At 42.1% G+C, this 57,671-nt stretch carries 47 protein-coding genes (2 of these 47 cut by a window edge); 14 read left to right on the forward strand and 33 right to left on the reverse strand.

Annotated elements, in window-relative coordinates:
- The 3 genes from CD05_RS19670 to CD05_RS0108695 form a co-directional block, all read right to left on the reverse strand.
- Window positions 1-501 carry the beginning of an ATP-binding protein gene (locus CD05_RS19670; protein WP_242841244.1) on the reverse strand. The gene continues 570 nt to the left of window position 1, outside the view, so 501 of the gene's 1,071 nt are visible here — the first part of the coding sequence; it begins with the start codon at window positions 499-501; its stop codon lies beyond the left edge, outside the window.
- A 234-nt stretch (window positions 502-735) separates the two neighbouring features.
- A complete protein-coding gene (locus tag CD05_RS0108690) occupies window positions 736-1,398 on the reverse strand; it encodes a response regulator transcription factor (protein ID WP_028510183.1) in 663 nt (220 codons plus the stop codon).
- Between the two features lie 278 nt (window positions 1,399-1,676).
- A complete protein-coding gene (locus CD05_RS0108695) occupies window positions 1,677-3,287 on the reverse strand; it encodes a hypothetical protein (RefSeq protein WP_028510184.1) in 1,611 nt (536 codons plus the stop codon).
- Between the two features lie 358 nt (window positions 3,288-3,645).
- Here CD05_RS0108695 and CD05_RS0108700 point away from each other — a divergent pair, with 358 nt between their 5' ends.
- From CD05_RS0108700 to CD05_RS0108725, 6 genes are all read left to right on the forward strand, one after another.
- Window positions 3,646-6,012, forward strand: coding sequence for a hypothetical protein (locus CD05_RS0108700; RefSeq protein WP_028510185.1), 2,367 nt, complete (start codon window positions 3,646-3,648; stop codon window positions 6,010-6,012).
- 137 nt (window positions 6,013-6,149) lie between these two features.
- Window positions 6,150-6,392 (forward strand): hypothetical protein, encoded by a 243-nt coding sequence (locus CD05_RS0108705; RefSeq protein WP_028510186.1) that lies wholly within the window; start codon window positions 6,150-6,152, stop codon window positions 6,390-6,392.
- Window positions 6,304-7,812 carry a hypothetical protein gene (locus CD05_RS0108710; protein WP_156947385.1) on the forward strand — a complete coding sequence of 503 codons (1,509 nt, stop codon included), beginning with the start codon at window positions 6,304-6,306 and terminating at the stop codon, window positions 7,810-7,812. The genes CD05_RS0108705 and CD05_RS0108710 overlap by 89 nt, the downstream gene beginning before the upstream one ends.
- Window positions 7,813-7,967: 155 nt before the next feature.
- Window positions 7,968-8,195 (forward strand): hypothetical protein, encoded by a 228-nt coding sequence (locus CD05_RS0108715; RefSeq protein ID WP_028510188.1) that lies wholly within the window; start codon window positions 7,968-7,970, stop codon window positions 8,193-8,195.
- Window positions 8,174-8,413 (forward strand): hypothetical protein, encoded by a 240-nt coding sequence (locus CD05_RS0108720; RefSeq protein ID WP_028510189.1) that lies wholly within the window; start codon window positions 8,174-8,176, stop codon window positions 8,411-8,413. Before CD05_RS0108715 ends, CD05_RS0108720 begins: the two co-directional genes overlap by 22 nt.
- A gap of 114 nt (window positions 8,414-8,527) precedes the next feature.
- Complete coding sequence (locus CD05_RS0108725) at window positions 8,528-13,396, forward strand: hypothetical protein (protein WP_028510190.1); 4,869 nt, start codon at window positions 8,528-8,530, stop codon at window positions 13,394-13,396.
- A gap of 304 nt (window positions 13,397-13,700) precedes the next feature.
- On the opposite strand, the gene CD05_RS0108730 is transcribed toward CD05_RS0108725, so the two are convergent.
- From CD05_RS0108730 to CD05_RS0108855, 26 genes are all read right to left on the reverse strand, one after another.
- Window positions 13,701-16,724 (reverse strand): hypothetical protein, encoded by a 3,024-nt coding sequence (locus CD05_RS0108730; protein WP_028510191.1) that lies wholly within the window; start codon window positions 16,722-16,724, stop codon window positions 13,701-13,703.
- A 71-nt stretch (window positions 16,725-16,795) separates the two neighbouring features.
- The gene (locus tag CD05_RS0108735; protein ID WP_028510192.1) at window positions 16,796-17,155 is read right to left on the reverse strand and encodes a hypothetical protein; all 360 of its coding nucleotides are present in this window, start codon (window positions 17,153-17,155) and stop codon (window positions 16,796-16,798) included.
- Between the two features lie 109 nt (window positions 17,156-17,264).
- Window positions 17,265-18,614 (reverse strand): hypothetical protein, encoded by a 1,350-nt coding sequence (locus CD05_RS0108740; RefSeq protein WP_028510193.1) that lies wholly within the window; start codon window positions 18,612-18,614, stop codon window positions 17,265-17,267.
- 30 nt (window positions 18,615-18,644) lie between these two features.
- Window positions 18,645-19,022 (reverse strand): hypothetical protein, encoded by a 378-nt coding sequence (locus CD05_RS0108745; RefSeq protein ID WP_156947387.1) that lies wholly within the window; start codon window positions 19,020-19,022, stop codon window positions 18,645-18,647.
- 3 nt (window positions 19,023-19,025) lie between these two features.
- Window positions 19,026-19,250 (reverse strand): hypothetical protein, encoded by a 225-nt coding sequence (locus CD05_RS0108750; RefSeq protein WP_028510195.1) that lies wholly within the window; start codon window positions 19,248-19,250, stop codon window positions 19,026-19,028.
- Window positions 19,251-19,802: 552 nt separating this feature from the next.
- Window positions 19,803-20,450: an ABC transporter ATP-binding protein gene (locus tag CD05_RS0108755; RefSeq protein WP_028510196.1), complete on the reverse strand. Its 648-nt coding sequence runs from the start codon at window positions 20,448-20,450 to the stop codon at window positions 19,803-19,805.
- Window positions 20,447-23,875, reverse strand: a complete 3,429-nt coding sequence (locus CD05_RS0108760; RefSeq protein ID WP_084262144.1) for a sigma-70 family RNA polymerase sigma factor — start codon at window positions 23,873-23,875, stop codon at window positions 20,447-20,449. Before CD05_RS0108760 ends, CD05_RS0108755 begins: the two co-directional genes overlap by 4 nt.
- Window positions 23,856-23,999, reverse strand: a complete 144-nt coding sequence (locus CD05_RS20590) for a hypothetical protein (protein WP_156947389.1) — start codon at window positions 23,997-23,999, stop codon at window positions 23,856-23,858. The genes CD05_RS0108760 and CD05_RS20590 overlap by 20 nt, the downstream gene beginning before the upstream one ends.
- Window positions 24,000-24,295: 296 nt before the next feature.
- A complete protein-coding gene (locus CD05_RS0108770; RefSeq protein ID WP_028510198.1) occupies window positions 24,296-24,853 on the reverse strand; it encodes a DUF5104 domain-containing protein in 558 nt (185 codons plus the stop codon).
- A 1-nt stretch (window position 24,854) separates the two neighbouring features.
- Window positions 24,855-25,163 (reverse strand): hypothetical protein, encoded by a 309-nt coding sequence (locus tag CD05_RS0108775; protein ID WP_028510199.1) that lies wholly within the window; start codon window positions 25,161-25,163, stop codon window positions 24,855-24,857.
- 66 nt (window positions 25,164-25,229) lie between these two features.
- Complete coding sequence (locus CD05_RS0108780; protein WP_028510200.1) at window positions 25,230-25,913, reverse strand: hypothetical protein; 684 nt, start codon at window positions 25,911-25,913, stop codon at window positions 25,230-25,232.
- Window positions 25,914-26,002: 89 nt separating this feature from the next.
- Window positions 26,003-26,839 carry a hypothetical protein gene (locus CD05_RS0108785; RefSeq protein WP_198021588.1) on the reverse strand — a complete coding sequence of 279 codons (837 nt, stop codon included), beginning with the start codon at window positions 26,837-26,839 and terminating at the stop codon, window positions 26,003-26,005.
- Between the two features lie 111 nt (window positions 26,840-26,950).
- Entirely contained in the window at window positions 26,951-27,625 is a 675-nt protein-coding gene (locus CD05_RS0108790) for an ABC transporter ATP-binding protein (RefSeq protein ID WP_028510202.1), read from the reverse strand.
- Between the two features lie 45 nt (window positions 27,626-27,670).
- Window positions 27,671-28,951: an ABC transporter permease gene (locus CD05_RS0108795; RefSeq protein WP_028510203.1), complete on the reverse strand. Its 1,281-nt coding sequence runs from the start codon at window positions 28,949-28,951 to the stop codon at window positions 27,671-27,673.
- A gap of 1 nt (window position 28,952) precedes the next feature.
- Window positions 28,953-30,065 (reverse strand): FtsX-like permease family protein, encoded by a 1,113-nt coding sequence (locus CD05_RS0108800; protein ID WP_156947391.1) that lies wholly within the window; start codon window positions 30,063-30,065, stop codon window positions 28,953-28,955.
- Window positions 30,066-30,287: 222 nt separating this feature from the next.
- Complete coding sequence (locus CD05_RS0108805; RefSeq protein WP_028510205.1) at window positions 30,288-30,923, reverse strand: ATP-binding cassette domain-containing protein; 636 nt, start codon at window positions 30,921-30,923, stop codon at window positions 30,288-30,290.
- A 33-nt stretch (window positions 30,924-30,956) separates the two neighbouring features.
- Window positions 30,957-31,127 carry a hypothetical protein gene (locus CD05_RS20595; RefSeq protein WP_156947393.1) on the reverse strand — a complete coding sequence of 57 codons (171 nt, stop codon included), beginning with the start codon at window positions 31,125-31,127 and terminating at the stop codon, window positions 30,957-30,959.
- Between the two features lie 16 nt (window positions 31,128-31,143).
- Window positions 31,144-32,019: a hypothetical protein gene (locus CD05_RS0108815; protein ID WP_028510206.1), complete on the reverse strand. Its 876-nt coding sequence runs from the start codon at window positions 32,017-32,019 to the stop codon at window positions 31,144-31,146.
- 1 nt (window position 32,020) lies between these two features.
- Entirely contained in the window at window positions 32,021-32,887 is an 867-nt protein-coding gene (locus CD05_RS0108820; RefSeq protein ID WP_028510207.1) for an ABC transporter permease, read from the reverse strand.
- Window positions 32,887-33,990 carry a hypothetical protein gene (locus CD05_RS0108825; protein ID WP_028510208.1) on the reverse strand — a complete coding sequence of 368 codons (1,104 nt, stop codon included), beginning with the start codon at window positions 33,988-33,990 and terminating at the stop codon, window positions 32,887-32,889. The genes CD05_RS0108820 and CD05_RS0108825 overlap by 1 nt, the downstream gene beginning before the upstream one ends.
- A gap of 12 nt (window positions 33,991-34,002) precedes the next feature.
- Window positions 34,003-35,121: a hypothetical protein gene (locus tag CD05_RS0108830; protein ID WP_156947395.1), complete on the reverse strand. Its 1,119-nt coding sequence runs from the start codon at window positions 35,119-35,121 to the stop codon at window positions 34,003-34,005.
- A 107-nt stretch (window positions 35,122-35,228) separates the two neighbouring features.
- On the reverse strand, window positions 35,229-35,399 hold the full coding sequence (locus CD05_RS20600) for a hypothetical protein (RefSeq protein ID WP_156947397.1): 171 nt from the start codon (window positions 35,397-35,399) through the stop codon (window positions 35,229-35,231).
- Window positions 35,400-35,432: 33 nt separating this feature from the next.
- Window positions 35,433-36,536 carry a hypothetical protein gene (locus CD05_RS0108840; RefSeq protein ID WP_028510210.1) on the reverse strand — a complete coding sequence of 368 codons (1,104 nt, stop codon included), beginning with the start codon at window positions 36,534-36,536 and terminating at the stop codon, window positions 35,433-35,435.
- Window positions 36,537-36,548: 12 nt separating this feature from the next.
- A complete protein-coding gene (locus CD05_RS0108845) occupies window positions 36,549-37,637 on the reverse strand; it encodes a hypothetical protein (RefSeq protein ID WP_028510211.1) in 1,089 nt (362 codons plus the stop codon).
- Between the two features lie 105 nt (window positions 37,638-37,742).
- Window positions 37,743-38,423: a DUF4367 domain-containing protein gene (locus CD05_RS0108850; RefSeq protein ID WP_028510212.1), complete on the reverse strand. Its 681-nt coding sequence runs from the start codon at window positions 38,421-38,423 to the stop codon at window positions 37,743-37,745.
- A 6-nt stretch (window positions 38,424-38,429) separates the two neighbouring features.
- Entirely contained in the window at window positions 38,430-38,948 is a 519-nt protein-coding gene (locus CD05_RS0108855; RefSeq protein WP_028510213.1) for a sigma-70 family RNA polymerase sigma factor, read from the reverse strand.
- A 522-nt stretch (window positions 38,949-39,470) separates the two neighbouring features.
- Here CD05_RS0108855 and CD05_RS0108860 point away from each other — a divergent pair.
- The 6 genes from CD05_RS0108860 to CD05_RS0108885 all read left to right on the forward strand — a co-directional run bounded on the left by CD05_RS0108860 (window position 39,471) and on the right by CD05_RS0108885 (window position 46,236).
- Entirely contained in the window at window positions 39,471-40,802 is a 1,332-nt protein-coding gene (locus CD05_RS0108860) for an IS4 family transposase (RefSeq protein WP_028509209.1), read from the forward strand.
- Between the two features lie 293 nt (window positions 40,803-41,095).
- Window positions 41,096-42,427, forward strand: coding sequence for an IS4 family transposase (locus CD05_RS0108865; RefSeq protein ID WP_028509209.1), 1,332 nt, complete (start codon window positions 41,096-41,098; stop codon window positions 42,425-42,427).
- 593 nt (window positions 42,428-43,020) lie between these two features.
- Window positions 43,021-43,314, forward strand: coding sequence for a helix-turn-helix domain-containing protein (locus CD05_RS0108870; protein WP_028510214.1), 294 nt, complete (start codon window positions 43,021-43,023; stop codon window positions 43,312-43,314).
- Window positions 43,315-43,541: 227 nt separating this feature from the next.
- On the forward strand, window positions 43,542-43,889 hold the full coding sequence (locus CD05_RS18025; RefSeq protein WP_242841245.1) for a plasmid mobilization relaxosome protein MobC: 348 nt from the start codon (window positions 43,542-43,544) through the stop codon (window positions 43,887-43,889).
- Window positions 43,838-44,917 carry a relaxase/mobilization nuclease domain-containing protein gene (locus CD05_RS0108880; RefSeq protein WP_242841246.1) on the forward strand — a complete coding sequence of 360 codons (1,080 nt, stop codon included), beginning with the start codon at window positions 43,838-43,840 and terminating at the stop codon, window positions 44,915-44,917. The genes CD05_RS18025 and CD05_RS0108880 overlap by 52 nt, the downstream gene beginning before the upstream one ends.
- A gap of 110 nt (window positions 44,918-45,027) precedes the next feature.
- Window positions 45,028-46,236, forward strand: a complete 1,209-nt coding sequence (locus CD05_RS0108885; protein WP_028510216.1) for a tyrosine-type recombinase/integrase — start codon at window positions 45,028-45,030, stop codon at window positions 46,234-46,236.
- A gap of 264 nt (window positions 46,237-46,500) precedes the next feature.
- Here the strand turns inward: CD05_RS0108885 and CD05_RS0108890 are convergent, their stop codons facing one another.
- On the reverse strand, window positions 46,501-47,166 hold the full coding sequence (locus tag CD05_RS0108890; protein ID WP_028510217.1) for a hypothetical protein: 666 nt from the start codon (window positions 47,164-47,166) through the stop codon (window positions 46,501-46,503).
- Window positions 47,167-48,164: 998 nt separating this feature from the next.
- On the opposite strand from CD05_RS0108890, the gene CD05_RS20605 reads away from it, so the two are divergent.
- Window positions 48,165-48,278, forward strand: a complete 114-nt coding sequence (locus CD05_RS20605) for a DUF1653 domain-containing protein (RefSeq protein WP_156947399.1) — start codon at window positions 48,165-48,167, stop codon at window positions 48,276-48,278.
- 88 nt (window positions 48,279-48,366) lie between these two features.
- On the opposite strand, the gene CD05_RS0108905 is transcribed toward CD05_RS20605, so the two are convergent.
- Window positions 48,367-50,544 (reverse strand): hypothetical protein, encoded by a 2,178-nt coding sequence (locus tag CD05_RS0108905; protein WP_028510218.1) that lies wholly within the window; start codon window positions 50,542-50,544, stop codon window positions 48,367-48,369.
- 173 nt (window positions 50,545-50,717) lie between these two features.
- On the opposite strand from CD05_RS0108905, the gene CD05_RS0108910 reads away from it, so the two are divergent.
- Complete coding sequence (locus CD05_RS0108910) at window positions 50,718-53,513, forward strand: hypothetical protein (RefSeq protein WP_028510219.1); 2,796 nt, start codon at window positions 50,718-50,720, stop codon at window positions 53,511-53,513.
- Between the two features lie 160 nt (window positions 53,514-53,673).
- Here CD05_RS0108910 and CD05_RS0108915 read toward each other — a convergent pair whose 3' ends face one another.
- The gene (locus tag CD05_RS0108915; protein WP_028510220.1) at window positions 53,674-56,184 is read right to left on the reverse strand and encodes a hypothetical protein; all 2,511 of its coding nucleotides are present in this window, start codon (window positions 56,182-56,184) and stop codon (window positions 53,674-53,676) included.
- A 479-nt stretch (window positions 56,185-56,663) separates the two neighbouring features.
- On the reverse strand, window positions 56,664-57,671 hold the final stretch of the coding sequence (locus CD05_RS0108920) for a hypothetical protein (RefSeq protein WP_028510221.1). 3,945 nt of this gene lie beyond the right edge of the window; only the last 1,008 of its 4,953 coding nucleotides appear in the window; the start codon falls outside the window, past its right edge; its stop codon occupies window positions 56,664-56,666.

The following is a 57,671-nucleotide window of genomic DNA, read 5'->3' on the forward strand; positions in this document are numbered from 1 at the left end:
GATAAGCTCTGCATAGCCCGAAATAGATGTCAAGGGTGTTTTAAGCTCATGGGAAACATTTGCCGTAAACTCCTGCCGCATTTCGCTTTGTGCATTTCTGGCATTGCGTATCTCCTCCACAAGTGGAATGACTTCGGGGTATAGACCACTTCCCTCAGGCGGAGCATTTGTGCGGATAAGCTCCGGTATCCTGCGAAACGGTGCTATCAGATTGTTTGTCAGCTTCACGGACACAAGCAATGAAACGATTATGATACCCAAGACGATAAACAGTATGATAACGAGGGAACGCTCAAACAGCGAAAATATCGAATCGGCCTGAATGGACACCCTGAGTATATTTCCATCACTAAGGCGCAGGGCATAGTAATGATCCTCTGTGCCTATGATGTCGGAGAAGCGTGTGTCTGTACCCGTTCCGTTTTCTATAGCCGACCTGATCTCGGGGCGGTCAAGGTGGTTAGTCATTTTTTCGGCATCGGCATCGCTTTCAAACAGCACCTTTCCGCCGCTGTCGATAAGCGTTATGCGCAGTTCATCGCCCGAGAATCTTGACAGATCACCGGGCGAATAGGTATCTCTGTAGCTTTCCGCGACAAGCTGACATTCGTGCTTTAAGTTTTCCCTTATCTCGAACGGAAAAAATGATAATAGGAAACGGTGGTGATAAGTACACCGATGATAGCCGTTACAACGCCCATATAGAATAGGTGCAGATTGATCTTTCTTTCCATATCACTCGTCCTTATCCAGCTTGTATCCGACGTTTCTGACGGTCTTGATGTAGTTGCCCTTTTCTCCGAGCTTGCCTCTCAGAGTACGTATATGCACATCAAGGGTTCGCCCTGTGCTTTCCTGCCCCCATATCGTATCAATGAGATAGTCACGGGCAAAAGCCTTGCCCGGACTTTTTATCAGTGTTTTCAACAGCTCAAATTCCTTGTAGGTAAGCTCTGTCTGCTTACCCGATATGAACACCTTTCGGGTATCCTCGTTCAGCAGTATCTCGGCAAAGCGGTATTCATTGCCCCGGCTCTTCCCTCTCAGCCTTGCTTTCACACGGCTGACAAGCTCCATAACGCCAAATGGTTTGCACAAATAATCATCAGCACCCAGGTCAAGCCCTTTCACTCGGTCAAGCTCGGTTGTCTTTGCGGAAATGATCATTACAGGTATTTTTTCGGTAACGGGGTCATCACGCAGCTTTTTAAGTATCATCAGCCCGTCATCGCCGGGCAGCATAATGTCAAGCAAAATGAGGTCGGGAACAGCTTTGGTCATAGCCTGATAGAATTCTTTGGAGCTTGCAAAGCATCGGGTATCATAGCCGCTGTTTTTCATAGCAAAGGCTTCAAGCTCACGGATATTATCATCATCTTCAACGATGTATATTAGCATAGTATCACACTCCTGATACTAACATTATAGCAGGTCAACGTTAATTTGAACAGTACCAAAAGGTTAAGCCTATGTTAAATGTGCTTCCGATAAGCAGAAATAGTAAGCGCTAAAAAAACACGGCCGCATTTGCGTAAACGAAGGGATCCGGTCGTTTCTCTGCCTATAGCTAAAGCTTTTTTAGCCATTGGTAAAACCGGGGTATTCGTTATACAAAGAACCGCCGCACACTAATGTGTGCGGCGGTTGCCTGTTATAAAAAGTAATGCTCCTCAGCGTTAGCTCTTCGGCTTAGGAACGGTTACGTTCCCGATAGTATTATTGTTTGTAATAGTAGCTGTGGCCGTATTGTTTATCTCTGTGGACTTCTTATGATCTTCCTTTATTTGCTTTTCTTTCTTAAGTTCTGTCCTTGCCTGGTTTACCTTTGACCAGATATCCTGTCCCTTATCTCTCAGGGCAAGATCAAAAAGCTCTTCACGGCTGTATTCATCCATTATCTTTGTCATGGCAGCAGAACGGGACAGGTACTCGGATTTTTCTTCAAACTCGCTGGGCTTTACTTCGCCGGTCTTCTTGGTTACCTTAATAAGATAAGCAGCAGACAGATCACTTACAGCGCTCCTGATATCTTTATCTGCGATATCTATACCTTTTTCGGCATTTTCCTTCAGTGTTCTCAGCTTTTTCTGTGATTCCTTTATCTTATCGTCAAGGTTTACCTTTTTATTGGGTATATAGAGTTTGAGCTTTCCGTCGGGATCAAAATGCTTGTATGCCTCCTGAAGTGTGATGTTTTTATCATTTGCATAGTCGCTTACCAGAGTTCTCATACGATCCTTTGCAAACTCTATGGACTTGGCTGCTGCGGCATATCTTAACTGACCCATTTTGGTCTTTGGCTTCCAGTTCGGTGAAGATGTATCGCCCTTGCCGTGCAGCTTCTTTTCAGCTCTGTATTTCTCAGCCTTTGTGAGAATACCCTTTAAGAGGTCAAACTCGGAAAGCTTTGCGACCTTCGGGTCGTTGGAATAGCGCATATATGTGTCATAAGTAGCGTGTGCGCTCCTTAGCTCCCTAAGTTCCTTTGAAGCACCGCCTATGCGGAAGAAGCCGTCGTTGTTGTGCTTTGCATACAGGTCTTTTCTGGCTTTGTTATTATCACTCATCGCCTGGTCTTTAGCATAAGTCCTCTGGCTCTCGACAGCTTCCGCCTGCTTTTCTTTTTCTTCCTTTGCTTTCTCCTGCTTTTCGTTTTCCTTTTTGATATCATCAAGGTTAAGGTCGTTATCAAGGTTCGCATTATTTATATTGTACTGAGCTTCCTCCTCGGCGATGATGATATTCATTTCCTCCGGAGAGGCCTTCTTCTCTACCTCTTCCTCGAACTCGTTTTCCTCTTCGATCGTGTGGATATTATTACTGCCGAGCAGCTTTACGATCGATATCATTTCGCTCTTCTTCTGCTCTGTCTCAAGTTCCTTTTTGCCTTCCTTGATAAGCTCATCCTTGCACTCGTTATAGAGGTTTTTAAAGCCCTTGGAATCTATATCAACGCCAAAGTTGTTATATGCCATGTTGAATATGCTTGTGAGCACGTTACATTCCGGCCCGAAAAGAGGGGCTGCTTTATCGGCATTTACGGTCTTTGCAAATGCCTTCATGTTCTTCTTGTCCTTGAGATACTCTCCAAGGGCGACGATGTCGTTAAGGCTTGACTGGAACTTTTCCTCTGTTTCGGGCTTTGCGTCAACAACACTTGCGAATTTCAGATATGAAACCGCTGCTGAAGCCTTTGTAAGCTTTTCGTTGAGCTCGAACTGCGAGCCGTTGACAGCATTTGATATTGCATTTACAAATCCACTCTCTGCAAGATCGAATATTTGCATCTCTTTTTCATTATAGTTTCCAACCTTTTCTTTCCATTCTTTTAATGTCTTAGGTATGATAAATTCCTCCTGAAATAATCTATTTGTTTGTTTTTTTTAGCGTTTCAAACGCTTTCATAAGTAATACCCCCCGTGCCCTGCTGTTGAGTGCAAAGAAAACAAAAAAAATTGCCTTTTGCCCGAAAACCCCCGTTTTTCAGTAAAACAGCAAATGCTGCTTATTATATATATACCTTTTTAAAGAGCTGATCTATATATTGCCAAAAAAATAATGAATATTTTTTTTCTTTTTTTGCACCCAAAACGTGTGGGATAGGGTATTACTTATGAAACCGCTAAATCTAAGGAGGAAAAAATTATGCCAAACCCACAGATAAGCGCTGCATCACAGAAAAGAAAGAATAAAATTTTAAATGCATACGGTCCCAAAGGACAGGTCGTTGAGGGGTATGTAGATAAATTCGGAAATGACGTACACGTTGAACCTAATGCCGCCAAAGAATATAACAGCATCGAGCTCCCCGTTCCCGAGGGCTTGACACCCGAGATAGTTGCCATGGTAGCTATGGGTGCTGCTATGGACCCGGAAAAGTATGATTACAGCAAGAATATGACAGATTCAAGCGCGGGCGGTGATATGACTCTGTTCAATCAGGCGTTCCATTATACGAACATTACCACCAGCGATGCAAGATCAAGGGACTTTTCCGATATTCTTGTGGATTCAAGAAAGGAAGCCCAGAAGGCACTGATCGCTTACCAGAACGGCGACAAGTCGCTTGTCAACAAGCACCTGAAAACACTTGCCGATCACGCAAAGAAGAACCAGCTTGACCATATTTCCCTCAAGGATCATCATCACGACAAGGACGAGTGCTCCTATGAAATGAAGATCATTCTCGGTGATATGCTTAATAACCCGAACATTGATTTTGCATCTAATTTCAATGAAACGGAGAAAATGAAGCTCAAAAGTGCCGGTGAGCAGGTCAAGGCATATGATGAATTTGCGCCCGTTGAAGCTAAGCTGCTTTCAAATAACCCCCCGCCGGCAAACAGCGAGGAGCGCAAAAAGGCAGCCGAGGATTACCTGTTCGGCAGAATGCTCTCAAATACCGAGTATTATGATTTTAACAGTACCGACATGGTATATAATGATACACATGATATCGCTAAAAAATATGCCGAGAGCTATGCGCCCGGCTTGAAAAAAGGCGGCAACCTTATTGATAAATTCGACGGCTTTTCCAGTAGATCCAAGGATCCTGTGGAGAGAAAACTGTGTAGTAAAGCATCAGCCGGCTCCTATATGGATTCTATCAATGCGCTCGAGAAAAACTATGTTTCCCCTCTCGACACATACTATATCAACGGAACTACCGAGAAGCTGAAAGAAAAATACCTGCCGCTTTTAAGGGAACTGCCCGAGTATAAGCAGATAGTAGAGGCTAAGGACAATAAAGAATTATCCAAAGCCATTAATAATGCAAATAATATATCATTTGAAATATTTAAGGATACAATGCCGCTTGATACAACGCTCTCAGATGAGCTTACAAAGTCAGGAGATTCCTACAAAAAGCAGATGGAAAAGGTCGACCATGATATGAGCCATGCTGTCTGCTTTGAAAATGCAAAGTATTTCGGCGAAAAGATCAAGGCACTTGATACTGATACCACCCCTGAGCTTGATAAAACAAGGGCTCTGCTGAAGGGAGTATATACCGATCTTAAGCAGCTCAATGAAGAGTATGACTACACAAAGGGGCCTATCATTAACAGCACCGGCTACATTGAAAAGATCGATAACGCCAAAAATATCAGTGCAGTGTATGATGCAAACTTGAAAGCGGTCAACTCCTTTAACGAGAATATCGAGCTTCTCAATTCAACGCCCAAGAGCATTTTCCAGTCAGGCCACCAGGATTCGGCTGAGATAAGGACGCTCAGGGAAAAGATGCTTGGCCTTAAGGAACTATACTGTAATTTTGACCATTTAAGCGGCAATATAAATGATGACCCCGAATATCAGCAGGCTGCAGTTGAAGCCTATAAGGCAAGTCTCGCTTACCAGAAAAAGGTCGCAAAGGGCAATTTCGGCAAGAATGGTTGGGAGCCTTCTTCGGATATGGGCAAGGATCGTTTCAAGGGCGCTCTTGCGATAGAAAAACTCGCTATGAGCATTGCCCCTGAGCTTATTGCTAAGGAGATGACACTTGAAGAACAGCGCACGCAGATAGAAAGCATTAATAATAAAAATGACTTTGATAACAAGTACAAGGAGACCGTGGAAGAACTTAATAAGCACAGATCTATGCATAAAACCAACAATAAGCCGTCACCAATGGAGGAATTCATGGCAAAGCATCAGATCGCTCAGAATCTTGCAAAGATAATTGCTATAAAGACAGTCAATAACAAATACGAATCAGCTTTAAAGAACGGGCAGATCAAGGAGATCGACAATTCCAGCTTGTTTAGTATGGATGTACAGACTCATATGAAAACTATCATAGAGCGTGACGATTTCCAGCGCATGATGCAGGATAACTCTGTTGATGATTTGATAAATGCCGCAACAGTCAAGAACGGCAAGGGGCTTATGGCTAAGCTCGGCGAAGCACATATCAAGGTCGGCAAGGAAAAGGCATTGGAAAAGATCAGGGAGAAGAAGGCTAATGATCTTCAGATGGATAAAGCTCCTGTTCAGCCCAAGCTCAAATAAAAGATAAATGCTCATTAAGGCAATACAGTACGATATACGTGCTGTGTTGCCTTATTCTTTTTTTATACGCACCCATTCGGGCGGCACGGGGGTATTATGTATTAAAGCAAAAAACATAAATGACGGAGGAATTTATCATGGCTGTAAATCAGGATATGCTGCAAAGATATATAACACTTGCAAACGAGGGCAAAATACCCGAGCTTGCAGAGCTGCTTATCAATAATTACTCAAAGCTGCCCGTTCTGGAAGGTCGCAACAACGAGGAAGCCGATAGTATAGGAGATAGTGTTGAGGCATTTTACAAGCATCTTGCCGAGCTTACACCAGAAGCAGCTTGCAAGGATAGATGCTGCCATAAAGGCAAGGAAATACGATAAGTACCGCATGAACAGGGCTTCCCGCAATACGGCATTCACAAAGACCATAGGCGAGCTTGATCTCTGCATAGCTGCCTGCAGCGAAGCACAGCAGAATGTACGCATGGGCGGCGATGACTATAACCAGGCAGAGGAAGCACTAAAGCAGCTTTCAATGGTCTCAAAGGTATTTAAGGAAACTGCGACAAAAGGCAGCCTTAGTGACAAGGACCTTAAGAGTGCTGCCGAGGCGCTTCGCTTGCAGGCAATCGAGGCCCGCAAAAAGGTAGATGCCTATGCACAGCGCAAGAACCGTGAAAAGACAAAAAAGAACAGGCTCGATGCAAAGGGTACAAAGCGTCTTGCTGCTATGAACGATTCGAGTAATGCGTTAAATACTCTCATAGCTGCCCTTGACGATCAGATAGCATCATATGATTTCAGCATTACAAGTGCCGAATCCGAAAAGATGCATATCGAGATGAAAAACAAGATAACCGCGCATAAGAACAGCGCTTTGGAGGATGCTGCGGATCAGCAGTTCGATAACAACAGAAGGATAGCCGCAAAGGGCGCTGCCGATGGCTTCAGCACTCTTTCAGACCTTGCAAACGGCAACGGCGAGCTTACCGATGAAGAGAAAAGGGCTGCTGTTGAGGCTATGACAAAGGTAGGCTACTACAAAATGGGGCTGTATGAGGGGCGTGAGGATGAGCTAAACAACGCTTCATATCAAGGGGATATAAACAGCTATTCCAAGGACTCCGTTTTTGAAAACGTGGTAAAGGAAACTGTGGGTGAGCTTACAAGAGAAAAGCTCCTTTCAATTGCAAGTGAATATGACCTTGACACCGTAATGACCGTTACACACCGCTCTATTGATGAAATGGCAAATCTAAGCCTTGAAAGAAGTCAGAAAAAGTACATAGCAAAGACATCGGCAGAGCAAATGATCGGGGCTCTTGATGAGGTAATAGATGCTGACAACGACCCCAATGCGGAATACTTCGATGAACAGCCAGTAAGCCTTAATATACAAGCGGCGCAGATAGCCAAGAGAGGGCTTGAAACGCTGATAGAGGTAATACACAGCGGTGAAGATCTGGGCGAGCTTGACGAGGAGGAAATGACCGATGTAAGGGAAGCATACGCAGCCCTTGCGTTCCAGAGCACAGTAAAGCCCGAGGATAACGAAAAGGTAGGATTTGATGATTATGTATCTCAGGTCAAGATTCTTGCAAAGGATGAAGAATTTATCAAGGCTGTCGGCAATATCATCAAGAAGGACGTTATAAGCTTTATGAGCGACAGCAAAGCCCCCGCAAAGCTTATGGATAAGTTTATAGGAAATAAAAAGCGTGCGGAAGAGGAGGATGCCAAGAGCATGGCGCAGAAGATCAGGCCCGAGCCGCAGAAGCAAGTACAGCCCAAAGCGTTGTAAGCCTATAGAATATATGAAAAACGGGAATGGCGGAGAAATGCCATTCCCGTTTTGTCATATCTGTGGAATAATTTATAAAAGTTTTTGCACACGTTTTCGGCGGAGAGGGATATTACTTACAGAAAAGGGAAAATAACACATAGGAGGAATCAACAATGCCAAATAAACCTTACGAACAGTTTTTGAAGGAAACGAACAATAACGGACTTTCGCAGGAGCAGCTAAGTACACTCAGAGCCTTTGGCGAGGGTATGTATTTGATCAGCGCCATTGCTGTTGCGAATGCTAAGTCAAAGGATAAAAGAATGAACTACAATGCCGTGATCGCAGAAAAAAGCTGTCGATCTCAGCATTCACCAGCATGGGTGACAAGGAACAGATAGGTCAGTTCACAGATAAGGATATAGATGAGAACAATAAGATCCAGATATTAAACACAATAACCCTTAACGAGATGTTCAATACTCTGTCAAAGCCTGAGTATCTGAAGAATTTCGTTGATAATGCCGTTTTGAGCAAAAGTTCACCGTTTAACAGAAATGGACGGGACGGTAAAAAGGTATTTATCGAGTCACTTTTCAAGTGTGATATGATGAAGTAAAAAAAATTTTCAAAAAATGCACCCGAAAGCTTTATGCGGGGGTATTATTTATGGAACCCCATGAGGCAGCAGGCGTGAAGGACTGCCCGAATAACAAATAAGGAGAGGATCATTATGCCAAACATTTCTTTCAGACAGCTTAGCAGCTATCTTAAGGAACTCAAAAAGAACAATAAATCAGAGGATGCGATATTCAGACTTCTCATGCAGCAGGCTGAGACTCTGGGTGCGATCATCCATGATAACCATAAGCTCACCACTCAGGACGAGCGCCAGGAGATCTACGGAGAAATAAAGGGATATCTCGAAGCATATGACAAGGGCTTCGGCGGTGACCCGAAGAACGCCAGAAACGATGAGACACTTGCCGATATAAACACTATCGGTGAGCGCCTCTCCGAAAAGCTGACAAATCTCAGTAAAAAGAACAGCATCTTCAAGGCTACTGCCGATGACCTTGTGACAAATATCTCTCTTAACCGCAAGGCTATGAGTGACGGCGTGCTCAGAGCGGATATTGACAGATATACGAATAATTCATACTATGCTTTGCAGCGTGCAGAGCAGCTCGTAAAGGAAAAAAAGCTCGATGCCAAGACAGCAGAGCTTATGAATCAACTCAATGCAAACCTTATAGCTGTTACAAATAACGGTGCGATGAGCCTTGAGGATCAGCACGCCGCTGCAAGATCTATCAGCCATATCGTTGTGTTCTATAATGATAACCTTTTTGATGCCCAGTCAAGAAGCAAGATAAACAGTGCCGATCTGATCGCCCCGCTGGCACAGAATGTGGGTATACTTATTGCCGAGAACAAGATCGCCATTGAAAATCTTCGCAAGGTAAATGCTGATGCGGCTGAAAAGCTTGAAGCAATAGTTTCCAAGACAAGTGAAGACCTCCAGACAGACCTCAACGCTATCACGACCATGGCAACTGCAAACAAGTGGGCTGAGTGGGAGTACCGCAGTGAGATGTACCGCAGAGAAGAGCAGCAGAAGCTCGATGATCAGCTTCAGGATCAGGGCTATAAGAATCAGGATCAGCTGCTGCTCCAGCAGGTCATTGATAATAACCCCGGCTATAAGGAAGTGCCGTTCCTTAATAATATTATCGCCGTTCTCGGTATAGACGAGAACGATATCCCCGAGACGTTGTCATATAATTTGAGCACCGGCAAGACGATAACCAGGAATATGCATGATGAGCTGCGTGAACTTAAAAGACTTGCCATAGATATAGCAACGCTTACAGCAGAACGCTTTGATCCTGAAAATAAGGATGCTCATATGATGAGCGATGCTGAGATGGAGGATATGTTCAATCAGCTTATTGCTTTTGAATCGCAGGCCTCACGCTTTGTACGCCCGCTCAAGGCAACCAAAACTGCCGAGCTGGTGTCAGATACTGTCGAGGAAGCGCGTAAGGTGGTAGGCTATACATCGGCGGCACTTAATCAGACCCGTAAATATGTTGAGAACTACGGTGGAGAAAACATTGACAAGGATACAAAGGTATTCTCGCTCTATGAATTGCAGGGCAGAATGAACCCCGATGCCCATGCAGGCTTCTTAAGATATGTTGATTCCCTCAAGCGCCGTGGCGCCGAGATCGAAAGCAAGGCTATGAATAAGGGCGGCAAGGCTTATACAAAGGCTGCAGATGCTTACCGTGAGGTGAAGGAGTCTGTCAGAAAGCTGACTGAGGAGATAATCCCCGATGTATTCAAGCATTCGGCAGATCTCGGAGAGGATACGGTAAACCCTGTAAAACCGGAGCAGCTCAAGGCACTTTATGAGGGCTACAAGAATATTTACCTGAAGGCCAATGAATTCATCAGTGATTATGATAAAAGGGTCGCTAAAAAGGCAAAGTTTGCTGAGGGCGAAAAGGAGTTCTTTGAAGACCTCAAGGCAGTATCTGCCCGTGCAGCAGGTAAGTTCATACTTTTAGGCTACCTTCTTGATGAAAATGAAAACACACTTGCTAATGAAATAATCAATTATAACAATACCCCTGCACAGCAGCGTTCTGCTGCCGAAAACGCCGCCTTCTATGAATATGCTATGAGCTGTAAGGAGCATATAAAAAACGGCACGCTGCTGCCTCAGTATCTCTTTGAGGATCATAGGTCTCCCCGTGTTACGCATATTCTTTCAATGATGAATGCAAAGAAGAATATCGACGCTGCATATGAATTTGAGAAAAACGCCGCAAAGATCAAGTGGGAGGGCGGCAAGAGAAAGCTTGACAGCCTTAAAGAATACGACCTGCTCAAAAAGCAGACAGGTGTAAACGATAATATCTACCAGTTTGCTACACATATGGATCATGAAAACTTCATGAAGATATTCAACAAGTCTATCCTCAACCTGCCGCAGAATATCAAGGAGGTCAAGCTTACCGATTCCCTGACAGGAGAAAAGGTCACTGTCAATGTTGAGGATTATATGCGCAAGGCTATCGACGAGCATATTCTCTACAGAGATGACGGAAAGGGCGGCAAGAAGCCTATAAGCCCGAGCGGAAACCTTGATTTCTATAACACACAGGATGGCAAGGGCGGCTTCTTTACACAGTTTGAAAGAGATTTTGATGATATGGACCCCGACCTTGCAAAGTTCATAGAGCAGCTTAACAGAAACCTCTACAACGCAGGCTTCTGCGAGGATGCAAGGATGAAGAATGTGCCTGCCGGCTATAACGAGGGGCACGCACGAGAGTTCGCTTATGAGCTCTCCCTCGGCACAGGCTCGGAAGGCCTGCTTCCTACAGCAAAAATGAAGGGCGAATCGAAGATCCCCCTTGCAGGAGGAAAGGCAAAGTTCGATCAGGTGTCTGTTATCCAGATCGGTGAGATTCAGCCTAACTTCGATGTTACCTCAAAGCAGTCAAAAAATGACCAGATCTTCAGACCTTCCTTCTATACAACGACAAAGAATTTCCGTTCAAGTGACTTTGTCGGTGAGCTTGGCGGCCGTTTGAGAAATGATGTCGTAAATAACGAGTTTCTTAAGGGCAAGACCGAAAAGGAAATGAGTGTTTTTCTTAAGCAGCGTGAGGTCGAGCTTAAGCGCAGGATACAAAACGGCACATACAGTGCGTTTACGACCGCTGCAACACGTGACTACAATTCCTTCAACAAGCCGCAGGTCTTAAAGAATGCAGCAGATCTTCAGGTAATGGACTACTTAATGGGTATCAAGAAGCGTAAGCCCGATGATATCCGTATCAGATTCCAGATAAATTCACAGAGATTGGACTCAAAGGGCAGGTATATACCCGAGGTGCAGGGCATAGGCGGCGCCTTCACTGATGATGTGCCGTTTGCAAGAGGACTGGATATAAGCGAGGAGGAAAGAGCCCTGCTTCCAAACCCCGAAGATATGCTTATAATCAGTGAAAAGATGGAGAGCGAGCTAAGACGCTGGAAAAAAGGCCAGTTTATGCCAAAGGAAAAGGAGATGCTTGAAAAACTCCCCGAAAAGTGCAGGGAAGCATTCATGAACCGTGTTGACGGCATACTGCTGCAGGTCGATCTGTCCAAGGATCATAAGTTTGAGGATATAAGGGACGAGCAGGGCAATATAGTTCCCGGCGGCTTTAAGGTCGAAAGAGGGTATATCCGTGTAGTAAGTGATGAAGAATTCAAGTATATACACATGGACGACCTTGCAATAGCAAGAAATAAAGCAAGCTTCAGGGAGAGAGATAAGGTCAAGCCCATCAATATTTTTGACACGATCGCCGCTATGCCGAATGCGTGTCATGAAGCACTTAAGGACAAGACCAATGCACAGTTCCTCGGAGTTAAGGATGAAAGGCGTGGAGCAGGTCTTGACAAAGCATTCCTTATAGATAATTCCAGATCTGACGCAGTATTCCAGAATATGGAGCTTGAAAGAATGCTTCGCCACTCCAAAACTCTGCTTACAGATGCTAACGCTATGGATAAGGATCGTTCACAGGAATACGGCTGGCATAAGAATATCAGCGGTGACTCTATTGAATACATGAAGGTAATGGAAACGGCTGAGGATATAAATGACTGGGTAGATAAGCTGCCGCTGCTTATGAGGGAAGAGAAAAAGTACCTTGCAAACAGGCAGGCATACGCTGCAAATGACAAGGCGACAGCTGATATCATCAGGAAAGAACGCAGGGCAAGGCTTGAATTTGCGCAGAATCTTGCAAGAGAAAAGGGGCTTCCCGTTCCTGAAAAGCTTCCGCCTGTATCTGAGGACCCCAACTTCTATTTCAGCCTTATGCAGAGAAATGAAAAGCTCAGACACCGTATAGAGAACTACCTGACCAAAAAGAACAAGCCCGGAACAGAATTCGGAAAAATGCGCCAGCGCTGCATGGTTGAGCTGTATAATAAGGTCAACAGACAGATGGAGGAGCTTGCGTACTATACAGGCATCACGACATATCCGCCGAGAAAGTGTACGATAAACCCTGACTTCTCCGTTAAGTTCGAGAATGTCTATAAAGACCGCTATACATTTGAAACAGAGGGCGTAAAGCCTGTTTATGCAAAGAGATTCCTTGAAGAATTCAAGGCAGCAAACAAGACGAACAGGAATAACGCTGAATCGTTCAATATCAAAAAGCAGTTTGAGATGAGCCAGAGCCCGAGATATATCGAGCTTAAAAATAAGGTCAATAAAAAGACTGCTACCGATGAGGAAAGGGAAGAACTGAAAAATCTCCGCTTTAACAAAAACAGAGACGGCAAGACAGGTTATACAGAGGCAGAGATCGGAAAGAGCCTTACAGCGTATCCCGATCCCAACAAGAAAAGCGGCAGGGCAGCAAACCCGAAATTTGACACTATTTTTGCTAATCTGAGAGCAGTCAAAGATTTGCAGGCAGATCAGAACAAGAAAAACGATTTTCAGGTCATTGAGTTGAAAGGTCATCAAAAGATCGAGATATACGGTCAGGCTAACAATCAGATCAAAAAGAATATCAAGCCCTGAGAATGATGCTGATCCGGGAACGATCCCGTCCGATCTGTGCGGTCGCATTATATAAACAATATTTATGGCACTTCTGCTGTATTACGGCAGAGGTGCCTTTTGCCGTTTATATGATCCTGAGCACACAGCAGAGGCCAAAATGATCGACAGCATATTTATGAGGATATTGTTCTGTGACGGAGAAAAGGGTATGACCGGAAAAGTCAGCAATTTCGGCAGTATAGCAGCAGTTGAGGGATATGTTTTTTTCGCAATAAAAAAGCGGACGGCCTTATTTACAAGGTCATCCGCTTATGTCAGGTTATCATTTCATTACTTTGGGCTTTACTGCCTTATTGAGTTGATTCTGGGTTTTCTCGGCTTTGCTTTCTTCTACTGCGATCTTATTTCCTACCTCTCTCAGCTTGAAGGTTATTTCAAGGCCTGATGAAGTAAGAGCCTTCTTTGAAAGATCGACAAGCGATTTCCAGTCCTTCGCCTCATCGAACATTCTCTTGAAATCCTTGCGGTTTTCATAAATGTTCATTGCAAGCTCTTGGCAGTCTTCGTTTTGTTTCTGATATTTAGCCACAAAGTTTTCTTTTCGCTCGGGATCGACCATACAAAGATCCTGATTGATCTGAGTAATGCTCTTTTTCGAGCGCTTCGGCCAGATCGCTTTTGTTGCTATGATCTGGGCGACGTTCTTCATGATCATTTCCTTAGCGTCTTCAAAGTCCTCCTTATCCATATTCTTGGGATCAGCCTCATTTATGACAGTTCTGATGTTGTTCTGATACTTTCTGATGTCACCGATATGCGGATTACTATCGCTGCGTATCTTCAGCAGATCATCATAGTAATTCTTATTTTCTTTGCTTGCCCTTTCAGTCATAGTCAGCGGGTCGAATTCTATCTTGGGCTTAGGCTCCTTCTGGTTTACAGCTGCATTATTGTAATCCTCAAGGAACTTGTCAAGTGCCTTTTGATCACTCATCATATTAACACGGTCAGCCTTGCTGATCTTATCCACAACAGTTCTGTATGTCTCATAATCAAGACGTTCATTCATATTGCGAAGCATTTCATCCGTGACCTTATAATCATACCCCATCTTTTTACCGATAGCATGGTAAAGCATAACATCACCCAGATCATGCGACAAAAAGTTATCCTGGAGATTTCTCTGATGAAGGTACTTGATATATGCGATCTCGTACCCTACACTTCCCGGAGGGTACTTTTTAAACTGCTCACTGAGTTCTTTATTGACCTTAGTCTGATTATCATACTCCTCGACAAGGTGATCGGGGTTTTTCATGTAATCCCTTCTGCGGTCTACCTCACCGTCGTAGCCGATAATTTCCATCATAAACTTGAACGCTTTATCTTCATACTTCAGATTATTCCACGCCTTTGTATATTCATCATTTACCGCCGATATTGGAACATCACCGCCGCCGAGCTTTTCCTTCATCTTTACAAGGGCTGTGTACTTAGCAAGATCCGAAATAAGCTCGTGACCGTTTTTATCAGAAATGAACATATAATCTTTCTTCTGAGCACTCATATAATCCTTCAGTGACTTTAACTCATCGTCAATTGTCGGGCCGGCATTTTTTCCTGCTTTCTTCTTAAGTTCCTCTCTTGATTTATCCTTGAGCGGATCAACAGGCCCAGAACCAAGCTCGCCTAAGCCCCTTTTCTTAGCGTTTGCGTTATACATTTCAAGTGCATAATACGGCTCGTCAAGTATTTTCTTCTTTATTTCCGGGGTGATATTGCCGAAGGTCTCGTTAAATGCATCTTTATTGATCTCTTTAAAAAGGTTTGAGTATTCTTCTCCGGTAAGCGAGTTTTTAAGCCCTGCTTTTTTAGCCTCAGTCTGTGCAACTATCAGGTAACGGTAGGGCTCAAGATCATTATCATCCTGACTTGCTGCGATATTAAACTTAGCTGATGCGATATAGCCGCCTGCGGAAGACTCTCCGTACTTATCATATGCATCCTTTCTATCCATAAGGCATTTATAGTAATTAGCATACCCTTCTGCAAGTGCATCGGGATCCTTTAAGAGCTGCTTGGTTTTTTCAGGGTTTTTGATAAGTCTGTAAACATAGCCTCGCAGGTTGTCATCAAACATAAGCCTGTCTTTTCTGCCCTCAAACCTGTCGCTTACATTAGTAAGCGAGATCGTGCCGCTATATTTGTCAGCAAGCTCTTTTGCAGAGATAAGGCTTGCAGCCTGTTCATGAACGCTGTCAACATCAAGCTTATCATAATCGTACATATCCACAAGTGTATCGGCAAGCTTTCCGACTGTCATTCTGGGGCCGTTAAAGGCTCTTGTAGCCTTCTTTATCCTCACGGCCTTCTGCTCGGGGGTCTCCTTTGCCTCCGGCCCTTTTTCTTCCTCGGGGAGGATTATTTTGTTTTTATTCTCCTCGATTATTATGTTCTTTTCAGGCTCGTTTTTCTTTTCCTCTTTCTTCTCGGGCTCTTTTGCCTTTTCCTCAGCCTTTGGTTCTTCCTTAGCCTGAGCATTCTTCTCGATTTCTTCAATAATGATCTCATTATTGTTTACATTATCTGTTTTCTGCTCTATATTGTTGTTTTCTTCCTTGGCAGGCTGTTCCGCGTTTATGATGTTCTCATTTTCGTCAGCCTTTTCCTCGTTATTGATAATATTATTATCATTATTTATATTCAGTTCAGACTTGCTGTCATCAACATTGATGAGATTGCTGATATCATTTTCATTCTCATTCTCATTTTCAGAGCTGTCATCTTTAATGAGCGGTTCATTACTGATATTGTTTATATTCCTGATCTCATCATTAGCGGCCTTCAATACAGCCTTTCTGCTGTTTGCAAGTGATTCTATGTCCATAGCCGCCTCAAAACGCACCGTGCCCATATCAGACCATGGTCTCCACTGCGGCTCATTAGGTTTGCCCGTGAAGTTTCTTACGCCCTCTCTCCTCTTTGCGGCGATGTATTCGTTTGCAGTATTTGCAATTTCTCCTACAAGCCTTTCCTCCTCAGCAGTGTCATATGCAGGGCTGTCAGCCATTTTTCTGTAATCAAAATAATTCTTGATAGCGTCCTTTACTGCCTGAAGATCTTTGGAAACACCGCCTGCGCCGTACCAGTGTACAGCATCAAGCCCCTTGGCAAACTTTCTCAGATTACCCTCAAAGCTGACGGTAGCGGCGTATTCATCTCTCAGCTTTCTCTCCCCATCGGATATTTTAGGCATATCTCCGTGTATCGTATCTGCCTGTACAGGATCGGGGATATTATTAGTGTTTATGATATTATCATCAAGCTTATTATTGGAATTTGGCATAAAGAAATTATTATTAACAAACCCGAAAGTCTTTGATAAGAAAGCAAACTGTTCATTAAGCTTTTTGACATCTACCTTTTCGGGCTCGTTAAAGACATTATCGTTCCTAATTTCATGCGGTCTTCATAGCTGAGATCAAAGAAAGCCATAAAGTCATCGGCAGACTTCTGCCATTTTTTCTGTGAGCTCTTTTCAGCATCATTACTGTCCTCAAACTCAATGGTTGTGGGATCCTCAACAAAGCCCATAATACCCATACTTGCCTTGGAGATAGTTGAGGCAACATCATAGTTTTTGCCAGATTTCAATATATTGTTGTAAAGCTTATTAAGGCTTTGCGAGATCTCCATAGCTGTTTTCTGGATTTCCTGAGTATTATTTGCGTTACCGGTATAACTCTTTTTATATTCTTCAAATGAATAATTCGGCATAATGATCTCTCCTTAATTTTAAGTATTTTATTTTGCCTTCATATGTAACACCCTCAAAAGCCGCAAAAGAGTGCGGCTGATCATATTTTTTTTGCAAAAGCTATGTGAACTATTGATCCGCTGAGCTGTCCGGCCAGCTGACAACGCCCATATTGGTTTTCATTTTCTCTGCCATATAATCAAGCTTTGCTTTAAGGTGCGGGTATTCTTTATTTATCACCTCTACAGCTTCGGCAGGCGTGGGCGCTATCTTCCCGTTATATAATGATTCTATCAGTGTCGCTCTGTCTTCATACGGTGTATTCATACTGTATTTCAGGGTAAAGTATGGATCACTGCCGTCCTGCTCAAGCACATATTTGTCATAGGGTGTTTCAACGATTCTCACCTCGTTAAAGTTTTCAATATAGCTGAAATCATCAGGGTTCAGCTCATTCCAGTTACTATCATCAAATGCTGACGGGTCTTTTTTCAATATCTGGTTTTCGGTCGAATGCCAAAGCTCGTGGATTATCGCGGGGATATAGACATTTGCATCAAGTTCACACACATCAAGAGCTATGTAATGATCACAGTCCCGCACCATTGCAAGGCCTGCCGGGGATTCTATAAACCCATCAGCCCTCATACTCAGAACGAGCGCAAAACTCATGCCGTTCATTCCTTCTTCACGGAACTTATCAAAAAAGCCCTCGGGGTAAATGGCAAGCGTATCATCAAGGATCATAAGCGTTTTGTACACCGACATTTCGCTGTCAGCTTTTTCGGTGGATTCAGCTTTGAATACATTCCCGAAATCAATACTCATCGCATCATCGCCAAGCAGGATCTTAATGTTATACTTTTTTTCTATCGTGTCAGCAAAGTTTCTTAAAAGCTTTTGGTTTTCCTCTCTTTGCTTCCGGTTATTCTCTGGCGTGTCAGCGTCTGCCTTTTCAAGTGCCTCATAATCAAGCTTATCTGTATAAACCGATATAAGCGATATCCCGGCATCATCACTCCCCTCCTGCCTGCTTTCGGCAGCAATCAGACATTCGCCGTTTTCCAAAAAGCAGGGAGTTACCCCGATAATTTCCTCATCTGGCATCGCCACCCTTGCATAGCTGCCGTTTGCAATATCTATAAACAACAAATTTTCCGCTGTATTTTCTTCATCGCCTGTATGCTCCCGTGCAAACACGAGAGGATCACTCATGCTGTTTGTTAAAGTCAGCCACGATGCAAGCCTGTAGGTATCAGCAGGTGAACAGTTTTCATCATATGCTGTCAGAAGCGTTTTTGATTCAAGCAAATTCCCGCTGCCCTTGTCACCGGGGTATACCCTGCTGCCCCTTACTATCAGCCTGCCGTTCTGGAAATAGCAGCTCTCGAAATCGGCAGGTACCTCCGTTACCTTGTCAATATCAGCTAAATTGCAGATAAAGCTTTTAGAGCTCTCCTCTCCCCCGGTAAGTTCCAAATACAATATAAGCCCTGTTTCGGCGTCAAACTAAGTAATGACCGCTTTATCAGAAAGGACTGCTGCATCCTCCGTACTGCCGTCACTGTTTACCTTAATAAGCTTGTTTTGATTTACTGCATAGAACGCATCATCACTTTTTGATAACTTCACATCTGAGATCCCCTCGGGCAAAGCTGCTTTTTTATCAAAACTCAAATCGCCCTTATAGAAAACTAATGCGCCCTCATCAGAATCAAACGTCACGATCTCTCCGTCAGACAAAACGCCTGCGATCTTTTCCGAAATACTTCCAAGCCTTCCGCTTGCGACAAGCGTATCCGAAGAAGTATCAATTATCGCCGTAAAGCCGCAAAGCGTTTCATTTTCCGTGGTGATGTACTGCAATGCGGCTTTCCCATCACCCACAGGCTATATGCTGCCCACTGTGCCGTTTATACTAAGTGATTTAAGCTCTGTAACTGCTGCGCGCGGCTCTGTCTCAGTATTTCCCTGCTGCGAACTTTCCTCAGCAGCTGATGATAACCCGCTGCCTGAAGAAGAATGCCGGCCGATTTCAGAACCCTCACATCCGCCGCAGCCGCAAAGGCTGATAACAAGCGATAATGCCAACACGGCTGATGTTATACGTTTCATTACTATATCTTCCTTTCAGAATTAAACATAAAGCTGCACATAGATCATAGCGCGCATATATATTTATTATACTCTTATTTCAAAGCAAAGTCAGATTCGCAGGACACATAGTCATTGCATTCAAAAAAGGCAAAGGCAACAACGCCTGACAGTTGTAGGTATCTTAGCATTGAGTTATATACTGTACCCGAAAAAATAAAGCAAAAAGGGCTTTGTATGTCACAATAAACATACAAAGCCCTGAGTCTTTGGCTCCCCCTGTTGGACTTGAATTGTATTTTTTGATGACGGTGATCTTTAGTGTCTTTCACAAAGCCCCTAAATACTGGAGCTTAGCACATTTAATGCAAAGCTGTTTTGCTTAACTTTTAATGGGTTTTAATGACTGATAATGACCAAATAATGACCAATATTATGGTGTGTTCCGAATAAGTCAGCATACGAAATAATGATAAATGTGCAAATATAACAATATATCACATTCTCGATTTTTTAAAACCCCCTACATAATAACACCTCAATACTTCGTAGAGTATCGAGGTGTTGTCATTTTTAAACTATATGTCCGTCACTTATTTCAATAATTCTCTCACATTGTCCGGCTATATCAGCATCATGCGTAACTATAATAACAGTCTTGCCCTTTTCATTAAGCGTTTTTAACAGCGCCATGACCTCCTCGCCGGAGCGCTTGTCAAGATTGCCAGTCGGCTCGTCGCAAAGCAGCACATCGGGGCTGTTTATCAAGGCACGAGCGATAGCCGCCCTCTGCTGCTGCCCGCCCGAAAGCTCGGCAGGGTAGTGCTTTATTCTGTCCGAGATATCAAGTGCCGAGTAAATGCTGTCAGCGTTGTTTTCCTTTTTCTTTGCGAGCTTTGAGGGGAGCAGAATGTTTTCCTCCGCTGTCAGTTCGGGTATAAGGTCAAAAAACTGGAACACAAAGCCCACATTGTTGAGTCTGAATTTTGACAGCTCGGTGTCGTTCATCTTGCCTATCTCGGTGTCGTTGTAAAAGATCTTCCCCTCAGTCGGTGCATCAAGACCGCCTATAAGGTTGAGCAGTGTGCTTTTGCCGCTGCCCGATTTTCCTATAATCGCTACCATTTCTCCGTCATTTATCGTCAGGTCTATGCCTTTGAGAGCGACCACCTTGCCCTCGCCTTTGCCATAGGTTCGGGTCAGATTTTCCGTCTTTATCATTGTCTTTTCCTCCCTTTTGAAAGTGATGAGGCTATGTCGGGGGTGAACATCTTGAAGCTGCGGCGGGTGAGCAGGATAGTTACCACACACATTACCCCGAACACTATCATCAGCGGTAATACAAAGCGTATAAACCACATCTGATTGTCGAGCAGGTAATCGACACCTATCTTACTCATGCGCTCGTTGTACTCATTCATTTTCTGCACAAACTCGTTAAACATACTCTCGACCTGAAAATACGGCCTGTACTTATCTGCCATATCTTCCCTTTCCTGCCATAATGCTTGCTGGTCGTTGTAGGCACTTTTCATTATTCTTTGCATAAGCTTTACGCCGCCGAAAGTAAACACAGCAGCCGCAACAGGTATGCGTATGCTGTCGAGCATAAGCCTTCGCCTTAGCTTTTTAAGCGGTGTGCCGACTGCACGCATAACGGATATCTGATATTCTTTTAAGCGTATCTTCATACCAATGCCATTAAAGTATGCAGCAAAACCCAATAGCGACATTACAAGTATAAGCAAAGCCATAGAGCCTATCTGAGAAGCATTTTGCAGAAACAGCTTGTGCTTTTCTATACTGTATGAGGTCTTTTCCATGCCTGTTCCGAGAGGGAGGGCGTTTGCAGGAAGTGCATTCCTCGAAAATATTTCCGTATAGCTTGCGTTGCTTATCCCCAAAGCCTTTGCGCCCTGAGCTGTGGTGAGCAGGCTGCATCTGTCACCTGTCGTTACGGCGTAGTGCAGGATATTCGGCGTGTCTTTGTTAAGCCTTACAACTGCGCCTATCTCGGTGTCCTGCGTGGTGAGCTTATCTATGCCAAAGCCGTTATCTGTGTAAAGCGAGCCGAGCGTTATCTTCTCACCACTTGAAAAGACCTCCATATCCTCTGTCAGAACTGCTATCATCTGCTCGCCGCTTGCGAGCTTGTCGGTATCTATCTTACCGCTTATGACATAAGGCTCAAGCTGCTCGATAGCCGCTTTGTTTGCAACAGCTGTTTTGTATCCATAAAAGTATTTGCCGCTGTCGATAAATGCCTTGCCCTCGTCTGATGAGCTGTCGTAGATAAACTTTCGCATATCATCATCACCGAATGATATGTTATACAAAAGTCCGTTCTGCCGCTCGTCATACTGTAAGAAGGTGTGTGTAAGTCTGCCTGTTGTTATTGCTTCATCAAGCCCGTCTGCGGTAGTATCATCAATGCCGCAGGTGCTCTCTGTCTGCGGTGACAGGCGCAGGTTATCAAGCTCGGTGTTCTGCACAGGATAGGCGATATAGTATTCCTCGACACCGTCCTCCTCAAAATCAAACATACCATTATCGCCGAACTTTGTTGTGACATAAGGGAAAAACTTACCCGTTTCATTATCAAAGAAGCCCGTTGTTGTGTAGTAGAGCATATACCCGAAAACTGTGCCAAAGCAGATAAGGGTAAGAGCGAGCGTCTGTATTACAGTGACCGCTCTGTTTGCAAAAGCCCTTGCTATGCACCTGCTAAGAGAGGCCGCTTTTCTCTTTCTTAGGTTAGGCATTCTGATATGCGATAGCATTGCCGCAAAGAGATAGCCCGAAAGCAGCACGGCAAGCGAAAATACAGCCGCATAAAGATACGGGCTTGCTATATTCTCTGTAACGAGCGTATCGGTTGTAAAGCCTGACAGCGGTGGTTCTTCAAGGACACTAACCTGAAACTGATATATACCAAAATATACGGACGCACCAATCCCCAGCCCGAGTGCCAACTGGAAAGCCGCAAGTATAAGGTATTCGGTAGCAAACATCACACGAATACTGCGCTTTGACATTCCTACTTTTCTAAGCATCAATAAGCGCCCCTCACGCTCGGAGAAGATATTTCTCATAACTGCTATGACAGACAGCGAGGATATAAGGGTCGCGATAATACAAAGAATGGTAGTGCTTCTTGTTTTGCCTGCGAACTCGTCTTTATAGCTCCTCTCTGCATCGAGTGATTTGTTCTTCCAGGTCAAAGAGGGCGACATATCGCCTGTATATCCGAGCTTATCGACAAAATATCTGTAGACCTCATCAGCACTTTGAAACTCCCTGATATTGTCAAGCATAGTGTAGCTGTAAAGGGGCGTTTGACTATTATCCCCGCAGACATATATCATAGGGATATACTTTATATCAGTATTGTCACAGCTTTGCTTGTAGACGTTTGTATCATCTACCCATTCATCAGCCGCACGGGAAAACGCTCGGCTGTGCCCGTAGCTTTCCTTATCGATTATCCCCACAAGGGTATATGTACCCGTATCAAGCGTTATCTCATCACCGACCGAGCCGAAAAAGCCCAACTTATCAAGTGCGTGGCGGTCAATTGCTATCTCGCCCTCTTTTTCGGGCAGCCTGCCGCTTTCAAAGGAGATATGCGCAAGGTCATACGGGTCGTCAAGATAGCCGTATTCGTATTGTATCGCACCCTTGCCCGTCTTGCCGAGAACATTTATTGTTCCATCTATTGTTTCGTCTGTCCTCATGGCATCAAGTATTTTTGTATCATCGCTTGGCCACATAAAGGAATAATAGCCCGTTGCGTCATAGCATTCATCAAGAAAGCGGCGAAACTCTGCTCTTTGCAGTAGGAATGCACAGCACACCACCGCACACAGCAGCACCCCCGAGAAGAGCAGGGCAGCAAGGCTTTTCTTGTGCTTGGACCAATACTTCCTCGTGATGTATAAAAGCACATCGCCTATCCCACCGCTTGCCTTGTTGAGCCCTGCGGTCAGCCCGACAGCGAGGGCGGTGCCTGTGGCTATCCATGCCCCGTCGCTCAGGTTTTCAAGCACGGCGCTCATGGGAACGGCGGCGAAAAGGCCGTCTTTTCCGATGAGCTTTTCGACTTTTTCCTTTATGCGCTTTCTTGCCTTATAGAGCTTTTGGCTGACATTGTTCTCGTTTGTTTCAAGCGCCTCAGCCACCTCGGGGATAGTCATCTCATCGTAGTAATACATAATGACCGCCGCCCTCATATCGGGTGACAGACTGTCGATTATGCTTTTTAGCTGCTCCTTTGTTTCCTCGTTTTCGGTGTAGTCGTCGGGGAGCAGTATAGGTTCGTTGAGCCTGCCTGCCTCAAGCAGATATTCAAGCTCGTCATTGCTTATATTCCTTGAAAGCTCCTTAAGATGTTTCGCACATTTGCTGTATGCGATAGAATACAGCCACCCGACAAATGACTCGCCCGACTTAAGCTGCGAAATATGTTCAAAGGCTGTTGTAAAGGTCTCCGAGGTAAGATCCTCCGCCGTGTCGGGGCTGTCAACAATGCGAATAATGAAAAAATATACCTTCTCATGAAATTCCTGATAAAGCTTTTCAAATGCCGCCTTGTCGCCTTTGCCGAAGCTCTCCGCAAGGGCTTTTATGTCAGCTCTCTCCACCTTCACTAACCTCCTCCACCAAAGAAAATACCCTTTTGTATATTCTTGCCTTCTGCTGCTCAGTCATCTTTTCCTGCTCATATATCAGCCGCAGCATTAATACAATAAGCTCATCTGTTGTTAAACGCATATATTTCCTCCCAAAAGCTTTTATATATATTGAGTTTTCAGAAGTATTTTGCTTATCCGTTTAAAGGATAATTCTCCCTTTTGCATAGATTTCTACGACTATGTTTAGGTAGATTTACTAATATGCTTGTCTTGATCTAATTGTAGCATAAATGTAGCCTTGGTGCAAGAGGCTAAGGCCGAAAAAGAAATATCGTATGTGGACGGAACAGGTGTATATATAGATTATAATATAATCCGATTTGATAGCATTGTTAAGGGACTGTCATTTGATTAACAGTCCCTAATGATTATTCATTATTTTGTAGGCATACGACCCACATCGATTTCCTTTTCGAGAATGCCTTCATCGTCATATATGTATACAAAAAAGAGATTTATCCCTTCGATGTCGGTATTCTTCGGGTATTTTCTTGTCTGAAAATATCCGATATCATAAACCATGCCATTATCTGTGGTCGTTTTTTTGAATTCTATGCCGAGATGTGAATCCGTTATAATCCCATTCTTATCTATCGTCATACCTTCGCGGGGGAAACTAAGGTATTCATAGCTTTCGATGTTTCCGTCTATAGATTCAAAAAACTTCTCCCACTCATTTTTAAGACCCTCTTCGCTGCCTGCGCTTTTTGAAAAGAGGGCTGTCAGCTTGTCGATATCCTTTGCTTTTAAGTATTTAAATATCTCTTTAGCCTCATCTTTCGCAAGTCTTTTGGGGTCATATTTTTCAAGGTATTCTTCACTCTTTGAATCAATTGCCGATTCGGCTTCGCTCAGTTTTTCCTTTGCTTTATCATACACACTACAACTTGTAAAGAGTATAACAATAGCAAGAATAAATGGTATCAATTTCATATTAATCCCCCCACATTATCCAAACTGTTGAAAACTGATCACAAAAATATAAATCATCTACATATTTCCTAAATCTTATTTCATTTTGTATTGTGGTTTTAAAAGTCTCATATATAATATTACCATTTTCATCAGTGAATTGTGACATATCTATCTTACCAATCATTATCAATGTATTTACGTCAACATTACCAACATAATCTGGATTAAATCCTGTAATCCACCACTGTTTTGTAAATGGGCTCCATGAAAAAACACTATCAAAACTGTCTTCATCACTCTTATTATACAAAAACAATGTCATTGGCATTGATAAATCTTTATCTACATAATAATGATCCACACCATAGTTTTATTTCATTTCTACCCCCGAAAATCAGTTTAATGTATAAATGCTGTATTTGCCATAAACCGTGATAAATTCAGCGAATATCAGAATTATAAGCACATACATAAACGGAGATTCGAATGACAAGCTACTTATTATCAATGCACATAGATGAATAATCCCGGCACTTTGGTTTTTAAATAATAGGAGAATAATGCTTGCAAATATAAGCACAACAAGCATAATAAGAATTATGATTCTTTCATTCATACTTATGTCGGAGCCACAAATCAAAGCTATGTTTCCCCCTACGCTGCACACAAGTGATATTAACAGCAACAGAAAAAAAACTGTTTTGGCTACTCTCTTGTTATTGAGATGTGCTGATGAGCTTTGACCAGAAATAGCGTATGTTAACATACCTGCAATCGACAGTATAAGACAAGAGATAGATAATAGATCAAATCTGTCTTTTAATGATTGAAGATTAGCTGTGAACACCACAACATAACCGATCACCAGTATCATACGTGCCGTGCTTGAAGATTTTTGCTGCTTAAGCATTGGCTGCAAATTAACAAATAATATGGTGCCCATTACAATAGCACCTATAATAAATAGGCTCTCGGGTGCTTTGTCAGAGTAACTTCTTCCATTAACAAATACCAAAACACAGGCAAAAACACTCCAGATAAGTTGAACTAAAAGAAATATTAAGTAACTCTTTTTCATTAATAATTTCCTCTCATGATTTTGAAATTAAATAAACTACATAGAGCGACTAATCTATGTGGCGTTTATTGTATCAAAACAATCTAAAACTAAATCCCATAGAATTCAAGTACTTCTCTCATATTATCGCTATTAATATCCATTTCACGGAAAAACTCCTTAACACTTGAAAGATTATTATTTAATTCGAGAATTGCACTTTCTGCAAGCATCCCATTATAACAACGCTCGCCTTTTTTCCATATCAAATCACCTGATATATAGCCAACAATTGGGTACTGATGTGCTACACCGTGGAGGTGAAGGTCTCTTAAGCCATGTATGCCTGGCCACTCGTATACATCATAGATGTAATACTTGTAGTTCATCTGATACATATCATGTCCCATATATTGAACATCTGCCTGTAAAGAACCGAATGCTTCACCAATTGCCAGATTCCAATCACAAGCATATTTAGAGGCCAATGAAACTTGTCCATGTCGGCATGGACAGTTTCCACCTCTATTAGCAAAGCAGGACACATACAGTCCACCCTCTGCATCTACATTGTGGTTTAGTCTCATATTAGATTTTGATTCCAACATACCATTTCTGTTTTTATCATTTACATAACATTCAGCCTCAATTATACAAGCATCTAAATTTTTGAGATAATGTTCGATATTATGTTCCTGTGAGAGAATAAGACTTGCAGTCTGAGGCGAAAACAAAGCTTTTATGCCTTCCTTGTCTTTGTTATCAAAACACTCTATAAGTTTTTCAAGTATCTTCTCAGTTTGTTCTTGCTCATAATGATAAGATTCAACGCTATTCTTATGCGGATCAGGCTCACTATCATTTGAGCTGTCACCTATTACACCACACGAAACAGAAAACAGACAAATGACTATTGTCAGAATAATTCTAATAGACTTCTTCATCATGTTATCACCAAACAATCCAAGTACTTTTGTTATAAACAGGTCTAAAAAACACTTTGTTGTATTATCTATACTGTTGGTTAAATTATATCACACCCCAGCACTCCTGTCAATTCACTCATTGCCGCCTACTATCTTCCCGTCAGATATCTCAATGACTCTCTGGCACTGCTCCGCCACCTTCGGGTCGTGCGTTACAATGACCACCGTCCGCCCCTGCTCATTGAGCGACTTGAACAGCTCCATTATCTCAGAAGATGTCTTTGTATCAAGCGCCCCTGTCGGCTCGTCGGCGAGTATCATGCTTGGCTCATTGACTATCGCACGGGCAATAGCCACCCTCTGCTTTTGTCCGCCCGAGAGCTTGTTGCAGGGCTTTTTTGCCAAGTCCTCAATGCCAACCGAGCGCAGGGCGGCAAGCGCTTTTTCTTTCTTGCCCTTAATCTTTTTCTTGGAGAAATTCAGCGGTATCATTACATTTTCAAGGGCTGTGAAGTCTTCCACCAGCGCAAAATCCTGCATTACCATGCCTATCTTTTCGTTTCTGATACGGGCATACTTACGCTCGGTCAACCCTTTTACAAGCGTGTCGTCTATCTTGTACTCACCGTCCTGATAGCTGTCAATGCAGGCTAAAATATGCAAAAGAGTTGACTTGCCTGCGCCCGACTTGCCGATAATAGCAACCAGCTCGCCGTTTTTTATCTCCGCCGATACGCCGTGTAAAGCCTCAAATTCGTTGGCTTTCTTAGGATTGTATATCTTCTTTATGTTTGTCAGCGTTATCATTTTTACCACCCTTTGTAAATCGTTTCATAGAAAATGTTAACACCTCTAATCCCTTTTAAGCACATCTCTCGGCTTAACTGTTTTTACTGTCACAAGGGGTATAATCACAGAAAGCAGAAGGTAAAGTGCAGATATCATAAGCATTGAAATAAACTCCCACCTGCCGAAGGATATTACAGTGCTTATTCTACCAGATATCACCTTTAAGGCAAAAAGCGAAAGCCCCGATGAAACAATAACTATCATAAGAGAATATACAAACGATATCGTCACGCATCTTTGCCACCTTGCACCGCATATGTAGAATACACCGTATGTTCTTAAACTACCGTCTAATGAAATGCTTACTACCGATATAGTTGTTATCATTGTCAGCAGGAATATGCACAGCGCTATCGGCAGCAGAACATACAGCTGTTCTTTTATGTATGTAAAGCTGTTTTTTCTTATTTCACTCAGGTTTTCCTTATAGCTGCAAATATATCCCTCAGATAGCATTTGCTTTAGACTGTCTATATCTTCATCGCTCATATTCTCGGTAAATATAAAGCTCATTCCCGATATTACATGATAGTTCTTTGCTTTATACAGCTCGCTTTTGTCGTATTCGCTCTGCGGTATGATGATTCCCCACCTGTTTTCGGGTTCCGGATCAAAGGTAAAATACATATCAAAAAAGCTCTTTTGCGAGGCAATATCTGTCTTATTAAACTTGCTGTGGCCTATAGTGTACTGCTTAGGTGCAATAACACCACATATTTTTACCTTTGTGCTGTGGCGTTTTCCGTTTGTGCCCTCTACTACACCGTCGCCCGTGTAATCGGTAAGCTCAAATTCATCACCAACAGAAAAGCCATACGGATTATCGGGAGTAACAACTACATGAACGACGTTCTCCTCATATTCGGGCAGCTCGCTTATCCAATTTCCGCTTTCCATTTCGGGAGTATAAGCATTTATCCATTTGTCAGAATATATTAAAGGATCAAAATTATACTTGATCGCCTCTTTGTTATCTTCACCGTCCGAGCTGCTCTCCAAATTCGGGTCATATTCTCCGTTCACATATAAAAAATCACCATATGAAAATTCAAACTCGGCATTAGGGAACTGCTCTTCAAGCTCTTTGTCGGAAACGTAGTTTAGATCACATAAAAGCCCTTCCCGCGAAAACTCCGTATGAAACGGAAGATAGTATTCAAGCCTTGAACGTATAAGGCTTACAAGCACAATCACTATTCCAAGCACCGCCGCAAGCTGAATGATTATGAGAAAATTCATGAGCTTGTTTCTTTTTAGCTGATGAAAAGCAGATTTGAATATCATATCATACACCTGCCTTTAATTCGGTTATCTGCCGTTTAGAAACAAACAACACTATCATAATAAACAGCACGATAAAGCTGCTGACCGCATATATCGCAAACATAACAAAGTAAAGCAGCGGCGAATATGCATAAGTGATATACTCAAATGTATCAGCAAGAGCAGGCAGAATCAGCTTACTGTAAATAAGCTCTGTCAATGCAAACAGCGGCAGCCCGACTATCATACATTCTGTCATATATATTCTTATCATTTTCTGCTTTGTGCAGCCGCAAAGCCTGAATATCGTAAGTGTCTTTATCCTTTTTAGCAGAACAAAGCGATACAGCACAGCAAAATTCAGCCCTGCAAGAAATGATATGAACACCGAGATGATAATAACAGTTTTATAGTAGAATATCTCGGTAACAGGTGATATATCCATTTCAGGCACCTGAGCGTTGTCACCCATGCATATTTTTACAGCGTTAACTATATCATCATACTGTGTCCTTGTAAGGTCGGTATTAAAGCTGATATATACGCTCCAGCCGCCTTTATTGAGCCGCAGCGGTGTGTCACTGTAAAACGAAGTTATAGGAGCGCTCAAAGGCCCCTGTTCCATAGTAAGTGTATCGTTTACTATCTCAAATTCTTCATCGTCAACATCTACTGTTTTTGAATCGCCTATGTTTTTTCCATACCAGTCCTCACCGATGCTCAAAGAAGTTAAGCTGATACTCTCGGCTTCGGGCGTTCTCAGCTTGTGGATAATAGCAATTATCTTTTTATCTGAGCTATACTGTTCATCGCTGAACAGCTCAAAATTATCATGATAGCTCTTGCCGTTATATGTAAAGTCGAACTTAAAGCTCATTTTATCAAATGCCGAGGTGGGCAGAATAGCACCGCACTCTATCGACTTTATGTTTTTAAGCGTATTCGTATCAAGCTCGTAAAGAGTATCTATAAGCATTTTGGTGGTTACTGATGTGTTTATCTTTTCTAAAGGAGAAGAAGTCGGCACTATCCAAAGCTGTTTGTTTGAACTGCTTCCCTCTTCTATTACTGTGTTATAATTCTGATAAATGCCGTAGCTAAAACATATAACAAGTGCAGATATAACAACATTCAAAAATATCAAAATGCAAAACGAGCGGTATAGCTTTATATTGCGAAGCAGCAAACTAAACACATTCAATTCTATCCCTCATTTCTGTTATCAGATCTGTCAATATTACAGCATATCAAGCCTTCTTTATAATAAAGACGCACAAGGGAGTTAAAACGTGGCACTTTAAAAATGTTTTTGTAGGCCTGCACAAAAACAGCAATTCAGTTTTGTGCATCAGAACGACTAAATCTTCTCGATGCACCCCTTATCCATCTCATGCACCGTCTCGCACAGCACCTCAATATCCTCCGCCGAGTGCGAGCAGATAAGTATCGTCTTGCCCTGCTCTTTGTAGGAAAGCAGATACTCACGCATCTCCTTAACGCCGTCCTTGTCAAGCCCGTTGAAAGGCTCGTCAAGGATAAGTATCTTCGGGTTTTCCATTATCGCCTGCGCAAGTCCTAAACGCTGGCGCATACCAAGGCTGTATTTTCTGACGTGCCGCCTGAGGTCGGGGTCAAGCCCGACTTGTTTCATGCTTTCTCTGACCTGTTCTTTGCCTATCTTGTTTTTAAGCCCTGCAAGCAGTTTCAGATTCTTGTATCCCGAGTAGTAAGGTATAAAGCCCGGCGTTTCGATTATGATACCCATATCGTCGGGAAAGTCTACGTCCTTGCCGACCTTTTTGCCGTCAACGGTTATCTCGCCGCTTGTTGGTTTAACAAAGCCGCAGATGCACTTCATAAGCATAGTTTTGCCGCTGCCGTTGCGACCTATAAGACCATGTATTTTGCCCTCCTCAAAGCTGACATTTATGTGCTTTAAAATATCTGTTTTGGTAAGGGTAAGGCATACGTCATTCACATCTATAATTGCCATTCTATTATCCTCGATTCATCTGATAATTATAGTTTATCCGATTCCGGATTTGCTAAGAACACTATTCATTATTCTTTGCTTAGTATGAATATCTAAATCAGTTTCTGTATCAATATGATCATTTGTCTCAATCTCAAGCTCCATACATATATCGATCAGCTTTTTTAATTCTTCATATTTATTATACATAACCAAATCATTCATAATATCAACTCCATTTTTACATCGCAATCTCCGTCACATTATCATAGTTGAATTTCTTTATTGCAACGATGCAGAACACCGTTAATCCGACTATCATCGTGCAGAGATAAAACACCGAGAACTCCATAGTCACGACCGGCTGCCTGAAATACTTTGTGTAGTGCAGCCAGATAATGCTGTTTGCCATTGGCATAATCCACATAAGATTTGTCTTTATCGAGCATAGCGCCGTGCCGATAGAGATTATCGCCGCACAAGCCACAAAGCCTGCGGTCTTTTTCTTGACGATAGAAAATGATAACAGTATCAACCCTAAGATAAGCAGATACGCAAACACAAGCAAATAACTGCGTATTGCTGCGCTGTATATCGAGAGCTGATTGTATAAATTCTCCGGCAAAAGCTGCACGCCGAAATTGCCTGCCTTGTCGGGGAAAACTATCTTGTACTGCGTTGCGACCTTGCTCCAGTCATCAGACCAGAAACTGCGCCCGAGCATAGGCACAACTGCGCCGAGAAAGATAACAGCAAGGTAAGATGCCGCCATAAACACGAGCTTAATCATCTGCCCGACTATCCAGTTAAGGCGACCTACACGCATTATGTAAAAAACTGTGTTGGTGTCGATTTTGGGAAAGTCTGCGATAAGGGTGAGAAACACAAGCGGCAATATCAGCATTATCGCTCCGCTGTTTGCTATGGCAATAAACGGCTCTAAGGTGTTTAACTGCTCGCCCATTTCGTCTGCATTTTTGAGCAAGGGCTCAATCGCAAAGCTGTAAATGAAGATAAGCAGCACAGCCAAGATAATCATTCGTGCATCGTTTACCCACTTGATGTATTCCGTTTTGGCGGTGGTGAAGCATTGTCTAAGGTTTAATCGTCCGAACATATCACACACCTCTATCTTTGCGAAGATTCATAATGACCGAAAACAGCACGATAACACCCACAACAAGCACTCCGTTAAAGATAACTATGCGCTGTGCGCTCTCGTTCCATTCAGTTATATAGACAAGCCGACGGGCGCTGTCGGGCTGAAAATCAAACAGCTTTTCCGAGAGCTCGTTATCCTCCGTTTCCCACGCTTTGAGCACCAGTTTATTGATAGCCGTATTCCAGATATACACCATCAGAAACGGCACGCAGGTGATAAGATACGGGTTGCGTGAGAATGAGCTTATCAAGAACGCAGGCAGCGTTGTCACAGCGCCGTAGATAAACGCACTCAACAGCATTTTAAGCACCTCAACAGTCTGGCTGTCGGGGTGCATTTCATAGTAGAATTCATCAAGCTCATAGCTGTTTATATTCGGGAAAAAGCCATAGACCACAAGCCCATAAATCGCATACCCAAGCATGGCAGCAAGGCCGCCGCCTATCATCACTGCGAAGAATTTCGAGAGATAATAGCGCAGGCAGCCTGTGCGTGATATTGTAAAGCGCATAAGTCCGCTGTTGCGCTCGGCGCAGAATGACACCATAAACGGGAACGCAACGATTATCGGCAGGAACATTGAGATATACCCGCCCAAACCATTTTGGAAGACGCTTATTGACGCAAACTGCGTGTCACTCTCGATAAACTCACGCTTGAACGAGAAGAACGACTCAAACACCGAATAGCTGCGGTCGGTCGTCAGGTCGTGGTAGGTTGGAGCGGTGAAGCAAAGGACTGCTGTTAAAAGCACAGCGCCGAGAAAGCCGATGTTTAGGAGGGTTTTGTTGAGGTCTTGTTTAAGAGAATATATTATTTTCATTATTCCACCATCACACTATTAACATAATAACACTTGTCATAAACCGAGCCCATATACCGAATATCATCAGCATTGACCGTAACGCTCATACCGGACTTTAAGTCATTTATATCTATCTGCTTGCCGTTTTTGTCGATTATCGTCTGTGTTTCAAGCTTGATCTGCTCGCCGTTATATGAAATATATATTGCAGGCGTTTTGTCCTGTGTCGATGTATAAATGATCTCGCCCTTTATATCTCCTGCCGGAAGAATAACACACATGGTCTGTTCGCTTGTCTTTTCATCAGCATCATTGCCGCTGAGCAGTGCGTAGAAAATGTGTTCATCGTTATTAAACGAAACCCCGTCAGGATACATTGCTGCTGTAAAAACGACATCTTGTCCGTTATCGTTTCTTGTTGCCGTAACGACTGCTCCGTCTTTGCTTTTTACTTGGGCACAGATATATTTGGGTATGATATCGCTTTCTTTTATACTGTAATGATTCGTGCCGTTTTTTTCGGATATTTTCGGAAGAATATCTGATACCACGCAGTTATTACTATCATAAAAGCATATGCCCGTAACACCATATTCGCCTTTTAATCGTTTGTTGTCAAATACCCCATATCCATTCTCGGCAAGTGTGTGTACATCGACAGTATATGTCGCACCATTATTATCAAGTATGGCAATATTATCTGTAATACTTTTTATAGTATAATCACCTGTCATTTGCTTTCCGTTTGGTGTTATGACATCAAGTTTAATAAGCTCATTATTATCATCATAGTATGATAGCTTTGCTTTTATTTTTATATTGAATGAATTATTTATAATGCTTGTATCAACTTCCCTGTTCCCGCCTTTTTCATAATAAGGAACTGTATCAAAATCAAGTCTTGTTCCGTTATTATCTATTGAAAGTATATCATTATCAAATGATATTATATCAGCATTGACAGAGATAACAGAACATTCGGGTTCATTTATCTGTTCTTGCTTTTGAGACAGCGTTTTATCCTTATTATCATTAACAGAATTGCTGCTTTCAGAACTTTTTGAACAGGCTGCCAGCATACATATAATTACCAAAGGCATTAGAAAAACAGCCTTTTTCATATAAGCTCCTCCTTATTTGTTAAGCATAACCGTTATTTCCCCTGTTAGTGCATTAACTCTTACAGTTGACGGATGTTTAAGATCATTTTCAACTTTTGAATCCTGCTTTATATAAAAACACCACGTTGGTTCAAACTCATAAGTCACGGTCGTATCATAAATATATGACGATGCATCGTGTTTTTTGCCGTCAGTTTCATCTGTCTTTATGCAAGTATATATTAGCTCTGCATCATCAAACTCCAAATACAGATTATCGGCGAGCTCATTTTCAAGTATATCAACGGCCCCTTCAAATGACACCATTTTCTCTATTTTCTTCTTATCTTTAAGCACAAACCTGGAAACAGAGTTTATATAATCCGGTGATTTATCATTAGTAATATACACCGAAGATGAAGCATCAAGATAATAAACAAGAGTTTTTGTATCCTCAGTCAGAAACGGCGAAAGGCTGTAATCTATTGGTATCTTATTAAAGCAAAACGCATTAAGCACAAAAAGTCCCTTTTCACCGTTTGAATCATAGCTGCATATTCTTTTGGGGAGCAGTTCAAAACCGCCCTTTACATCTGAAAGCTTGTTATTCAGTGTATCATATATCATATCACAGCATTTTTTGACTGTAGTATTTCCACCTGAAAGCTCTATCGTTTTTTCATCTGTGGAATCTGTAAATACTTCATTTATATTGCAATAATCAAGCTCTGGCATTGAGCCTGTTCTTATTATATATCCGTCAAAAAGATCATACAGGCACTCAATATCCGCATCGCTGTATTCGTATCTGAACGGATCACCGTTTTCTGTGGTAACGATATTTCCACCGTCTTTTGATTCTCCGCATATTCCTTTTATAAGCAACTCTCCGTTTTCCCGAAGCTTATCCTCACTTTTTTCGGTATTTGTATAACCTAAAGTTATTACATACAGCTCATTTGTATCAACAACATCTATACTATCAGGCAGGGTAAAACCACTATGCTCCTCATTTAGAACGGCCTCATAGTTCTTATAAGAATCTTTTGTTTCAACATATTCGACGCTTTCCACAGACTTAGTATTTCCGTCATCTATAAATGAACAGGAACACAAAGCCATAGCGGTTATTAACGGTAATAGTTTTCTCATAACGATACCTCTTTTAATATGATTTTTATATTCCATACTTATACCGGGAATTAAGTCATTCAATTCTATATATTTCATTTATTCTCGATTTATCTGATAAGTAAAATCTATCCTATCCCGGTTTTTCTTAGTACGCTATTCATTATTCGTTGCTTTGTTTTAACGTCTAAATCCGTTTCTGTATCAGTAAAATCATCTGCTCCGATACCAAGCTCCGTGCATATATCGATCAGCCTTTTTAATTCTTCATAATCATTATCCATAACTAAATTATTCATAATAACAACTCCATTTTCTCATCGTTATATGTGTCATTCCACCATCACACTATTAACATAATAACACTTGTCATAAACCGAGCCCATATACCGAATATCATCAGCATTGACCGTAACGCTCATACCGGACTTTAAGTTATTTATATCTATCTGCTTGCCGTTTTTGTCGATTATCGTCTGTGTTTCAAGCTTGATCTGCTCGCCGTTATATGAAATATATATTGCAGGCGTTTTGTCCTGTGTCGATGTATAAATGATCTCGCCCGTTATATCTCCTGCCGGAAGAATAACACACATGGTATGTTCGCTTGTCTTTTCGTCAGCGTCACTGCCGCCAAGCGGTGCGTAAAAAATGTGTTCACCGTTATCAAATGAAACCCCGTCAGGATACATTGCTGCTGTAAAAACGACATCTTGTCCGTTATCGTTTCTTGTTGCCGTAACGACTGCTCCGTCTTTGCTTTTTACTTGGGCACAGATGTATTTGGGTATGATATCGCTTTCCTCTGTGCCGTAATTCTTTATGCCGTCTTTTTCATCTGAAAACGGTAGCATACTTGTTACAACACATTTATCGGTATCAGAAAAAACTATACCTATAAGACTGTATGGCCGTTTTAGTCGTTCGTCATCAAAAACTGCATATCCGTCACCTGCAAGTGATTTTATATCTGCCTGATATTCATTTCCCTGCTGCTCTATTAAAGCTATGTTGTCTGCAATGCTTTTTATATTAAACTCTCCTGACAATTCTTTGCCGTTTGGTTTTATCACATCAAGCCCTACCAGCACATTGTCTTCTTTGTAATAGGATATTTCTGCCTTGATCGGAATGCCACAGCTGTTGTTTATAACAGCGCTGTCAAGAGATTTAAGCCCCGTCTTTTCATAATAGGGCTTTGTGTCAAATGCCATTTCGCTATTGTCTGCAAGCACGGTTAATGTATCATCTTTAAAGGAAACCACATCAACATTTTGACGGATTATCTCCTTGTTATTTTCTTTCGACTTTTCAGGCTGAGATGAAATAGTCTTGCTTTCGGTACTTTCTGATGTGCTGCTGTTATCCGAAACAGAGCAGGCGCAAAGGCACAAAGCCAAAATCATACAGATAATACATAAAGACGTTTTGTTCATTCTTTTATACTCCTAATTATATATAGCAATAGTGGTATTCCCGGTCAGAGCATTTACTCTTATTGTTGACGGAGAATTATAGTTTGCAAAGTTCTTTTCATCCTGCTTTATATAAAACACCCATGTAGGTTCATACTCAAATGTTTCTGCGGCGTTTGGTACAAAGTCATCAATTTCAATAACAGGTTGAGTTTTTATATAGCAATACATAAGCTCACATTTATCAAACACATATCCAGAATTCTCTGCAAGCTCGCTGTTAAGAATATTAACTGCGCCCTCAAACGAGATCAGCTCTGTTATCTTCTCCTCGGAAACAACTCTCGGTGTGCGTGAAGAAGACCAGAATACTTGTGGCTCGCCGTTTTCATTCAGTATCATATCATATGATGAATCAAGAAAGAACACATTCTCTTTGTCGCTCTCATTCAGATTTGGAGAAATATTGTAATCTATATTTATTCCGTTGTAGTTGTATGCTCCATAGATATATAGGTGTTCATCATTGTTTTGGTATTTAAATAAGTATTTAGGCTCAAGCGTAAATTTGCCCTTGCAGTCGTTTAATGCTTCCAGCAGCTTATTTGACTTAATGCTGCAAACATCATTTAGCGTGCATTTATCAAAATCATAAAAATCACTAAAGCTGTTTTCACCTTTTGCCTGCAAATAGCCGTCAAGTATGCTTTCGTCTCCTATATACAGCCCGTCATACAGGTCTGTTCCGTAATATGAATCATCAGATCTGTATTCATATCTGAAATCCGATACTATACTGCCAAGAGTAGTATCAAAAGCATCTCCTTCAAGTTCCTTAGCTATTTTCTCGCCTTTTTCTTTAAGTTTGGCTTTATCCATATCGGGGTCACAATATCCGAGAGTAAGCTTATATACATTACTATCACCGATAACTGTGCAGTTTTCATCAAACGAGAATGGCTTATAGCTTTTACTAATTATTTCATCAGAATTATTCAGTATCTCATCACATTTTGAAAAAGACACATCATCAGGCAAAACTGATTTGGGGTCTTCTGTAAACGAACACGAAGTCAGGAATATCAATCCTGCAACGGCAAATATTGTTTTCATTGTACGCATAAATATGCCTCCATAATTTGTATTCAAACATCAAAATAGGCGCAGAGCCTTATGACCCTGCACCCATATAAACGTAACCCCCACCCAAAACGTGAGAAAAAAATATCATTCCTCTTTGATTTTCACCGATCTGCACAAATCAAGTGCTTCGTTTTTGTCTACTGTGCCCGAAACGACCATTACATAGCCGTCCTGGTACCATATAACGGCGGTGTAGCCCTCGCTCGGCTCGGCGATGTAATACTGAATGCCGTCCTCAACGATAATGCTTCTTTTGCCCTCGTCGCCTAAAAGAATATTCCGGTAATTATAGGGCGTGCAGCAGCAAAAGCTGACAGTCTGCCAGTCATCATCGCTGCCCGTGTCCTTTGCATAAATATATGAGATGCTTTGCCCGAAGGGCTGGATGTATTCCTCGATCTGCTCGTATCCCTGCGGCACAAAGCCAAGCTCGTAGCGGTCGGTGACTTTCTTTTTGGCATCCTTGACGGAATCAACATTGAAGCTCGCATAAACGCCGTCTTCATTCTTGTTTATGTCAAAGCCCCATTTGCCGCCCGATGACATACCGAGCAGAAAGCCTGCCGCCAGTATCGCCGCAGCAACAAATGCAAGCCTTATACGCTTTTTGACATTAACGGGTTCTTTCGGGTGAATAATGTTGCGCATTTTTTCTTCAAAGCCCTTTGAGAATCTGTGCTCTTCATAAGCACTCTCCCCGCAAAAACCGAGAAGCTCCTCCTCGCACACATTTGACAATGCGGCGCAAAGAATTCTGTTATCCAAATCATCTCACTCCTTTAAAAGCTCGGCTTTGAGTTTGGCTTTAGCGTGTCTCAGCCGCTGTCTTGATGCAGCTTCTGTTATACCGAAGCTCTTTGCAATATCAATATGAGAAAGCTCCAGCTCATAACGAAGATAAAGCAGCTCTCTGTCAGCCTCCGAGAGCCTTTTAATGCATTCCTCAAGCCTTTCGATATTAACGTCCTCGATCTCAGAGTCCGAATAGTCGATCTCATCATCAAACCTTATTTCGTTAACGCTGCCTGAATGTCTGAGCATATCAATTGCAACGTTCTTGACAATTATAACGAAATAGGACAGTAATTTGTGAGAAGATAAATTGTGAACTTTTTGAAAACATTTAGCAAGTCGCAAAAACGCCTCGGACAAAGCGTCCTCCGCCGCCTGCTCGTCATGCAGAATGGAATATGCCTTTGAGTACCCGAGGTTTTTATTATCATTATAGAATATTTCAAATTCTTCTCTCTGCGCCTTACTGTCAATTAGCGCCATACAAGCTGAAAGCATTGCGTTTTCACTTCCTTTTGAACCAATAATGATCACTTACATTGTAGCATAAAAATTATTGATTAGCAAGTATAAGATCATTACTTTCTCATGTTTCTGTTTTATAAGGATGTAATTCTATTGCAAATCTAAATATTTTGTAAACGAGGGCAGCTTTGCCTTAACTTTTCGCCCGAAATCCTAGGTATAAGTGAGAGGCTTTTATTCTCAATGAAAATTTATCTTTATCAAACCGCCAGAGCCCTCTTTAATCAAAATGCTGTGCAAGTCACACATTTTACATAGGGCTGATTTGTTGAATTCGGAGAAAATATTTTTGGAAAGCAAAATATCACTTAAAAATATGCCGCATTATGTAGTGTCTTATGAAACAATCCCATTAAGTCAACCGAAATATGTACAAAATGAAAACTTTACAGAAAACCACTTGACAAATTGATGAAAATCTGCGGTTTAATTGCCTGCGGCAATTAAACCCTTTTAAATAGGTATAGTTTTTACCGTTTCAAGGAGGTTTTCATTATGAAATATGCAGGAAGATTGAGAAAAACTTTATGGGATATTATTGACGTTATCTGTTCGCAGCGTGATGAATTTTTCGTTTCATCAAAAAGCAATTTTACCCGAAAAGGCAAATTCAAGCCCCGGGATATTTTCAAGGCTCTGCTTCTTATGGAAGACAGATCGCTCTCTCACGAGTTGCTGCCGTATTTTGATTTCAAAAAGAATACCCCTACGCCTTCTGCCTTTGTTCAGGCTCGGGCTAAGATAAAGCCATCTGCGTTTGAAGCTCTGTTTGACCGATTGGTTTCAGCGACTACGGATAACAAGAAAAAATATCTGTATAAGGGCTACCGTCTTTTTGCTGTTGACGGCTCTGATTCTCATGTGCCTACCAATCCCGATGACCGGGCATCATATTTTTCTAATCCAAACGGCAGGCACTACAATCTGTTTCACATCAACGCCATGTATGACCTTTTGCGGCATACATATACAGATGTTGTGATCAAGAAAAAGCGTAACTGCGATGAAAGAGAGGCATTTATCGAAATGGTCGAAAAGCACCGAAATGACGATATCCCTATCATTTTTATTGCTGACAGAGGATACGAGTCATACAATGATATGGCGCATATTATCGAATCGGGGCACAGGTTTCTGATAAGGGTACAGGATATTGACAGCAGAGGTATTGCTGCCGGACTTGGTCTGCCGGACAGATTTTTTGATGAGTGCATAACGCTGCAATTAACCAGAAGATATACTCAAGATATCAAAGAAATGATGAATAATGATCACAGGATAAAGCATATCACAACTGCATTTGATTATCTTCCAAGAAGCTTTGACCGCACTGCTCCTCCACAGTTTTATGAGCTGCCGATAAGAATAGTCCGCTTTAAGGTCAAGGAAAAATATGAGGTCATAATGACAAATCTGCCGAAGGAAAAGTTTCCGCCTATTGAGATCAAAAAGCTCTACGGTATGCGCTGGGGGATAGAAACATCATTCAGAGATCTGAAACACACGATAGGTCTGAATTATTATCACTCTAAGAAAACCGACAGTGTACTTCAGGAAATATATGCAAGAATGGTGATGTACAACTTTTGCCAGCTTATCACAGGTCAAGTTGATATCAAGCGTTCAAAAAATGGCAGGAAATACGCCTACAGGATAAACCTTTCTCAGGCGGTGCAGATATGCAGAAACTTTTTATCGGGGAAGGTTATTCAGTCTGACATTTCTGCACTCATATCAGCATTCATACTGCCGATCCGAAAAGGACGAGACAAACCACGAATAAAGGGTGCAAGGCGGGACGTGTATTTTAATTACAGGATAGCCTGACCGAGAAATTCATATTTTTTCAGGCGGCAAAATGACCGTCAGCTTTGCTGCGCCTTGATATCCTTATATTAGAGTTTTATTGTATTTTTATAAGTGGAGTGCTGGCGGGAATGGGGTGACTTAATGGGATTGTCTTATGAAACAATCCCATTAAGTCAACCGAAATATGTACAAAATGAAAACTTTACAGAAAACCACTTGACAAATTGATGAAAATCTGCGGTTTAATTGCCTGCGGCAATTAAACCCTTTTAAATAGGTATAGTTTTTACCGTTTCAAGGAGGTTTTCATTATGAAATATGCAGGAAGATTGAGAAAAACTTTATGGGATATTATTGACGTTATCTGTTCGCAGCGTGATGAATTTTTCGTTTCATCAAAAAGCAATTTTACCCGAAAAGGCAAATTCAAGCCCCGGGATATTTTCAAGGCTCTGCTTCTTATGGAAGACAGATCGCTCTCTCACGAGTTGCTGCCGTATTTTGATTTCAAAAAGAATACCCCTACGCCTTCTGCCTTTGTTCAGGCTCGGGCTAAGATAAAGCCATCTGCGTTTGAAGCTCTGTTTGACCGATTGGTTTCAGCGACTACGGATAACAAGAAAAAATATCTGTATAAGGGCTACCGTCTTTTTGCTGTTGACGGCTCTGATTCTCATGTGCCTACCAATCCCGATGACCGGGCATCATATTTTTCTAATCCAAACGGCAGGCACTACAATCTGTTTCACATCAACGCCATGTATGACCTTTTGCGGCATACATATACAGATGTTGTGATCAAGAAAAAGCGTAACTGCGATGAAAGAGAGGCATTTATCGAAATGGTCGAAAAGCACCGAAATGACGATATCCCTATCATTTTTATTGCTGACAGAGGATACGAGTCATACAATGATATGGCGCATATTATCGAATCGGGGCACAGGTTTCTGATAAGGGTACAGGATATTGACAGCAGAGGTATTGCTGCCGGACTTGGTCTGCCGGACAGATTTTTTGATGAGTGCATAACGCTGCAATTAACCAGAAGATATACTCAAGATATCAAAGAAATGATGAATAATGATCACAGGATAAAGCATATCACAACTGCATTTGATTATCTTCCAAGAAGCTTTGACCGCACTGCTCCTCCACAGTTTTATGAGCTGCCGATAAGAATAGTCCGCTTTAAGGTCAAGGAAAAATATGAGGTCATAATGACAAATCTGCCGAAGGAAAAGTTTCCGCCTATTGAGATCAAAAAGCTCTACGGTATGCGCTGGGGGATAGAAACATCATTCAGAGATCTGAAACACACGATAGGTCTGAATTATTATCACTCTAAGAAAACCGACAGTGTACTTCAGGAAATATATGCAAGAATGGTGATGTACAACTTTTGCCAGCTTATCACAGGTCAAGTTGATATCAAGCGTTCAAAAAATGGCAGGAAATACGCCTACAGGATAAACCTTTCTCAGGCGGTGCAGATATGCAGAAACTTTTTATCGGGGAAGGTTATTCAGTCTGACATTTCTGCACTCATATCAGCATTCATACTGCCGATCCGAAAAGGACGAGACAAACCACGAATAAAGGGTGCAAGGCGGGACGTGTATTTTAATTACAGGATAGCCTGACCGAGAAATTCATATTTTTTCAGGCGGCAAAATGACCGTCAGCTTTGCTGCGCCTTGATATCCTTATATTAGAGTTTTATTGTATTTTTATAAGTGGAGTGCTGGCGGGAATGGGGTGACTTAATGGGATTGTCTTATGAAAGAAGGTTTCACTGTGTCACAATAAAGACCATGTTCAGAAAGGTAGAGCGACTACGCCGCAGCATCTATATGCAAACCATACATTTTTCACAGGTCGGAATTGTTGAATACAGAGATAAACATTACAACTTTCCCGAAACCGCTTATAAAAACGGCTCAAAGTGTCGTTACTTATGAAGGCTATGCTGCATTCGCCACTTCTTGTACATATTCTGTAATAACTTCACACCCTTACATTTGCCATTTATGCAACCCTACGATTTTTACAAAAGCCCATTAACTTTTCCGTTTGTCATTCAGAATTAACTTATGAAAGGCACATATTTCTTCCTGCCTCGCCAGCAGAAGAAAAAAGTGCATTGTCACACACCCAAACCGTCCAGACCCGAAAGGAGGGAACAGCAGCGTGCATTAAAACCATACAAAATAAAAATCAGAGAGGAGAATGACATTTGAATTTAACTGAAAAGCAGCAGATCATTTCGCAGGTAGTCCTGCTATTGGAGCGGCTTATCGAATCGCAGTCGCCCAAGCCAGAACCAAAACCTCAATCGAGCGAATCTCAGCCTCTTGAAATGCTCACCGTCAAGGAGTGTGCTGCACTTGTAAATGGCTTATCCGAGCATACGGTTCGACAGCTTGTTGCACAAGACAAGGTCGCCTATGTTCGTGCAGGCAGCGGTGTGCGTGGCAAGATATTGGTGAGCAAAGCGTCACTGCTAAAGTATCTTGGAGTAGCAAATTGAACGCAAAAAATCGACCCTGCCAAGGACGGCAGGACAGAACGTGTAAATGCGTTTATTTGAATTTCCAATTTTCATAATTACGCAAGTACAGAAAGTCCCGGCAAAATACCGGCACTTTCCCGCAGAGATCAACGTGGTTGACCTCTGCGGTGTTTAGAGGCTTTGCAGCCCTAAACGCAGGCTCGGAAAAGTGAGCCATTAGAACGATAATCAAAAAGAAAGGATTGATGAAAATAGCAAGAAAAAACAAAACGCTCCGCCGCAAGGAGATAGTGTATTCAGCTGAGGAGTGGGCACAAATTGAGGAAAAGGCTAAGGCTTGTCACTTGAAGACCTCTACTTTTATTAGGGCGATGTCACTAAATGGTGAGGTGAAAAAAATAAATCTAAAAGAGCTTGCACCGCTACTAAACGGCATGAGGGTCATATCAAGAAATATCAATCAGGTGGCGAAGAAAGCCAACGAAACGTGCAGCATTTATGCCGAGGATATTGAAAAGCTCCGTCAGGAGGTGAGCGAACTTTGCCGTACTGTAAATCTGTGGCTGTCCACCGTAATGTCAAGCAAGCGCTGACTTACATACTGAACCCTGACAAAACCGACGAGCGAGTTTTGACGATCTCGCTGAATTGCATGACCGAGCCCGATTTCGCCTACACGCAGATGAAGGCGGTTTACGAGCAGTACGCAAGGCGCAGCTATGATGCCCCTCCGAGCAAAAGCGGCAAAAGTCCTGTCAAGGCGATACACTACATAATGAGTTTTTCGGATTCCGAGAACGTCACGCCCGAGCTTGCCCACAAGATAGGTATGGCATTTGTCCGCAAGATGTTTGGCGACGATGTGCAGGCGGTCATCGCCACGCACGTCAACACCGATCACGTTCACAATCATATCTTGATAAATTCGTACTCGCTCACAGGCAAGCGGTTTTATGACAACAAGGCTTCGGTCAGAAAAATGCGTGAGGTCACGAACGGGGTGTGCAGAGCGTTTGGCATTACTCCTGCCCTCAACTTTGAGAACGAGGGTAGGTCGCTAAACTACTCCGAATGGCAGCATAAAAAGAACGGCACGTCATGGAAAGAGCAAATCAGAAAAGCAATTGACAGCTTGATACCCAGCGTCAGCAGCTTTGATGATCTGCTTGCTGAACTTGAAAGGCTTGGCTTTACGATCAAGCGTGATAAGAACATTCTGATAAAAGCCCCAGGGCAGCAGCGGTCGGTCAGCTTGTGGAAGCTGGGGGAGGACTACACCGAGGAGTCAGTCAATACGAGAATAGGTATGATTCAGGTTTTTGCAGAGCCTATTAAAAATCAAGTTGATGTTTACAAACTCTCGGAGATGCTGGCTGTCATCAATAAGGATCATATTTCATCAATCGGTGATCTGGAAGGGAGGATTCTGAGGTTGAGAAAAGAGTATGAAAAGAATAAGGGTGAGAAATGTCTGAAGAAACTGAAGGAGTATTTGGATATTCGGGATACTTACAATGAAATATCTCGTGGTGATTATATCTCCAAACTCGTTGAAGAGGAAAGACAGCGTAAAGAAAACGAAACACAGAAAACCAAAAAGAAACCGAACAAAAGGCGTTAGAAAAAATGGCGTGTTCCGATTACACACTCTTGACAATCTCGATTTAAAGTGCTAAACTAAATATAACGGAACACGCCATAAAATCTACACATCAAAAGGAGAGATGTTTTATGGCAAACGTGACAAAACGAGGAAACTCTTACAGAATAAAGGTATCGTGCGGGTATGACGTACACGGAAAGCAGGTAATACAATCAAAATCATGGAAACCGGATGAGGGAATGAGCGCAAGGCAGATCGAAAAAGAATTACAAAGACAGATCGTGCTTTTTGAAGAGGAATGTCTGCAAGGGAATGTCATAGCAACTATAAAGTTTGAAGAATTTGCAAAGCAATGGTTTAAAGAATATGCTGATAAAAAACTCAAAGCGCAGACGATAAGGGGCTATCACTATTTAGAACCCCGCATATACAAAGCACTCGGGCATTTAAGGCTTGACAAGATAACGCCACGTCATGTTCAGAGATTTGTTAATGAGCTTTGTGAAATGAAGTGCGGCAATAATTCCGAAAAGAAATTATCCTCCAAAACTGTAAAACTGCACTTATCGCTTGTATCGACGATTTTTGACTATGCGATAAAAATGCAGATGATCAAGGACAATCCATGTAAAAATATTACACTTCCCTCACCCGACAGAAAAGAACGTAAAATATACACAGTCGAAGAAATAAAGCAGATACTTGAGCTTTTTGATTCAGAGCCTATAGGCAATTTTAAATATGTAGTGTTTTTTACTCTTGCGCTTTACACAGGTCTTAGGCGTGGTGAGCTTTTAGGACTTGAATGGAAGGATTTTGATTGGAACAAAGGAATAATGACTGTCAGCCGAAATTCACTTTGGACAAAGGAAAAGGGTATGTACACAGACACACCCAAAACCGAATCAAGCATCAGGAGCTTAAAGCTTCAGCCCGAATTGATCGATATATTAATGCGCTACAAAGATTGGCAGAACAGCTACATAATTGATTTAGGTGACAAATGGCAGGTCACAGACAGGCTTTTCACCACCTGGAACGGATCACCTATGCACGTTACCTCCCCTGCCGATTATCTCAAAGAGTTTTGCAGGAGAAATAATATACGTTACTGTTCACCGCATTCATGGCGGCACTTAAACGCCACGCTTATGATCGAAAGCGGTATCGATGTAAAAACTGTTCAGGCGTGTTTAGGGCATTCCGAGCCTACAACAACAATGACCTGTTATTTACATTCATTTCAGTCAGCACAGGCAGCAGCAATGGACGCCGTTGCAAATGCTATCAAGATCAAAACAAAAAATGATACAGCACAGAAAGATACAGCAAGCTGACTATAAAATACCTGGTCATTACAGTTTTAAAATAATAAAGACCAAACAATGACCGCCCGTCGATAACAGTAATAAAAAATCGGGCGGAAACAACGCATTTGCGTCATTTCCGCCCGATAAATATGGCTCCCCCTGTTGGACTTGAACCAACGACAACTCGGTTAACAGCCGAGTGCTCTAACTCGTCATATTCTTCATAACGCAAATTCCATTTTTTAAATAGACCTGCTTATCAGCTAGGTCTATATATTTTAATATGAATAGTTAGGCATTGATCGTGCTTTTATTATTCAGCACGTCCCAATTTTCGCAGAATTCCTGATAATCCATGTTAAGCTCTACATTCAGTTTGTAGCCCTTAAACACTTCGATTTTGCTGACCAAAGCCGAGATTATCATTTTCTTCTTTTCAATGGTGCTGTCATCAAATTCCCTTGCCCTGCCTACAAAGACCTCATACATAGGCTTAAGGCTTTCCATTGATTTCTTTTTACCGGTCATTTCGGTATTTAGAGTTTCTATCGCAGTTTCTGTTTCGCTGATCTTTGCCTCGGTGCTTTTAATTACCTTGCTCAGCACATCGGGTGAAAACTGGCTGTTTCCCATAAGGCTTTCAGCAACTTCGGATTCCAGCTTTTCAAGCTGCTGCCTGTGCTTTCCAAGCTCATGCTCCAGCTTAGTGATCTTTGCTCTGTAACTCGACATTTCCTTGTCGAAGTTCTTTTTTAACACAGCTTCATCGGGAGATTCTTTTATATTAGCAAAGACCTCATGTATCAACTCACATACAGAATCATCTATCCTGCTTACAAGATAGGCAGTCAAACCGCTGCACCGGCAGAGCCCTCTGCTCTTGTGATAACAGATGTATTTCGGCTGTATCTTCACATACTCTGTTCCGTCCTTGCGAGTTTGCCTGTCGGTATTCAATTGTCAAGCTGCCTATAATAATAGTATAGCACAGCTTGATGAGCTTGTCAACGATTTAAAGCGTAAAACCGATATTTTTATGTAAGACCTATGTAAGACAATGTGCCTTAAAAATACGCATTTAAGCATTTAAGGCTTTTGGTGATATTTGATTGACTATTTCAGGTCGGTGTGATATAATAAAAAAGTAAAATGCGGGCAAAGCGAATGCTCGGCGAATTGAACTCTGTGAGGTACATAATGAATCATTACAAATCATGGTTCGGTCTTAATAGACAATTATCCGGGTTTTTATGTGAGCCTTTAAAAAGTAGGATCACTTATTTCCTGACACGATATCATGATGTCCATAACGCTTATGGTCGAGCTGCAATTCTTTTAGATAAAAATGAATTGGTTGACTTCACATGGAGAGATATGTATGAACAAGACTATGGGATCTCAAAGTTATATGACAAAGACATTCCGGCGAGCAATATCGAAGAAATACTAAAGCCCGAATGGGATAAATCCGTACTTATAGTGAAATGGATTTTTTATCATCAGTTACGGCATTTTTTACAATGCCAATTTCTGACGCATTGAGCAGTGATGACTATATCGTCCGAATTCTTGCTATACTGGATAGAAGAGTCGGTAAAAATACTCTGCAAACAATAAGGGCAACACCGCACAACCAACGGCTTACGCCTTTGTATGCCATATGCTTGAAAATTTTCCGTCATATCGCCCAAATCCACCTTGTCTTACGCCAGTAAAACTGCGGCGGATATAGGCAATCTGACGAAAAATTTGTCAGCGCATCTGACATACAATGGTCGTGCGGTATTGCCTAAGATCTGAAAACAGCTATGTTATGCTGCCGAAATGGGTGAACCAGTTTTATGAATTACGATTCAGCGTCAGTAAGTGCTAAATCCCCGTTTATGATTCCCTGTCAAAAAAAGCATCAAGGAGTAGTTATAATATAAAACGATAACAATAGAGGTAAATAACAAATGACCTATGAAGAAGCAGTAAGATCTATCCCGAAAGGAAGATACCGCCACTACAAGGGCGGCGAATACGAAGTCCTTGAAATAGCAAGGCTTGTTTCACCAAGCAAAGAGTAAAGGAGTGCCCCTATGAAAGCAAGAATAACTGTTCCCGCGTATGCACCGATTCACCCAGCCACAGCATTGCCTATTATTTATTATCTTATTATTTTTTTATGCTTGCATTCAGGTCTGTAAGCTTTTTCTGCGGCTGTGGCTCGGTGTTTTTATCGGCATTGTTTGCAGCATTATTAAGCGAGCTGTGGATAGCGGCATAGTTTGCATAAAGCTCGGCACCGCCATTATTTACCGCCTGTTTTATTATCTGCTCGGACGTGTACTTCTCAAAAAGCTTTTTAAGCTCGGGCCCGTCAAGCATATCCATTTTCTCTTCATCAAAAAGCTGCTGATCTGCCTTTATGCCCTTAGTATTCTCTGCCCTTTTGAGGTTAATTGAAAGAATGACCTCGGCGATCGGCTCATAAATATCATTCTTATCGGGATAAGCCCCCTTACCGACCTTTGCCTTTAGACTTGCAAGCTTTCCCAATGCCATGCGCTGCTTGTCATCAAGGTCAAAGGGCTTGCTCTCATTTTCCTTCTTAATGTCACCACGCAGCTTATTCCTGCTCTCTCTTACGATCTTATTCTTGCTTTCAAGGTCTGCAACAGCGGCTGCAGGGGTATTATCACCCACTGCATTTTTCGCCTTGTCTGCAAGTGCTGAAAGCTCTGCAATCTTGTCACCGAGGATAGTTTTTGCAAGCTGTGAGTAGCGTATCCTGTCCTTGCCGTTATCGCTGTAGCCCGTAAACGGGTGCTTCCAACCCGTATGCTCACGCTCGTAAACAACAGCGGCATCATATGTCTGCTGCATCTTTTCAAGCAGCTTTTGAGGGGTGGTGTTTTCAGCCCTGAGCTTTGCAAGGTCAGCCATGCTGCTTGCAAAGGCCGTGTAGCTGTCAGAGGGCTTGCTGTGAGTGTTTCGGTCTAATGTCATAAACTCAGCCGCATTTGCTAATATATCAAGGCCTCTCTGTGCTGAGGCGGTATAAAGCCCTATCGAGTTTATATTCATATCACGCTTATGGCAGACTTCACCAAGCTTTTTGATAGCTTCTGTCGTTTCAAGGCGGTTTTTCTTTTCACGGCGCAGCGTTTCAAGCTCAGCCTCGGGGTTGCTGCCCTGCTTGTAGGGGGCTGTTGTTTTTATGCGCTGGGCTGTCTTTTTATGCTCATTCAAAAACTGCTCTACCTTTAAAACCGCTTTTTTTGCAGGGGAATCCACTTCATCTAAATGCCCTGCGGAAAGGTTGTTTGCAAGCTCCCCGAGTGCCTTAAGCGCTTTATTATAAGAATTAAGGTTTGTAACATTACTGTTTGTGCGAGCAGCGCCTTCCTCTAAAGCAGAGTCGCCTATAAGCACTCTGTGTTCCTTAGTGCCGTACTTTGTAATGTTTTCCACCTCATCTAAAAGCAGCTTTGCTGCTTTATCGTTTACATCCAGCCCATTTATTGCCAAAAGCTCCTCCTTAAGCTTTTTAGCATCATCTGCCAGCGCCGCGATATTCTTTTTATCTTCATAAAAACGCTTAACAACGGCACGCTTTTCCTTTATTGCTTTATCAAGCTCTTCATTGGTATATTGCTTTATCCTTACATGGTCTGCGTTTTTCCTATCAAAAAGCTCCTCACCCTCGGCCACGGGGGTAGAGTGTATATCAAAGCCGCCTGCCTTGCCAAACTCTGCCTTTGCCTTGTCATATAAAAAGCCAAAATATTCTTCGTCACTAAGCTCACCCTGCTTTATATCGTCAAAATTCGATTCAAGTGCAGATCTAAGTGTTGATATCCTTTTTTCACCGAGCCTTTTGCTGATGCTCTGATCTCCTCCACCGTCTATAGTACACTTATTCATAAGTAAAAAGATCAGCCGCATCGCATTGACCTCGATACCCGCAGCTGTCTGCGAATAGGCATAGCTCTCCGCAAGCTTTTTGGCCGATCTCGGGTCGTCCTTAACAAGCGAAAGCTCGTCAATCTCGCCGTCCTTGATGATCTTTTCTGCATTTCTTATCTCCTTTTCGGCAGCTATTATAGCATTGCCCTGCTTTTCGCAAAGCGCATCAAGAACGCCCTCAAATATCATGCTCTGGGTTTCTGACATAGCATTGCCATTCTCGGGCACCTCAAAGCTGTTTATATAGCTTTCAAGTATAGCCTTTTCCTCATCAGCCTTGGGGTCCTTCAAGGTCATTCTTACAAAAATATCCGTTGCGATATCAACTATCGCTTTGTAGTTTCCTTTTTGTTCAAGCTCTTTTAAGGTTTTAAGATCTATCATGGTAATTCCTCCTGTTTTATCCTTTTATAATTAATACCCGTATATTTGCTTTTTGGGTGCAATTTTCGCATTGAAAATTTATACATTTTAAAAAATCAACGCTTTTTGCACCCGAATCACATTTTGAAAGGTATTATATATAAAACCAAAAAACACTAAAAGGAGAGTTTATTATGCCAAAGCAAATCAATCAGAATATGTTAAAAAAGCTTAAAGACCTTAACAAAGCGGGGAATTATGATGCGCTGGTGCAGTATATCTGCGAGCAGACGCTGACACTCAGCACAAACCATGATGATATGTCTTTATATGATACAGTAAATGAGTTCTATGACGAGATACTCCAGCAGTTTGACGAAAAGTCAAAAGCAAATGTACTCGAGATAGGCAAGGCTTTTACGAGATATGACGTTCGTACCTTTATGGAGGCAGGCCAAGAGGCTGATAAGGTCGCAGAGCAGATAAAAAACGGTGAGATAGAGGAATTAAAGTATGTAGAAAATGACAAGGCACGTGAAAAGCTTTCCGCAGGTATCGTCATTACACAGTCTGATTTCACACCCAAGCTGCGTGCAAACAAATCTGCCTACCTTACATTCGGAATAGCTTTAGCAAATGATCCTAAATGGGAACAATTCGTACATAATGAGCTCGTTGATCAAAAAGACCAGGAAATGGAGAGCTACAAAAACAGCTTCCCCAATATCGCCCCAAAAGACAAAGAAAGATATATGAAACGGTTTATCGGGCAGGTCCAGCGTTTGGTTCCCATAGAAGGCTTTACGTTTAATGAAAATTACAAGCCCGGGCAGTCACGTTTCACCAAATACCCTGCAAACTATAAGCTTCTTATTGATGCAAACACCACCGAAGAACTTGATAAGCTTGAAAAAACGACGGCTAAGGAATGTGAGCATATCAAAATATATCAGCAGGGCTTTTTTGATACGGAAAACGGGGCAAAAGACCTAAGCAAGACATTAGAAGACAGCACCTCTGAGGAAGCCAAGAAAACTAAGGAATACAAAGAGCTTATGGAAGCTGTCAACCTGCTCAAGGCGATCTCTAAGGGTATAGAATGGTATGGAATTGCCTTTGACGGTACAGAAGCGCTCAGATCGCCTCAACCCTTTAGCAGCAACGCAGCAAAATACGCATTAAACCAGGTCAGGGAAAAGGCTGAGGCATTTAAAGGCATTGATGAAAATGCCGCAAATGCTGCACTTTCATTTGCTAAAAACAGATCTGAAGTTAATCTGCACAATTACAACAATCACTATAAAGCTTTACGTGATAAATACGATAATTTAGATTCAATCTTTTTTACTCCTGAAAGCTTGATGGAGCATATAACGGCGATACAGCATAAGAAATCCGATCTTAACGCATATCAAGTAAATCCCAATATGCATAAGCAATACAGGCAATACAGCAAAAAGGTAGATGCCATAAACGCATATGCAGAGGCGGTAGATAAAATTCGCGGTGATAAGCAGCTTGGCAGCGAGATCAAGGCAATGCTTGATGATATGGCTGACCGCAAAACCAGAAAAGCCAAAAGAACAGCGTCATATGATACTTTTATAAATTCCATAGATACTCTTAACAGGAGCAAAAAGGGAATTGAAACAACGCCGAGCGAATACCGCAAGAGCCTTGTTGATGCGATAAATGCCTGCGATGACTACAGGAAAAAGCATAAGGGCTTAATTAACGGCAATTTCGGAAAAGGGCCTGCAAGATATAACGCTTCTATCAGCATAGGCAACAAGCTCAGAGCGCACCTTGCAGAGTTTGACAAGGCCTACGATCTATACCCCGCCTCAAAGAACTTGACGGCAAAAAATTCAAGGGCAGAGCTGATAGGCATACAACACGGTATTGTCGAAGTAATGGATAAGAAAAGAAAATACTATGATTCCTCGATGTCAAAGGCGGCCGATGCTCACAAGAATTATACAGAGGAAATGGAAAGCATCATCAATGATGATAAAAAGCCCGAGAATATGAGCGATGCCGAGTTCTTTGCGCAGAAAAAGGAGAAATTTGCACAGCTGCTTGCAAAAACAACAGCTGTAGGTATAGCTGTAAAAGAAACACAGAAAACCTATGACCTTCTTGCCAAAAAGACAAACTCATACGATGCAGATGAGATGAAAAAATGCATAAATAAGTTTTCCGAAGAGAATATAAGCAAAAAAGCAGAAACGATAAAGAACCACAAGGGCTTTAAGGATATGATCGACAGCATAACCGATAAGGACCTTATGGAGACGGTATTGTATATCTCCACATCGGAAAAAGGCAGATATCTCAGTGAGGAGATAGAAAGGCGCGCAAGAGAGGTAGAGCAGCGCGAGCAGCAAAGGGCAGCAGAACAGCAAAGGGCAGCAGAACAGCAAAAGGCAGCAGAGGAGCAAAAAAGAAAACAGGCAAAGCAAGAAAACGACCTCTTAAAGCCTGCATATTATGACCCTGCCAATTTCAGACCGGGTGAGATAACACCTTATCAGAACGATATAAGAGATGTGCTTTCAGAGGGCGAGCCGACCTCTAATAATGACTTTAACGTAAAAAAGGACAAAATAATGCGCGCGACCGCAATGCTCATCTCAACAAAGTCATCGTGGAATCTTCCTGAGAAAAGGACTGTATCGCAGATCAGGGAAGAGCTTGGCAATGAGGGCTTTGCAAAATACAAAAAAGAATACAAAAAAATGTCAAAGGAATGTGAAAAAAACGCTAAGAAGCTATATAGCGACAGCGAGTATTTCAAGTATATGTTTGATATGGCAGCAAACTGGGAAGACCTAAAGGAGCTTTCAATGACTGCACTTTCATCAACAGGCAACGGCATTATTTTTAAACTCAGAGATGCAAAGAGCGCCTATTTAGAGGCTGAAAAGATAAAGCAGCAGGGCAGGACTCACCCCCAAAATAGCGAGCTTATCAACACCATGAATAAATAACGATCAGATCAAACCATCACCGCACAGATCCGCAAGGAAAGCTGTGCGGTGATGATCTTTTATTACAGTCATCTACTTAGTCAGCAAAGCCTCTTTTGCAAAAGAAAAAGCCTATATCGCTGCATCTTAGACCGCAGCCGATATAGGCTTTGCTGTTATTTTACTGTATCATAGTCTTTTCCTTGCCGATCTCTTTAACTGCCGTATTGTTTGTCTGCTGAGCATTTAACGGATCGTTTTGCTTTTTGAGCATTTCAAACCTGCTAAAGAAATTACCCCAGAGGTTCTGCCCCTTTCCATTTGTTGCCTGTTCAAAGAGTGTGCCGCCCTTGTCCTGTTTGACCATGTCATCAAGTATCTTTGAGGACTTTATCTCTTCAAGCTTTTTGTTAAAGTCTGCGTCATTTACATTATCGCCGCCCTTTTTCACAAGCTTGTAGTAGTAGGCTGTCGCTATTGCGGCATAGTCATTCTTAAGGCTCTGATTGTTTATCTTCGTGCCGTTATCAGTGTGCGCCTTGATACTTGTCTGCGCTGTCTTTATCTTTTCATCAAGGTAGCTGAGCTTTTCGTTTGAGTTGTAGGAAAATGAGTTTATGCTCTCATAAAGCCTTCTGCCACCACCCTCTGCTAAGCTGTTCATGCGCTCAAGCGTCTGCTTATCCTTGATGCTGTCGATATATTTCTTAAACTGCTCGTTGCCGAGCACCTGTGCCTTTGTTTCGTTCTTATAATCCTCAAAGCTTGTTGTGTCCTTTATATTCTGTATCTGCTCGGGGGTGTATTCTGCATGCTGTGCAAAATGCTCTGCAAGCGTATCATCAAACTTATTTTTAAGCCATGTGTTTGCTGCAAGCTCTGTGAATTCCTCTTTTGCCTTTCTGAAGGCTGTCAATTCCTTTATTTCCTGCTCCTTTGCCTTGCAGGACAATCTAAGTGCATCATTTTCAGCGTTGAGGCTTTCTAATTCCTTCTTTGGATCCTTATCTAAAAATGAGCAATTTGTCAAATGCTTTGCCTCAAACTCCTTTATTTTAAGACTAAGTATATCTCTTACAAGCCTTGCCTTATCAAAACGCTCAGCCCCTTTTGGAAGTACGGCCGAGAAGGGGTGCGCAAAGCCCTGATGCTTGCTTACATATGTCTCGGCAGCGCCGAGCGCAAAGTTCATCTGTGCTATATACTCTCTGGGCTTAGTGGTCTCGGGGTCCATTTTAGAAAGCTTATCAAGCGTGCTTACAAGGTTATTGTAGCTGCCCGAGCCGCCGCCACGCTCAGTATTATCCTTTGAAATATCATCCTGAAGGAATTTAAGTGCCTTATGAACTCTCCTAGCGCTTGAGATATAGTCCTCTACAGTATCTATCTTCTCGTTGCCCTTGCTGCATTCCTCTCTCATCTTTTTAAGCGATGCTGTCTGCTCGGGGCAGTATTTTTCCATTTCAAGCTGCTCTTTTCTGACGTCTATATCAGCAAGCACCGTATCCATACTGCTGCTTTGTATAACAGGGAATACAGAGGAGCGGAACCTTTTTTGAACAGATACCACATTTTTAGTTTTGAGGTCATGCAGCTGCTCCTTATTGCTGTTTGCAAAATCCTGTATCTTTTTTGCAAACTCGGGGTCTTCCTTTTCAAAGGCTTTACCGTTTTTAGCCAAATAATCGAGCAATGCACCAATGACCCAGTGGCGGATAGTTGATTCCTTTGTATCACCAAGTGAATTGGTACCGTGATCTAAAAGGCGCAGGCCATTACCCACATTACCCAGGTTTTCAAGTGATGCATAAAGCGTCTGATACTCCTTTGAATTAGGCTCCTTAGCCTTTGCCTTAAGCTCTTCAAAAAGCGGCTTTGTTTCACGGCTCATTTTTAATGCCGCATTTTCGTAATCAAGCAGCAGCTGCTTGTCTTTAAGCACCTCCTTGCGGTATTCCTCAAGCTCCTCTGCGGTTTTTATCCCCTTTAGCTTTTTAATATACTCTGCCTCATCGCAGATCGGGTTTTTTTGCCCTAATTTTTTTATATCAAATTCGATCCCCTTGCCGACCTTATACTTGTTTGTCGGGATATTTTCGGGAAGTGCTCTTTTATAAAACTCCTCTTCACCCTTTGGAACACTGGGGTGTTCTTTTAACAGCTTTGTCGATTCTTCAATGACATTATAATACTCATTTATGTCTATTTCAGCCATTCCCTCTGCTACTAATGCTGCTCTTGACATACCGTCAAAGCATTGCAGATCATATACCCTTCTGCCATCAAAGCCCAGTGCAAGGCCCGTCTTTGCGAGAAGCTTTTTATCGTGTTTTAAATACTCAGCGTCCTCGATCTCTTCGTTTAATACACGCTTTTCGAGTTCCTTGCTCTTGTTGATAAACCTGACGTGCTCATCAATAGCTCTTTTTGCTATCTCTGCACGTACCCGAACATAAAAATCCCTGGACTCATCGTTAAAAACCATAGGTGCAAGAAGATTCAGCATTTTATCATACGCAAAATAATGCTCATTGTTTTCCGCATTTTCAGGGTCAAGCTGACCTGCTACCATGTTAAGGTCAAGAATAGTCTCCATATAGTCCACGAAGCCCTTGTGATCATTTTTTTCCCTAAAATCTACCATTCTGTTGTTTACTTCTGTTTCTACATCTTTTTTTGTTCTTGGCGGCATAATTATTCCTCCCATAATGTGCCCGATATGGCATTATTTTTATTCTCCGTAAGTAATACCCCCAAAAATGTGAAATAGGTGCATATAAGCCTGTATTTTATAAAACAGCGCATGCATCAGGGTGATGATCGGGGATTTAAGGCAATATGGCGGAAAATATGCAAGTGGATGGCATACAAAAATATCCGCCGATGGCCGTGCGGTGTTGCCTTAACAAAAGCAAAGGCCGAACAGAATAATATCTGCGCGGCGTTCTTCATGATCACAGCTCTCTGCTCTCTGCAATAACTACATCATCAAAACGACGGATATCCCCCGCACTGCAAAATTCACAGTATCACGTCTTGCCGTAATAAAGCTTTCACTCAGCATCAATACAAAAACGGGATATACCTTCTTAGCTTTGGAAGGTATATCCCATTTTATCTTTGGTTTTTACATTTCTGTTATTCCTTTGTTCCCTGTTGCCGAAAATGCTTTTAGATGTGCTTTATGGTGTTGTCTTTTACCGTAGTATTATTGTTGGCAGTTACATTGGTGGTAGCTGAAACTGTTTTCTTAGCTCTTTGGTGTTTTAGCTTATTATCCACCATATTACGCAGATTACTTAGCTTTAAGTCATCAAAGCCGGCGCTATCTGCTAATCTCATTCTTTCTCTTGCTTCATCTTTGTTATTATCAATATACTCCCGTATAAAACCATCCTCAATACCCATATCATATAAACCGTCATCTGTTACAGGTGCCTTCTCCTCATAATTCTTTATCATATCTGTAACCAGCTTATATTTCTTAACATCTAATAAGATTTTTCTTGATTCACTATAAGGGGCATTAAGTGTGCTGTTTTTTACCATTTCACGAACAGTGTTTCTTAATTTGTCAATATTCTTCGGATCATTAAAGCTCTCAAGCAACGGGGTATTTGGAGAATACTTATAATCAAGATATCCCGCCTTATCATAAAGCAATGATTGCAGATCCATTGCTCTCAGATCATCTACGGTGTTTATCGAATTTAAGATCTCGTTAAGTATAGCGTTATACTCATTCATAAAATAAGGATTATCCGTTCTGTTTGCATCTTTCGACCTTTCCTCCTGATCGGTTATAAGCATCATCATATACATATCCGTAACACCGTCAATCTGTTCATCCTCTGTAATTGAGCGTTTAGAAACGTTATTAGCGAATCTATCGGCACTTTCCTTTATTTTCAATACCTTTATCATTGATTCTATACTTCTTGTATCCTCGGGTCTTAGTCCTTTACTTTCAGCAATAGCTTTAAGTTCGGGATCACGCTCAAGCATATTCCTCATTCTTGCGGCCATTTCGATATTTGATGGGGTGATTCCGCTGCGATTCTTTTTGAAGACCTTGTTTGTTTTCTTGATACCTGCTGTCAGCAGCTCAGCAAGCATCTGCTTGTCGCCCTGAGCATATTTCTCCATAGCCTCCTTTGCCATAAGCCTGCCCTCCTGGAT

Origin of the sequence: Ruminococcus sp. NK3A76, assembly GCF_000686125.1 — a bacterium.
Taxonomy (GTDB): domain Bacteria; phylum Bacillota; class Clostridia; order Oscillospirales; family Ruminococcaceae; genus NK3A76.

What these genes read in the sequence shown, in the direction of transcription:
- CD05_RS0108690 (WP_028510183.1), bottom strand. Translation starts at nt 1,398, where the DNA reads ATGCTAATATACATCGTTGAAGATGATGATAATATCCGTGAGCTTGAA.
- CD05_RS0108695 (WP_028510184.1), bottom strand. Translation starts at nt 3,287, where the DNA reads ATGCAAATATTCGATCTTGCAGAGAGTGGATTTGTAAATGCAATATCA.
- CD05_RS0108700 (WP_028510185.1), top strand. Translation starts at nt 3,646, where the DNA reads ATGCCAAACCCACAGATAAGCGCTGCATCACAGAAAAGAAAGAATAAA.
- CD05_RS0108705 (WP_028510186.1), top strand. Translation starts at nt 6,150, where the DNA reads ATGGCTGTAAATCAGGATATGCTGCAAAGATATATAACACTTGCAAAC.
- CD05_RS0108715 (WP_028510188.1), top strand. Translation starts at nt 7,968, where the DNA reads ATGCCAAATAAACCTTACGAACAGTTTTTGAAGGAAACGAACAATAAC.
- CD05_RS0108720 (WP_028510189.1), top strand. Translation starts at nt 8,174, where the DNA reads ATGGGTGACAAGGAACAGATAGGTCAGTTCACAGATAAGGATATAGAT.
- CD05_RS0108725 (WP_028510190.1), top strand. Translation starts at nt 8,528, where the DNA reads ATGCCAAACATTTCTTTCAGACAGCTTAGCAGCTATCTTAAGGAACTC.
- CD05_RS0108730 (WP_028510191.1), bottom strand. Translation starts at nt 16,724, where the DNA reads ATGCCAAATTCCAATAATAAGCTTGATGATAATATCATAAACACTAAT.
- CD05_RS0108735 (WP_028510192.1), bottom strand. Translation starts at nt 17,155, where the DNA reads ATGCCGAATTATTCATTTGAAGAATATAAAAAGAGTTATACCGGTAAC.
- CD05_RS0108750 (WP_028510195.1), bottom strand. Translation starts at nt 19,250, where the DNA reads ATGAAACGTATAACATCAGCCGTGTTGGCATTATCGCTTGTTATCAGC.
- CD05_RS0108755 (WP_028510196.1), bottom strand. Translation starts at nt 20,450, where the DNA reads ATGATAAAGACGGAAAATCTGACCCGAACCTATGGCAAAGGCGAGGGC.
- CD05_RS20590 (WP_156947389.1), bottom strand. Translation starts at nt 23,999, where the DNA reads ATGCGTTTAACAACAGATGAGCTTATTGTATTAATGCTGCGGCTGATA.
- CD05_RS0108770 (WP_028510198.1), bottom strand. Translation starts at nt 24,853, where the DNA reads ATGAAATTGATACCATTTATTCTTGCTATTGTTATACTCTTTACAAGT.
- CD05_RS0108775 (WP_028510199.1), bottom strand. Translation starts at nt 25,163, where the DNA reads ATGCCAATGACATTGTTTTTGTATAATAAGAGTGATGAAGACAGTTTT.
- CD05_RS0108780 (WP_028510200.1), bottom strand. Translation starts at nt 25,913, where the DNA reads ATGAAAAAGAGTTACTTAATATTTCTTTTAGTTCAACTTATCTGGAGT.
- CD05_RS0108785 (WP_198021588.1), bottom strand. Translation starts at nt 26,839, where the DNA reads ATGATGAAGAAGTCTATTAGAATTATTCTGACAATAGTCATTTGTCTG.
- CD05_RS0108790 (WP_028510202.1), bottom strand. Translation starts at nt 27,625, where the DNA reads ATGATAACGCTGACAAACATAAAGAAGATATACAATCCTAAGAAAGCC.
- CD05_RS0108795 (WP_028510203.1), bottom strand. Translation starts at nt 28,951, where the DNA reads ATGATATTCAAATCTGCTTTTCATCAGCTAAAAAGAAACAAGCTCATG.
- CD05_RS0108805 (WP_028510205.1), bottom strand. Translation starts at nt 30,923, where the DNA reads ATGGCAATTATAGATGTGAATGACGTATGCCTTACCCTTACCAAAACA.
- CD05_RS20595 (WP_156947393.1), bottom strand. Translation starts at nt 31,127, where the DNA reads ATGAATGATTTGGTTATGTATAATAAATATGAAGAATTAAAAAAGCTG.
- CD05_RS0108815 (WP_028510206.1), bottom strand. Translation starts at nt 32,019, where the DNA reads ATGTTCGGACGATTAAACCTTAGACAATGCTTCACCACCGCCAAAACG.
- CD05_RS0108820 (WP_028510207.1), bottom strand. Translation starts at nt 32,887, where the DNA reads ATGAAAATAATATATTCTCTTAAACAAGACCTCAACAAAACCCTCCTA.
- CD05_RS0108825 (WP_028510208.1), bottom strand. Translation starts at nt 33,990, where the DNA reads ATGAAAAAGGCTGTTTTTCTAATGCCTTTGGTAATTATATGTATGCTG.
- CD05_RS0108830 (WP_156947395.1), bottom strand. Translation starts at nt 35,121, where the DNA reads ATGAGAAAACTATTACCGTTAATAACCGCTATGGCTTTGTGTTCCTGT.
- CD05_RS20600 (WP_156947397.1), bottom strand. Translation starts at nt 35,399, where the DNA reads ATGAATAATTTAGTTATGGATAATGATTATGAAGAATTAAAAAGGCTG.
- CD05_RS0108840 (WP_028510210.1), bottom strand. Translation starts at nt 36,536, where the DNA reads ATGAACAAAACGTCTTTATGTATTATCTGTATGATTTTGGCTTTGTGC.
- CD05_RS0108845 (WP_028510211.1), bottom strand. Translation starts at nt 37,637, where the DNA reads ATGCGTACAATGAAAACAATATTTGCCGTTGCAGGATTGATATTCCTG.
- CD05_RS0108855 (WP_028510213.1), bottom strand. Translation starts at nt 38,948, where the DNA reads ATGCTTTCAGCTTGTATGGCGCTAATTGACAGTAAGGCGCAGAGAGAA.
- CD05_RS0108860 (WP_028509209.1), top strand. Translation starts at nt 39,471, where the DNA reads ATGAAATATGCAGGAAGATTGAGAAAAACTTTATGGGATATTATTGAC.
- CD05_RS0108865 (WP_028509209.1), top strand. Translation starts at nt 41,096, where the DNA reads ATGAAATATGCAGGAAGATTGAGAAAAACTTTATGGGATATTATTGAC.
- CD05_RS18025 (WP_242841245.1), top strand. Translation starts at nt 43,542, where the DNA reads ATGAAAATAGCAAGAAAAAACAAAACGCTCCGCCGCAAGGAGATAGTG.
- CD05_RS0108885 (WP_028510216.1), top strand. Translation starts at nt 45,028, where the DNA reads ATGGCAAACGTGACAAAACGAGGAAACTCTTACAGAATAAAGGTATCG.
- CD05_RS20605 (WP_156947399.1), top strand. Translation starts at nt 48,165, where the DNA reads ATGACCTATGAAGAAGCAGTAAGATCTATCCCGAAAGGAAGATACCGC.
- CD05_RS0108905 (WP_028510218.1), bottom strand. Translation starts at nt 50,544, where the DNA reads ATGATAGATCTTAAAACCTTAAAAGAGCTTGAACAAAAAGGAAACTAC.
- CD05_RS0108910 (WP_028510219.1), top strand. Translation starts at nt 50,718, where the DNA reads ATGCCAAAGCAAATCAATCAGAATATGTTAAAAAAGCTTAAAGACCTT.
- CD05_RS0108915 (WP_028510220.1), bottom strand. Translation starts at nt 56,184, where the DNA reads ATGCCGCCAAGAACAAAAAAAGATGTAGAAACAGAAGTAAACAACAGA.